The 40,546-nt window shown below is 63.0% G+C and carries 33 protein-coding genes, 1 other RNA gene and 1 pseudogene (1 of these 35 running past the window's edge); 26 read left to right on the forward strand and 9 right to left on the reverse strand.

Features of this window, described 5'->3' with window-relative positions; genetic code table 11:
* Together F2P47_RS14900 and F2P47_RS14905 are read left to right on the forward strand one after the other, a co-directional pair.
* On the forward strand, positions 1-256 hold the 3' portion of the coding sequence (locus tag F2P47_RS14900) for a DMT family transporter (protein WP_152217176.1). The gene continues 614 nt to the left of window position 1, outside the view; only the last 256 of its 870 coding nucleotides appear in the window; its start codon lies beyond the left edge, outside the window; its stop codon occupies positions 254-256.
* Positions 253-984, forward strand: coding sequence for a peptidoglycan recognition protein family protein (locus F2P47_RS14905; protein ID WP_152217177.1), 732 nt, complete (start codon positions 253-255; stop codon positions 982-984). The genes F2P47_RS14900 and F2P47_RS14905 overlap by 4 nt, the downstream gene beginning before the upstream one ends.
* Before the next feature lie 2 nt (positions 985-986).
* On the opposite strand, the gene F2P47_RS14910 is transcribed toward F2P47_RS14905, so the two are convergent.
* Positions 987-1,949 carry a quinone oxidoreductase family protein gene (locus F2P47_RS14910; RefSeq protein ID WP_152217178.1) on the reverse strand — a complete coding sequence of 321 codons (963 nt, stop codon included), beginning with the start codon at positions 1,947-1,949 and terminating at the stop codon, positions 987-989.
* 113 nt (positions 1,950-2,062) lie between these two features.
* Between F2P47_RS14910 and rnpB the strand changes: the two genes are divergently transcribed.
* The 21 genes and pseudogenes from rnpB to ligA all read left to right on the forward strand — a co-directional run bounded on the left by rnpB (position 2,063) and on the right by ligA (position 27,732).
* An RNA gene (gene rnpB / locus F2P47_RS14915) (RNase P RNA component class A) lies at positions 2,063-2,439 on the forward strand.
* Positions 2,440-2,745: 306 nt separating this feature from the next.
* The gene (locus F2P47_RS14920) at positions 2,746-3,222 is read left to right on the forward strand and encodes a division/cell wall cluster transcriptional repressor MraZ (protein WP_152217208.1); all 477 of its coding nucleotides are present in this window, start codon (positions 2,746-2,748) and stop codon (positions 3,220-3,222) included.
* On the forward strand, positions 3,219-4,223 hold the full coding sequence (rsmH, locus tag F2P47_RS14925) for a 16S rRNA (cytosine(1402)-N(4))-methyltransferase RsmH (protein WP_152217179.1): 1,005 nt from the start codon (positions 3,219-3,221) through the stop codon (positions 4,221-4,223). Before F2P47_RS14920 ends, rsmH begins: the two co-directional genes overlap by 4 nt.
* Positions 4,220-4,597, forward strand: coding sequence for a cell division protein FtsL (gene ftsL, locus F2P47_RS14930; RefSeq protein ID WP_152217180.1), 378 nt, complete (start codon positions 4,220-4,222; stop codon positions 4,595-4,597). The genes rsmH and ftsL overlap by 4 nt, the downstream gene beginning before the upstream one ends.
* Positions 4,594-6,369, forward strand: a complete 1,776-nt coding sequence (locus F2P47_RS14935; protein WP_152217181.1) for a peptidoglycan D,D-transpeptidase FtsI family protein — start codon at positions 4,594-4,596, stop codon at positions 6,367-6,369. Before ftsL ends, F2P47_RS14935 begins: the two co-directional genes overlap by 4 nt.
* A 2-nt stretch (positions 6,370-6,371) precedes the next feature.
* Positions 6,372-7,853 (forward strand): UDP-N-acetylmuramoyl-L-alanyl-D-glutamate--2,6-diaminopimelate ligase, encoded by a 1,482-nt coding sequence (locus tag F2P47_RS14940; RefSeq protein WP_246176915.1) that lies wholly within the window; start codon positions 6,372-6,374, stop codon positions 7,851-7,853.
* Positions 7,850-9,286 carry a UDP-N-acetylmuramoylalanyl-D-glutamyl-2,6-diaminopimelate--D-alanyl-D-alanine ligase gene (locus F2P47_RS14945; protein WP_152217182.1) on the forward strand — a complete coding sequence of 479 codons (1,437 nt, stop codon included), beginning with the start codon at positions 7,850-7,852 and terminating at the stop codon, positions 9,284-9,286. Before F2P47_RS14940 ends, F2P47_RS14945 begins: the two co-directional genes overlap by 4 nt.
* Complete coding sequence (mraY, locus tag F2P47_RS14950) at positions 9,286-10,374, forward strand: phospho-N-acetylmuramoyl-pentapeptide-transferase (RefSeq protein WP_152217183.1); 1,089 nt, start codon at positions 9,286-9,288, stop codon at positions 10,372-10,374. Before F2P47_RS14945 ends, mraY begins: the two co-directional genes overlap by 1 nt.
* A 4-nt stretch (positions 10,375-10,378) precedes the next feature.
* Complete coding sequence (gene murD / locus F2P47_RS14955; protein WP_152217184.1) at positions 10,379-11,782, forward strand: UDP-N-acetylmuramoyl-L-alanine--D-glutamate ligase; 1,404 nt, start codon at positions 10,379-10,381, stop codon at positions 11,780-11,782.
* Positions 11,779-12,927: a putative lipid II flippase FtsW gene (gene ftsW, locus F2P47_RS14960; RefSeq protein WP_152217185.1), complete on the forward strand. Its 1,149-nt coding sequence runs from the start codon at positions 11,779-11,781 to the stop codon at positions 12,925-12,927. Before murD ends, ftsW begins: the two co-directional genes overlap by 4 nt.
* Positions 12,924-14,114 carry an undecaprenyldiphospho-muramoylpentapeptide beta-N-acetylglucosaminyltransferase gene (murG, locus tag F2P47_RS14965; RefSeq protein WP_152217186.1) on the forward strand — a complete coding sequence of 397 codons (1,191 nt, stop codon included), beginning with the start codon at positions 12,924-12,926 and terminating at the stop codon, positions 14,112-14,114. The genes ftsW and murG overlap by 4 nt, the downstream gene beginning before the upstream one ends.
* Complete coding sequence (murC, locus tag F2P47_RS14970; RefSeq protein WP_152217187.1) at positions 14,114-15,589, forward strand: UDP-N-acetylmuramate--L-alanine ligase; 1,476 nt, start codon at positions 14,114-14,116, stop codon at positions 15,587-15,589. The genes murG and murC overlap by 1 nt, the downstream gene beginning before the upstream one ends.
* Positions 15,586-16,512 (forward strand): UDP-N-acetylmuramate dehydrogenase, encoded by a 927-nt coding sequence (gene murB / locus F2P47_RS14975; RefSeq protein WP_152217188.1) that lies wholly within the window; start codon positions 15,586-15,588, stop codon positions 16,510-16,512. Before murC ends, murB begins: the two co-directional genes overlap by 4 nt.
* Positions 16,509-17,432, forward strand: coding sequence for a D-alanine--D-alanine ligase (locus F2P47_RS14980; RefSeq protein ID WP_152217189.1), 924 nt, complete (start codon positions 16,509-16,511; stop codon positions 17,430-17,432). Before murB ends, F2P47_RS14980 begins: the two co-directional genes overlap by 4 nt.
* Entirely contained in the window at positions 17,420-18,484 is a 1,065-nt protein-coding gene (locus F2P47_RS14985) for a cell division protein FtsQ/DivIB (protein ID WP_152217190.1), read from the forward strand. Before F2P47_RS14980 ends, F2P47_RS14985 begins: the two co-directional genes overlap by 13 nt.
* Before the next feature lie 2 nt (positions 18,485-18,486).
* On the forward strand, positions 18,487-19,791 hold the full coding sequence (gene ftsA / locus F2P47_RS14990; protein ID WP_422561588.1) for a cell division protein FtsA: 1,305 nt from the start codon (positions 18,487-18,489) through the stop codon (positions 19,789-19,791).
* A gap of 181 nt (positions 19,792-19,972) precedes the next feature.
* Positions 19,973-20,932 (forward strand): annotated as a pseudogene (gene ftsZ / locus F2P47_RS18160) (cell division protein FtsZ); the annotation flags it as partial.
* 902 nt (positions 20,933-21,834) lie between these two features.
* Positions 21,835-22,830 carry a UDP-3-O-acyl-N-acetylglucosamine deacetylase gene (lpxC, locus tag F2P47_RS15000; RefSeq protein WP_246176916.1) on the forward strand — a complete coding sequence of 332 codons (996 nt, stop codon included), beginning with the start codon at positions 21,835-21,837 and terminating at the stop codon, positions 22,828-22,830.
* A 207-nt stretch (positions 22,831-23,037) separates the two neighbouring features.
* Positions 23,038-23,922 carry an outer membrane protein assembly factor BamD gene (locus tag F2P47_RS15005; protein WP_343032316.1) on the forward strand — a complete coding sequence of 295 codons (885 nt, stop codon included), beginning with the start codon at positions 23,038-23,040 and terminating at the stop codon, positions 23,920-23,922.
* Positions 23,923-23,938: 16 nt separating this feature from the next.
* A complete protein-coding gene (recN, locus tag F2P47_RS15010; protein WP_152217194.1) occupies positions 23,939-25,618 on the forward strand; it encodes a DNA repair protein RecN in 1,680 nt (559 codons plus the stop codon).
* Positions 25,615-27,732 (forward strand): NAD-dependent DNA ligase LigA, encoded by a 2,118-nt coding sequence (gene ligA, locus F2P47_RS15015; protein WP_152217195.1) that lies wholly within the window; start codon positions 25,615-25,617, stop codon positions 27,730-27,732. Before recN ends, ligA begins: the two co-directional genes overlap by 4 nt.
* 57 nt (positions 27,733-27,789) lie before the next feature.
* Here ligA and F2P47_RS15020 read toward each other — a convergent pair whose 3' ends face one another.
* The 3 genes from F2P47_RS15020 to F2P47_RS15030 are packed head-to-tail and all read right to left on the reverse strand — an operon-like array spanning position 27,790 to position 32,919.
* Positions 27,790-29,604 carry an aminopeptidase P family protein gene (locus tag F2P47_RS15020; RefSeq protein WP_152217196.1) on the reverse strand — a complete coding sequence of 605 codons (1,815 nt, stop codon included), beginning with the start codon at positions 29,602-29,604 and terminating at the stop codon, positions 27,790-27,792.
* 49 nt (positions 29,605-29,653) lie between these two features.
* A complete protein-coding gene (locus F2P47_RS15025; protein WP_152217197.1) occupies positions 29,654-30,583 on the reverse strand; it encodes a 50S ribosomal protein L11 methyltransferase in 930 nt (309 codons plus the stop codon).
* A 5-nt stretch (positions 30,584-30,588) separates the two neighbouring features.
* Positions 30,589-32,919 carry an ATP-dependent helicase gene (locus F2P47_RS15030; RefSeq protein ID WP_152217198.1) on the reverse strand — a complete coding sequence of 777 codons (2,331 nt, stop codon included), beginning with the start codon at positions 32,917-32,919 and terminating at the stop codon, positions 30,589-30,591.
* Between the two features lie 182 nt (positions 32,920-33,101).
* Between F2P47_RS15030 and F2P47_RS15035 the strand changes: the two genes are divergently transcribed.
* Both F2P47_RS15035 and F2P47_RS15040 read left to right on the forward strand, forming a co-directional pair.
* The gene (locus F2P47_RS15035; RefSeq protein WP_152217199.1) at positions 33,102-34,448 is read left to right on the forward strand and encodes a chloride channel protein; all 1,347 of its coding nucleotides are present in this window, start codon (positions 33,102-33,104) and stop codon (positions 34,446-34,448) included.
* A 28-nt stretch (positions 34,449-34,476) separates the two neighbouring features.
* Entirely contained in the window at positions 34,477-35,856 is a 1,380-nt protein-coding gene (locus F2P47_RS15040) for an FAD-binding oxidoreductase (protein ID WP_152217200.1), read from the forward strand.
* A 9-nt stretch (positions 35,857-35,865) separates the two neighbouring features.
* Here the strand turns inward: F2P47_RS15040 and F2P47_RS15045 are convergent, their stop codons facing one another.
* The 5 genes from F2P47_RS15045 to F2P47_RS15065 are packed head-to-tail and all read right to left on the reverse strand — an operon-like array spanning position 35,866 to position 40,263.
* Positions 35,866-36,546: a DUF1345 domain-containing protein gene (locus F2P47_RS15045; protein WP_152217201.1), complete on the reverse strand. Its 681-nt coding sequence runs from the start codon at positions 36,544-36,546 to the stop codon at positions 35,866-35,868.
* 38 nt (positions 36,547-36,584) lie between these two features.
* Complete coding sequence (locus tag F2P47_RS15050; RefSeq protein WP_343032317.1) at positions 36,585-37,724, reverse strand: ABC transporter permease; 1,140 nt, start codon at positions 37,722-37,724, stop codon at positions 36,585-36,587.
* The gene (locus F2P47_RS15055; protein WP_152217202.1) at positions 37,721-38,674 is read right to left on the reverse strand and encodes an ABC transporter ATP-binding protein; all 954 of its coding nucleotides are present in this window, start codon (positions 38,672-38,674) and stop codon (positions 37,721-37,723) included. The genes F2P47_RS15050 and F2P47_RS15055 overlap by 4 nt, the downstream gene beginning before the upstream one ends.
* Before the next feature lie 3 nt (positions 38,675-38,677).
* Positions 38,678-39,637, reverse strand: a complete 960-nt coding sequence (locus F2P47_RS15060; protein WP_152217203.1) for an HlyD family secretion protein — start codon at positions 39,635-39,637, stop codon at positions 38,678-38,680.
* Positions 39,634-40,263 (reverse strand): TetR/AcrR family transcriptional regulator, encoded by a 630-nt coding sequence (locus F2P47_RS15065; protein WP_152217204.1) that lies wholly within the window; start codon positions 40,261-40,263, stop codon positions 39,634-39,636. Before F2P47_RS15065 ends, F2P47_RS15060 begins: the two co-directional genes overlap by 4 nt.
* 93 nt (positions 40,264-40,356) lie before the next feature.
* On the opposite strand from F2P47_RS15065, the gene F2P47_RS17745 reads away from it, so the two are divergent.
* Positions 40,357-40,503, forward strand: coding sequence for a hypothetical protein (locus F2P47_RS17745; RefSeq protein ID WP_185681143.1), 147 nt, complete (start codon positions 40,357-40,359; stop codon positions 40,501-40,503).
* The last annotated feature ends 43 nt before the right edge of the window (positions 40,504-40,546 follow it).

Raw genomic sequence — 40,546 nt, forward strand, 5'->3', positions numbered from 1 at the left:
GTCCGGCATTTTTTATACGTCCTTCGCCTCGAGCCTCATCGGCCATGCGGGCATCTATTATCTGCTGCAGCGCTATGAGGTCTCGCAGACGGCGCCGCTCACCTTGCTTTCGCCAATTTTCACCGTCATGTTTTCCGTGGCGTTGCTCGGCGATGTGCTGACGACGCGCATGATGGTTGGCGCGCTGATCGCGCTGAGCGGCGTGCTCATCATCTCCATCCGTCAGAGACGGATCGCCGTACAGGTCCCTGAATGAGCCTTGCCATTCCGACGCGTCACTCGCCCAATTTCAACGAGCGTCCCGACGGCGCGCGCATCGAAATCCTCGTGCTGCATTACACCGGCATGGCGACGGCCGAAGGCGCGATCGAGCTTCTGTGCAATCCGGAGGCGAAGGTTTCGTCCCACTACGTGGTCGACGAGACCGGCTATATCCTTCGCCTCGTCGACGAGGAAAGGCGCGCTTGGCATGCGGGCGTTTCGAGTTGGGCAGGGGAGCGAGACATCAACGGCCATTCCATCGGCATCGAGATCGTGAATGGCGGCCATGACTTTGGCTGCCCGCCTTATCCCGATGTGCAGATGGCGGCACTGGAAAGGCTTTGCCTTGACATCATGTCGCGCCATCCGATTTCGCCGCGCAACGTGCTCGCTCATTCAGACATCGCGCCGGAGCGGAAATCGGATCCTGGCGAATGGTTCGATTGGGCGCGTCTGTCGCGGGCCGGTATCGGGCTTTGGGTCGAGCCTGCTCCGATTGTCGAGGGGCCGGAACTCAGGCTCGGCGACCGCGGCGATACCGTCGCGCAGCTGCAATATCGGCTTGGCAGCTATGGCTATGGCGTCGAGGTTCTGGGCATCTATGACGCGAAGACGGAGGCGGTTGTCCGCGCCTTCCAGCGCCATTTCCGGCCTGCAAAGGTCGATGGGGTGGCGGATCTTTCAACCGTCGCCACCCTTCACCGGTTGCTCGAACTGATCTGAGCTTACGGGATCAGCAGTACGCGACCGACAGCCTTGCGGCTCTCGATATATTCATGCGCCGCCGCCGCATCCTTCAGCGGAAACTCGCGGTCGATCACCACCTTGAGCTTTCCAGCCGCCACGTCGTCGATATGGCGCTGGATATTGGCGTGAACCCGGTCGGTGAAGATTTCCGCTCCGAGGAAAACGCCGGAAAGCGACTGGTTGCCGCCCATCATAGTTGTTACATCGACGGTCATCGGTTCGCGGCCAGCCCGGCCAACAAAGGATACGCGTCCGCGATAGGCGAGCGACAGGATCGACTTCTGCAAGGTCGACCCGCCGACCGGATCGACGACGAGATTGACGCCGCGATTGTCCGTCAGGCGTTTTGCTTCCGCGACAAGATCCTGCGTCTTGTAATTGATGCCGTGATCCATCCCGAAGGCTTTGAGCTTTTCGAGCCGTTCGTCGCTCGACGCGGTTGCAATCACGGTCGCGCCCGCACGCCTGGCAAGCTGGATCGCAGCGAGGCCGACGGCGCCCGCGCCCGCCTGAATGAGCACGGTTTCACCGGCTTTGAGGCGTCCGAACTCAAAGAGGCAATCATCCGCCGTGCCGAAAGGGACGGGTATGGCGGCTGCCTGTCTGATGTCGAGATTGTCAGGCACGGGCCACGCGGTGCGTGCGAAGACGGAGCGCTTCTCTGCATGCGAGCCATATACATTCACCGTGGTGACGCGCTGACCGACCTTCAGGTCCGTCACTTCTGCGCCGACCTCGATGATTGTGCCGGCGGCCTGATAGCCAACGATATGCGGATGGGTAACAAGTTCGCCGCCAGCGCGGTTCAGCGTGTCGCCGCCTTCGATGCTCACCGCCTCGACCTTGATGACGATGCCCTGAGGCAGGCAGACCGGATCGGGCACATCCTCGTATTTCAGGACGCTGGGCGGGCCGTTTTCGTAATAGACGGCGGCTTTCATGGACATCTCTCCCCTGTTTGATGGCTTGTCAGGGCAATGTCGTGGCTGGGGGCGCGGACTGCAAGGTGCCGCCGGGCTTGCTATCGGCCTGATAGCCCCCTATCTGCAAGGGGTCAGATGGCCGGATGGCCGCTGTCCTTCGGGGCAGAGGAAAGTCCGGGCTCCACGGAATCACGGTGCCGGCTAACGGCCGGCGGGGGCGACCCCAGGGAAAGTGCCACAGAGAACAGACCGCCCGGCTGAGGCTTCTGCCTTCCGGGTAAGGGTGAAACGGTGCGGTAAGAGCGCACCGCGCGACCGGTAACGGAAGCGGCACGGCAAACCCCACCGGGAGCAAAACCAAATAGGGGCGGCATCGTTGGTTCGCCGACAGGTCCGTTTCCGGGTCGCCGCCCGGGTTGGTTGCACGAGGCGTCCGGTAACGGACGTCCCAGATGAATGGCCATCGCCCGCAAGGGTACAGAACCCGGCTTACAGGCCATCTGACACTTATCTCCTTCCCGCCATCCTCTCGCCATCACCGTCTGGCATCCCATGGTCCATCATGGGACAGTGCTGCGTGTTCTATTTATGTTCTCAAATATTCGTGCCGTTTTGATCTGTGTGGCCAAGTGTTGATCCCACCCAAATCCGCAGAAATACTAGGCTTTCCCATTGACGTTCCACGTTTTCCCATGTTATCCCATGATGTCCCGGATGCTAGTTGCGTCGGCTCTGCCGATACCCGCGTTTCGGGCGGGGAATGGGGCGGACCCGAAGGGACCGGGCCGCTTCGAACAGGGGATGAATACGGCCAATGGAGTCGTTTCGGGGGCGCTTCACCAACAAGATCGATGCAAAGGGCCGCGTCTCCCTGCCGGCCAAGTTTCGTTCTGTTGCGACCTCGCAGGGCATGAGTGGCGTCGTCTGCTTCCCCTCGTTCCAGGGTTCATTCATCGAAGGCAGCGGGCCGCGCTTCGCGGACTCCGTTCTGCAGATGCTGGATCGTCTCGATCCCTTTTCTCCGGAACGCAACATGCTTGCCTCCGTGCTGATCGGCGATAGCGCCGAACTCATGTTCGACAGCGATGGCCGCATTCTTCTCCCCGAGGAACTGCGCGCGCATGCCGGCATCGCCGACGAGGCCACCTTTGTTGGCCTTGGCGAGAAGTTTCAGATCTGGGAACCGAAGGCTTACGAAGCCTTCCGCGCCGAAGCGCTGGAAAAAGCGCGCGCCTATGGCGATCTGCTGAAGTCGCCGACCGCGCTGCCGCCCGCCGGAGGTGCGCGATGAGTGAGCGTGTTCCCCATATTCCCGTGATGCTTGCCGACGTGCTGGAAGTGCTTCAGCCGAAGGATGGCGGCATCTATGTCGACGGTACGTTCGGCGCTGGCGGCTACACCAAGGCCATTCTCGGCAGTGCCGATTGCGCGGTGCTGGCGATCGACCGCGATCCGAGCGCCATTCTGCGCGGCCGCGATCTGCAATCGAAATTCGCCGGGCGCCTCACGCTGATCGAAGGCTGCTTCGGCGACATGGCGCGGCTTGTGCGCGAACTCGGCCATGAGGCGGTCGATGGTGTCGTGCTCGATCTCGGCGTCTCTTCCATGCAGATCGACGAGGCCGAGCGCGGCTTCTCCTTTCAGAAGGATGGTCCGCTCGACATGCGCATGAGCGGGCAGGGCGTCTCCGCCGCCGATGTGGTCAATACCTTCGACGAGAGCGATCTCGCTCGCATCATCGCCGTCTATGGCGAGGAGAAGCGCGCCCGCGCCGTTGCGCGCGCCATCGTCAAGGCGCGCGAGGCTGAGCGCTTCGAACGCACATTGGCGCTGGCCGACACCGTGGCCCGCGTCATTGGCCGTCGCCCGCAGGATCGTATCCACCCGGCCACGCGCACCTTCCAGGCGCTGCGCATCTATGTGAATGACGAGCTGGGGGAGCTTGCCCGGGGTCTTTCCGGTGCTGAGGGGCTGCTGCGCGAGGGCGGCCGTTTCGCCGCCGTCACCTTCCATTCGCTTGAGGATCGCGTCGTGAAGCGCTTTCTCACTGCGCGCACGGGCCGCGCCGCCCGGGCCAACCGCTTCATGCCGGAAATCGAGGAAGTGGCGCCGTCCTTCCGCGAAATCGAACACAAGGCCCGCAAGGCTTCGGAAGCCGAGGCGGATATCAATCCCCGCGCGCGTTCCGCGAAGCTCCGTGCCGCTGAACGCACCGCCGCGCCTGTGCTGCCACTCGACCTCGCCGATCTCGGGCTGGCTCGCATGCCCTCCATCTTGGAGGGCCAGGCATGATCCGCACCCTCAACATCATTCTCATTCTTGCGGTGATCGTGCTGTCCGTTGGGCTCTATGATATCAAGTATCGCGCCGAGGCCGCCGACAGGCGCGCCGAGCAGATTGAACGCGACATTGCGAGCGAGCAGGAAGGCATCCGCGTCCTTCGCGCCGAATGGAGCTATCTGAACCAGCCTGAGCGGCTCCAGCAGCTCGCGCAGCGCTACACCACGCTTGAAGCGCTGAAGGCCGCGCAGATCGGCTCCTTCCAGGACGTGCCGGTGCCGCACAAGACCGATGAGTTTTATGCGCCGATCACGCGCCGGCCGCCGGCAGGCTATGCCGGTATCGCGCCCGGAGACATCGGCGCGGGCGAAAGGGCAATCCAATGATCGGCCGCCGCAACCAGTCGTCATCGCGTGGCCGGGGCGTTCTCGCTGGATACGATGCGATTGCCAAGCCGCGCATGCCCCATGAGATCGGGCTCGAGGAAGAAATCCGCACGCCGTCCGAGCGGCGCATCTTCCTGGCGCTTGCGCTTTTTGCCGTCTGCTTCTCGCTGGTTGGCGCGCGTCTGGTCGAACTCGCCATCGTCGGCGGTGACCGTGGACCGCGTCTTGCCGCCGCCGGCGAGCCAGATCCGATCCACCGCCCCGACATCGTCGACCGCAACGGCGAGGTCATGGCGACTGATATCGTGACGGCTTCTCTCTATGCCGATGGCCGCGCCATCGTCGATCCGCAGGATACCGCCCGCCAGCTTGCAACCGTTCTTCCCGACATCAATCCGGAGGAAGTGGCTGCGAAGCTCGAAACCGGCCGGGCCTTCATCTGGCTGAAGCGAGATCTGACGCCGAAGCAGCAATATGCCGTTCACTATCTCGGCCTGCCGGGGCTTGGCTTCCGCCGAGAGCAGAAGCGCATCTATCCCAACGGCCACACTTCGTCGCATGTCCTCGGCACGGTCGATCTCGACAATCGCGGCACGGCGGGCATGGAGCGCTATATCGACAAGTCGCTCCGTCTCGGCAAGGGCGAAGAGGGTGGACCCCGCGCCCAGCCGATCATGCTGTCGATCGACATGCGTGTGCAGTTCGCGCTGCGCGACGAGCTTGAGAAGGCGCAGAAGGAATTCAGCGCCAAAGCAGCCGTCGGCATCATCATGGACGTCCATACGGGTGAGGTCGTGGCCATGAGCTCGCTGCCCGATTTCGACCCCAACGATCCGATGGTCGTGTCCGACGACGCACGCTTCAACCGCGCTACGCTGGGCGTCTATGAGCTCGGCTCGGTCTTCAAGGCGGTGACGCTGGCCTCCGCGCTCGATTCGGGCAAGGTGCATATCGATACACGGCTCGACGCGACTCAGCCGATCCATTATGCACGTTTCACCATCCACGATTACCACGCCGAGAACCGTTGGCTCTCGGTGCCTGAAGTATTCATGTACTCCTCCAATATCGGCACCGCGAAGATCGCTCTCGAACTCGGCACTCCTGCCTACCGCGAGTATCTGCGCCGTTTTGGCCTGCTTTCGAAGGCCGAAATCGAGCTGCCAGAAGCGGGCGACCCGTTGCTGCCGCCGCATTGGAGTGAGCTTTCGACCATGACCGTCTCGTTCGGCCAGGGCATCGCCGTGACGCCGCTGCAGGTCGTGGCGGCGCTGGCGGGCATCGTTAATGGCGGCACCAAGGTCAAGCCGACGCTTCTTCACCATGAAAATGTGCCAACGGGCGAACGACTCATCTCCGAGGAGACCAGCACCCAGATGCGCGGCCTGCTTCGCCTCGTCGTGACCGAGGGTACAGGCAAGAAGGCCGACGTGCCGGGTTATCCGGTTATGGGCAAGACCGGCACGGCTGAAAAGGCGATTGGCGGCGGCTATGCCAAGCACCGCCTGATCTCGTCCTTCCTTAGCGCCTTCCCCGCCAATGACCCGCGCTACACCATGATTGTCATGTTCGATGAACCGCAGGGCACGAAGGCGACTTATGGCTTCGCGACCGCGGGCTGGAACGCCGCGCCGGTAACGGCGCGCGTCGTCTCGCGCGTGGCGCCGCTTCTCGGCATTCAGCCGATCGAGCAACCCCGCAACGACAACAACATGCTTCAACAGGCAAAGCTCGTGACCTTCGAGCCGGAAACTGCAAATGGACGCGATTAGGAATGCTGGCTGACATGCAGCTCGCGACGCTCATCGGACCAGATCACCCCAACCTCCCCGAAGGGGGCGGGACGGAGATCCTCGGCCTGACGGCGGATAGTCGCGAGGTGAAGCCCGGTTTCCTCTTCGCTGCATTGCCCGGAACGAAAGTGGACGGCACGCGCTTCATCCCGCAGGCGCTGGCGCAGGGCGCATCGGCGCTCCTCGTCGATGCGCTGGCCGAAGTCTCGTTTGATGTTTCGGGCGATGTGCCTGTCATTGCGGATCGCAATCCCCGCCGTCGCCTCGCGCTCATGGCCGCCCGCTTCTTCGGCCGGCAGCCCGAAACCGTGGTCGCGGTCACCGGCACCAACGGCAAGACTTCAATTGTCACCTTCGTCCGCCAGATATGGGCGGCGCTCGGCTTTGAGGCGGCGAGCGTCGGCACGGTCGGCATTGTCGGGCCGCAGGGCGAACGCGCGCTCGGCCATACGACGCCCGATCCGGTGACGCTTCAGGCGGCTCTTGCCGATCTCGCCGACGAAGGCGTGACGCATCTCGCCATGGAAGCGTCGAGCCACGGTCTCGCACAATATCGCCTTGATGGTGTGAAACTCGCCGCCGCGGCCTTCACCAATCTCACGCGCGATCATCTCGACTATCACCCGACCTTCGATGACTACGCCTACGCCAAGCTCCGCCTCTTCGGAGAGGTCATGGCGCCGGGCGGTGTTGCCGTTCTCAACGCAGACTCGGATTTCTGCGCCGAGTTCGAAGCCGTCTCCTGGGCGCGCGGGCATCGCATCATCTCGGTGGGGCGGAAGGGGCGGACGATCTGCCTCGTCGCCGCGAAGGCGACGGCGCGGGGCCAGGTGCTCGAACTCGTCCATGAGGGCCATAATTACACCGTGAACCTGCCCCTGGTCGGCGCCTTCCAGGCGTCGAACGCGCTCGTCGCGGCAGGGCTCGTTATCGGCAGCGGCGGCGAGCCGGCCAAGGTTTTCGCCGCACTGGAAAATCTGAAAGGCGCGAAGGGCCGCCTCGAAGAAGTCGCGCATCTGCTGAATGGCGCGTCGGTCTATATCGACTATGCCCATACGCCGGACGCGCTGGAGAATCTTCTCGAAGCGTTGCGTCCGCATACCAAGAAGCGCCTCGTCGTCGTCTTTGGTTGCGGTGGCGACCGCGATCCGGGCAAGCGTCCGCAGATGGGCGCGGCAGCGACGAAGCTCGCCGACCTCGTTTATGTGACGGACGACAATCCGCGCGGCGAAGATCCCGCTGTCATCCGCGCCGCGATCCTCGCCGCCGCCAACGGCGCAATCGAGATCACAGATCGCGGTGAGGCAATTAAAACAGCCATGTGCGGTTTGAAGGCGGGCGATGTACTTGTTGTCGCGGGTAAGGGCCATGAAACGGGCCAGATCATCGGCGACCGCACCATCCATTTCTCGGATCACGAAGCGGTCGAAGCTGCTGCGCGAGCAATCGGAGGTCAGGCATGAAACCGCTCTGGACCCGCGCTGAAGTTCTGGCTGCGACCGACGGCAAGGCCGAAGGCGCCGATTGGGTTGCGAATGGCGTTTCCATCGATAGTCGCTCGCTCGAAAAAGGCGACCTCTTCGTTGCCATCAAAGGCGAGAATAGCGACGGCCATGCCTATGTCGACGCGGCCTTCAAGAATGGCGCTTCTGCAGCCATCGTTTCCGATGTGACGCCTGCCATGCGCGTTGCCGGTCCGCTCGTCGTCGTGCCCGATGCGCTCGAGGCACTGAATGCGCTGGGCCGCACAGCGCGCCGTCGCGCCGGCGCGAAAGTTGTGGCTGTTACCGGCAGCGTCGGCAAGACGGGCACCAAGGAAGCGCTCCGCATGATCTTGTCGGAGCAGGGGCCGACCCATGCGTCGGCTGCCTCCTACAATAATCTGTGGGGCGTTCCGCTTTCGCTCGCCCGCATGCCTGCCGACACGCGCTTCGGCATTTTCGAAATCGGCATGAACCATTCGGGCGAGATCACGCCGCTCTCGAAGCTGGTCGAGCCCTTTGTCGCGCTCATCACGACTGTCGAAGCCGTGCACATGGCCTACTTCGACTCGGTCGAGGAAATCGCCGACGCGAAGGCCGAAATTTTCGACGGGCTTCAGAAGGGTGGCGTCGCGATCCTCAACCGCGACAATCCGCATTTCGCTCGCCTTGAGGCGCGTGCCAAGGCGGCGGGCGCAGGCCGCATCATTTCTTTCGGCGAGCACCCGGAAGCCGACGCTCATCTCGAAAAGCTGGTGCTCAAGGAAACCTGCTCCTGCGTGTCGGCGACGATCTGCGGGCGGCCTGTGACCTACAAGCTTGGTGTGCCGGGCCGTCACATCGTCATGAACAGCCTCGCCATGCTCGCCTGCATTGATGCGCTCAATGCCGATCTGGCGTTGGCGGCGCTGGCACTGGCGCAGCTTCAGGCGCCGCGCGGTCGCGGCGAGCGTCATCTGGTCGAAGCGCCGGGGCGTCCCTTCACGGTGATCGACGAAAGCTACAATGCCAATCCGGCCTCCATGCGTGCCGCCATCGAAGCGCTGGGCCAGGCCGAGCCCGAAGCCCGCGCCCGCCGCATCGCCGTTCTGGGCGACATGCTGGAACTAGGGCCGGAAGCGGCGGCACTTCATCGCGAAGTCGCGGTGCCTCTGGCGCGCGCGGACATTGACCTCGTCTTCGCATGCGGTCCCTTGATGCGCGGACTTTATGACGCGCTGCCGGCTGACCGTCAGGGCGCTTATGCGGAAACATCGGATGCCCTCGTCGGACCGCTCCTCGAAGCTATCCAGGGCGGCGACGTGGTCATGGTCAAAGGTTCCAACGGGTCGCGGATGAGGCCGGTCGTCGATGCGCTGCTGGCGCTCGGTGAGGATGATAGCGAAAGCATCCGGCGTAACAGGGGAGAAGCCTGATGCTTTACGATTTCCTCGCAGGCTTGTCGAAGGACTGGGCGGCGCTCAACGTCTTTCGTTACATTACCTTCCGCACCGGCGGTGCGACGCTGACGGCGTTGCTCATCAGCTTCCTTTTCGGTCCGCGCGTCATCGCGATGCTCAAGGTGCGTCAGCGCCGCGGCCAGCCGATCCGCGAGGATGGGCCGCAGACGCATGTGATCCAGAAGCAGGGCACGCCGACCATGGGCGGCTTCCTCATTCTGTTCGGCCTCGTTCCTTCGGTGCTGATCTGGGCTGATCTTTCCAACCCTTATGTCTGGATTGTGCTGCTCGTCACGCTGGGCTTCGGCGCCGTCGGCTTTGCCGACGACTATCTCAAGGTTTCAAAGATTTCGCCCAAGGGTGTGCCGGGCCGCGTGAAGCTCCTCTTCGAATTCATCATCGCAGCCATCGCCATGTATGCGTTGGTCTCGGTGGCAAAGGAGCCGCTGGCGACCGCGCTCACCGTTCCCTTCTTCAAGGGCCTGCTCTTTCATCTCGGGCCGTTCTTCTTCGCCTTTGGCGCCCTTGTTATTGTTGGCTCGTCTAATGCCGTGAACCTCACTGACGGTCTCGATGGTCTCGCCATCGTGCCGGTGATGATCGCATCGGCGAGCCTCGGCCTCATCGTCTATCTCGTCGGCAATGCGGTCTTCGCCGACTATCTGCAAATCCATTTCGTGCCCGGCACGGGCGAGCTTGCCGTCTTCTGCGGCGCGCTCATCGGCGCGGGGCTCGGCTTCCTCTGGTACAACGCGCCGCCCGCCATGGTCTTCATGGGCGACACTGGCTCGCTTGCCCTTGGCGGCGCGCTCGGTGCGATCTCGGTCGCGGCGAAGCATGAGCTTGTGTTTGCGATCATCGGCGGCCTCTTCGTGCTCGAAGCCGTTTCCGTCATCGTGCAGGTCGCGTCTTTCAAGCTCACCGGCAAGCGCGTCTTCCGCATGGCGCCGCTGCATCATCATTTCGAACAGAAGGGCTGGGCGGAACCGACCGTCGTCATCCGCTTCTGGATCATCGCTGTCGTGCTCGCCATGGTCGGCCTCGCAACACTAAAGCTGAGGTGAGGACATGATCCCTGTCGCCGGTTTCGCCGGTCGCGTCGTCGCAGTGTTCGGGCTCGGGAAGTCCGGGCTCTCGACCGTGCGCGCGCTTCAGGCGGGCGGCGCGAAGGTCGTTGCCTGGGATGATGGGGAAGCAAAGCGCAAGGAAGCGACCGAAGCGGGCATCGCGCTCGAAGACCTTTCGGCGTGCGACTGGAGCGACATTGCCGCGCTGGTTCTGAGCCCAGGCGTGCCGCTGACGCACCCCGAACCCCATTGGTCAGTGAAATGCGCCAAGGCCGCGGGTGTCGAGATCATCGGCGATGTCGAGCTTTTCGACCGCACCATCCGCGCCAGCAGCACGGGCGCGCGCATCGTCGCCATCACGGGCACCAACGGCAAGTCGACCACCACGGCGCTTATCGGCCACATGGTGAAGCGTTGCGGCGCCGACGCGCAGGTCGGCGGCAATATCGGCACACCGGTTCTGGAGCTCGATCCTCCGAAGCCGAACACCGTCTATGTGGTCGAGGTGTCCTCCTATCAGATTGATCTTGCGCCGGGTTTTGCACCCAATGTCGCGATCCTGCTCAACATCACGCCGGATCATATCGACCGCCACGGCTCGATTGAGGGCTATGCCGCGGTCAAGGCGCGCATCTTTGCGAACCAGACGGCGGCGGACACGGCGGTCATCGGCGTCGATGACGATTATTCATCGGATATCTGCACGGTGGTTTCGGCTGCGCGAGTGCAGAGGGTTGTGCCGATCTCCGTTGGCAAGACTTTGGGCCGGGGCATCTATGTGCTCGACGGCCAGCTTTATGACAGCACCGGCACCCAGACCCAGAAGGCGGGCGATTTCCGCGATCTGCGTACGCTGGCCGGCGCGCATAACTGGCAGAATGCGGCAGCGGCTTACGCGGCGGGCAGGGCGCTCGGTTTCCCGCGCGAGAAAATCCTCGCCTCTTTCGAAAGCTTTCCCGGCCTTGCGCATCGCATGGAGATCGTCGCCGAGCGCGACGGCGTGCGCTATGTGAACGACAGCAAGGCAACCAATGCCGATGCGACCTCGAAGGCGCTTGCCACCTATCGCGATATCTACTGGATACTCGGCGGCAAGTCGAAAGAGGGCGGCATCGAGACGTTGACCGAGCTCTTCCCGCGTATTCGTCACGCCTATCTGATCGGTGCCGCGAGCGACGAGTTCGCCCGGACGCTCGAAGGCAAGGTCGGCTACACACGTTCGCAGACGCTCGACCGGGCGGTCGAAAGCGCGGCCAATGACGCCGAGGCGGCTGAGGGCGATCTGCGCGTCGTGCTTCTGTCTCCAGCCTGCGCCTCCTTCGATCAATATCCGAATTTCGAGGTGCGCGGCGATGTGTTCCGCGACCTCGTGCTGAAGCATCTCTCCGAAAGGGCCTCCGCATGATCCGCCTCGCCCGCACAAATCGCAGTCAGATTGCCGAGTGGTGGTGGACCGTCGACAAGTGGACGCTGTTCGCGCTGTTCTGCCTGATGCTCATCGGTGGTGTGCTGGCGCTTGCCGCGAGCCCGGCGGTTGCCATGCGCATTCATCTGCCTCCCTTCCATTTCGTCTATCGGCAGCTCTTCTTCTTTGTGCCCACCATTGCGGTGATGATCGGCGTTTCGCTGCTCAATGTCCGGCAGGTGCGCCGCCTTGCAGCGGCCGGATTTCTCATCGCCTTCGGGTTGATGCTGTTGACGCTCGTCATCGGACCGGAAGTGAAGGGCGCTCATCGCTGGCTCCAGATCGGCCCACTCGCGATTCAGCCTTCCGAATTCGTGAAGCCCTCCTTCATCGTTCTGGCCTCGTGGATGTTTGCGGAGGCGCAGCGCACACCGGGCTTCCCCGGCACGATCATCGCGCTCGCACTTTACACCATGGTCGTTGGTATCCTCGCCATGCAGCCTGACTTCGGTCAGCTGATGCTGGTGACGATGGTTTTTGGCGCGATCTTCTTCATGGCCGGGCTTTCCTGGCGCTGGATCGTCTCGCTGGGCACGGTCGCGATCATCGGCGCGCTCGCCGCCTATACGCTGATGCCGCACGTCGCGAGCCGTGTCGACCGCTTCCTTAATCCGGATTCGGGCGATACCTATCAGATCGATCGCGCGCTCGACGCCTTCCATACGGGTGGCTTCTTCGGCCGCGGCCCGGGCGAAGGCGAGGTGAAGCGCATCCTTCCCGACGCCCACACTGACTTCATCTTCGCCGTCGCAGCGGAAGAATATGGCGTTGTCGCGGGTCTCATCATCATCAGCATTTTCGGCTTCGTGGTCATGCGCACGCTTTCGCGCGCCATGGAAGAGCAGGATCTATTCGTGCAATTCGGCGCCTGCGGTCTCGTCGCGCTGTTCGGACTGCAGGCGCTCATCAATATGTCGGTGAATGTGGACCTCATCCCGGCGAAGGGTATGACGCTACCCTTCATCTCCTATGGCGGTTCGTCGATGATCGCGCTCGGTTACACGATGGGCATGTTGCTCGCCCTGACGCGTCGCCGCGCGGGCAGCCATGTAACACCGCCCAATGGCAAGAGGGCGTACGCATGAAGCTTCGCCCGGAAGGTCCGATCGTCATTGCAGCCGGTGGCACCGGAGGGCACCTGTTCCCCGGTCAGGCGCTCGCGCAGGAATTGCGCCGCCGCGGCCGCAAGATCGTGCTGATGACAGACGAACGCGTTCAACATTTCGACAAGCTCTTTCCGGGTGCGGACATTTTTTCGGTGCCTTCAGCGACGCCGACCAATCGCGGCGTTGCCGGTCTTTTCCGCGCTGCGCCCGCGATCATCTCCGGCATTGGCCAAGCCTTTGGCATTCTCGGCCGGGTCGAGCCTTCCGTCGTCATCGGCTTTGGCGGCTACCCGACGCTGCCGCCTGTGGCGGGCGCCTTGCTGCGCGGCATTCCGACCTGCGTGCATGAGCAGAATGCTGTGCTGGGCCGCGTCAACCGGCTCGTCGCGCCCTATGTGCAGGCGATCGCCTCTACCTTCGCGGCGCCGAGGTTCCTCAAGCCTCGCGATGCCTCGCGCCTCGTCCTCACAGGCAATCCGGTGCGCGACGCGGTGATTGCCGAAGCGGGGGCGCCCTATGTGGCGCCGGGGCCCACGGACCGCATTCATCTACTCGTCTTCGGCGGCAGCCAAGGCGCGCGTGTGCTGAGCGATGTCGTTCCCGCCGCTCTCGCGCAACTGCCCGAAGCGTTGCGCGCCCGTGTCGATGTCGTGCAGCAGGCGCGCCCGGAAGATCTCGCCCGCGTTCGCGATGCCTATGATCGCGCGGGCATCAGGGCGACGCTCGAAAGCTTCTTCGATGACATGCCAAAGCGGATCGCCGCCGCTCATCTCGTTATCGGCCGTTCCGGCGCATCGACTGTGAGCGAACTTTGCGTCATCGGCCGTCCATCGATCCTCGTCCCGCTGCCTCATTCGCTCGACAACGATCAGAAGGCGAATGCGGAGAAGGTTGAAGCTGCGGGTGCGGGATGGATGGTCGAGCAGAAGGATTTCACGGAGGCAGCTCTCGCTGCTCGCCTTGCGGCGCTTCTTGCCGATTCCGGCATGCTTGCCCGTGCCGCGAGAGCGGCGCTGGGGCAGGGCCAGCCCAACGCCGTGCGCAAGCTCGCCGACCTTGTCGAGAAACTCGGCCGTGGCGAGTTCCACGCCATTCAGGCCGTTACCGAGTCAGAAGACGACATTCAATCACCCGGTCCACTTCTTTTCGCGCAGGGAGGCTGTTGATGCGCCCAGCGCCACTCGACATAGGCGTTATCCACTTCGTCGGTATCGGCGGCATTGGCATGAGTGGCATCGCCGAAGTCATGCATAACCTCGGCTACAGGGTTCAGGGTAGCGATGTCGCCGACAGTGCGAACGTGAAGCGTCTGCGCGGCCTCGGCATCGAGGTGATGGTGGGCCACGCCGCGAAGAATCTTGCCGATGCGCAGGTGCTCGTCGTTTCCTCGGCGATCAAGCCGGACAATCCGGAACTTGTCGAGGCCCGTGCGCGCTTCCTGCCCGTCGTGCGCCGCGCTGAAATGCTCGCCGAACTGATGCGTCTCAAATCCTGCGTCGCCATTGCCGGCACACATGGCAAGACGACGACGACGTCGCTCGTCGCCGCGATCCTCGACGGAGCGGGCCTCGATCCGACAGTCATCAATGGCGGCATCATCAATGCCTATGGCACCAACGCGCGCTTGGGCGAGGGCGAGTGGATGGTGGTCGAGGCGGATGAGTCTGACGGCACCTTCATCAAGTTGCCCGCGACGATTGCCATCGTCACCAATATTGATCCCGAGCATCTCGACTATTACGGCACCTTCGAAGCCGCGAAGGACGCGTTCCTGACCTTTGTCGAGAATGTACCCTTCTATGGCTGCGCCGTAATGTGCATCGACCATCCGGAAGTGCAGGGGCTGATCGGCCGCGTTCGGGATCGCCGCATCATTACTTACGGCACGAGCCCGCAGGCCGACATCCGCGCCACCAATCCGCGCGTGGAAAAGGGTCTCAATGTCTTCGATGTAACCATCACCGATCGCAAGACGGGCGTTGCACGCGAAATCTCCGCCGTGAAGCTCCCCATGCATGGCCGTCATAACATGCTGAACTCGCTCGCTGCCATCGGCGTGGCGACGCAGATGGGTATTCCCGAAACGAAGTTCCGCAACGCGCTGGAGGGCTTCGGCGGCGTGAAGCGTCGCTTTACCCATGTCGGCGAGTGGAACGGCGTCAATATCTATGACGATTACGGCCATCATCCGGTCGAGATCGCCGCGGTGCTACAGGCGGCGCGTTCGGCGACCGAAGGCCGCATCATCGCCGTCGTGCAGCCGCATCGCTACACGCGCCTCCATAATCTTTTCAACGAGTTCTGCGCCTGCTTCAACGATGCCGACAAGGTCATCGTCGCCGATGTCTATGCGGCGGGCGAACAGCCGATAGCCGGTGCGGATCGCGACTCTCTCGTCGCGGGCCTCCGCGATCGCGGTCATCGCGATGTTGTTGCGCTGGAGGCGCCGGAAGCTCTGCCGAAGCTCATTTCCGAACTTGCCAATCCGGGCGACTTCGTCGTCTGCCTTGGTGCGGGCAGCATCACCTATTGGGCGAACGCGCTGCCTGCCGATCTCGCGGCGCTGAGCAAGAAGACCAAGGTGAAGAAGGCCGACAAGAAAGAGAAATCCGCGAAGCCGAAGAAGGGGAAAGGTAAATGACGGCGGCCCATGCCCCGACATCTTCCCTGATCGACAGGCTGCCCAAGGTACGCGGCGAGCTCATTGCGCATGCGTCGCTCGCGCCCCTGACCTGGTTCCGTGTTGGTGGTGCGGCTGAAGTTCTGTTTCGTCCGGCCGATGCCGACGATCTCGCGGCTTTCCTCGCGGGCACGCCTGCCGACGTTCCTGTGACGGTCATTGGCGTCGGCTCGAATCTGCTCGTCCGCGATGGCGGCGTTGCCGGAGTTGTCATCCGTCTCGGCGGCAAGGGCTTCGCACAGATCGAGGCACTGCCCGGCGACCGCATCCGTGCCGGAACGGCGGCGCTCGATGTCGCGGTCGCTCGTGCGGCACAGGACGCGGGCATTGCGGGTCTTGAATTCTATCGCGGCATTCCCGGTTCCATCGGCGGCGCGCTGCGCATGAATGGCGGCGCCTATACGAGCGAGACGAAGGACGTTCTGGTCGAGGCCGTGGCTGTCGATCGGCAGGGCAGGCGGCATGTGCTTTCCAATGCCGACATGCATTACACCTATCGCCATTGCGGTGCGCCTGAAGACCTCATCTTTGTCGAGGCGATCTTTCAGGGCCATCCCGGCGACAAGGGCGAAGTCCAGAAGCGCATGGACGAGATCACGGCGCGCCGCGAAGAGACGCAGCCGATCCGTACGCGCACCGGTGGCTCGACCTTCAAGAATCCGGAAGGCCACAAGTCGTGGCAGCTCATCGACGCTGCGGGATGTCGTGGCCTCAAGAAGGGCGGCGCGCAGGTCTCCGAACTGCATTGCAATTTCCTCATCAATGTCGACAACGCCAGTGCCGCCGATCTCGAGGATCTGGGCGAGGAAGTGCGTCGGCGCGTCAAAGAGAAAAGCGGCGTGACCCTGGAATGGGAAATCAAGCGGATTGGAGAGCGGACATGACGAAGAAACATGTCGCCGTTCTCAAGGGCGGTTGGTCGTCTGAGCGGGAAGTCAGCCTTTCCTCGGGGCGCGGTTGCGCCGAGGCGCTGCGCCAGCAGGGCTACCGCGTCACGGAAATCGATGTCGGTCGCGACGTTGCGGACCAGCTTTTGAAGATCCAGCCTGACGTCGTTTTCAACGCTCTGCATGGCCGCTGGGGCGAGGATGGCTGCGTACAAGGTATGCTGGAAATCCTCAATATTCCGTATACGCATTCCGGTGTTCTCGCCTCCGCGCTCGCGATGCACAAGGAGCGCGCGAAGGAAGTGTTCCGCGCCGCTGGTCTGCCTGTGGCTCAAAGCGTCGTCGTCTCCCGCGAGGAAGCGGCGAGGGGCCATGTGATGAACCCACCTTATGTCATCAAGCCGGTCGATCAGGGCTCTTCCGTCGGCGTCTTCATCGTCCGCGAAGGGGAAAATCGCCCGCCGGCAGAACTTACTTCGCCCGATTGGAACCTCGGCAACATGGTGATGGCCGAGCGTTACATCGCGGGCCGTGAACTCACCTGCGCCGTCATGGGCGAGGAGGTGCTGGGCGTCACTGAAATTGTCGCTAACACGCAGTTCTACGATTACGAGGCGAAATACGCTGCCGGCGGTTCGCGCCATGAGGTCCCGGCGAAGATCGACGCCGAATCCTATGCGGAAGTGCAGCGCGTGGCGCTCGCCGCCCATCGTGCGCTTGGTTGCCGTGGAGTCAGCCGCGCCGACTTCCGTTTCGACGACACAAAGCCCGGCAAGCCGGAGCTCATTCTGCTCGAAGTCAACACGCAGCCGGGCATGACGCCGACGTCATTGGTGCCCGAACTCGCGAATCTGGCGGGCTATTCCTATGGCGAACTCGTGAGCTGGATGGTGGAGGACGCATCATGCGATCGGTGAGCGGAAATCGGAGCAGGGCGGTTTCGAGGACCGGCGTTCGCGCCGTGCCTGTGAAGAAGCGTGCGTCCTCAAAGATCGTGCCGGGCCGCCGCGCTGTTGCGGCAGACCGCAGCTTCGGCCGTCGCAGGGACCGCCCGGCCTCGGGCTTCATGCGCTGGGTGGAGGAAATGCGCGAAGGCAGCGTTGGCATGAAGCCGTTCACGGCGGCGGCCGTTGCACTCATTCTGGGCCTTGGGCTTTATGGCCTCTTCGTCGGCGGTCATGTGTCTTCGGCGGCGCGCGAGGCCGCCTTCCAGGGTAACCGCGTTCTGGCGCTTGCTGGCTTCAGCGTCGAGGACGTGACCGTTACCGGCCGCACCCATGCCGATCCGCAGGCGCTGCTTGCGGCACTAGGCGTGACGCGCGGCGACCCGATCTTCGGCGTGGATACGGAAGCGGCGCGTCAGCGCGTCGAGCGCGTGGACTGGGTCAAGTCCGCCACCGTCACGCGCCTCCTGCCGCATGCGATCCGCATCGATGTGGTCGAGCGTCAGCCCTTCGCCATCTGGCAGCGGGGCGGCGAGCTTTCCGTCGTCGACACGGAAGGTCATCCGATCACCGACGACAATGTGCAGTCCTACGCCAATCTTCCCTTCGTTGTCGGCTTCGGCGGCGCGCGCAACGTGCACGAGGTGCTCAGTCTGATTCAGGAAACGCAGCCTCAGCTGTTGCCGCGCGTGCGCGCTTTCGTCCGCGTCGGCGACCGTCGATGGAATCTTCGCTTCGAAAATGGAGTCGATGTGAAACTTCCTGAGGTTGGCGTTGAAAAGGCACTTGCCGATCTCGTCAACCTCGATCAGACATATAAGATTCTTTCGCGCGATATCGAATCAGTTGACCTGAGACTGCCGGATCGCGTGAGCGTCGCCTTGACGGCGGATGCGATGGCGGAGCGGGGCAATGCGCTCGCAGCCAGGATTGGCGGCAAGGACGGCGGGGCGATGAAAAATTTGGGCGGGGCAACAACGGGCGCGGTGAAAGCCCGCTTCGTGACCGGTGGGGACAACACATGAATATGGTCAGTCTGGGCTCCAAGGGATTCCAGGGGCGCCCTGTCGCAGCGGGCCGGGCAGGCACGATTGCGGCGCTCGATGTCGGATCGAGCAAGATTTCCTGCTTCATCGCCAAGATCGAACCCGGGCGCATGGCAAACGGCCACGCGCCCATTCGCGTTATCGGCATCGGCCATCAGGTCTCACGCGGCATCCGCGCAGGTGCGCTGGTCGACATGGACGCCGCTGAGGAGGCGATCCGCATCGCGGTCGACGCGGCGGAGCGCATGGCCGGCGTTACCATCCGCGATGTCGTCGTCGGTGTTTCGGGCGCCGAACCGAAGAGCCAGACCGTCGGCGTGAAGGGGCCGGTTCCCGGCCCTGAGGTCACGGATGCCGACCTCTCGCGCCTCATCGGTTATGCGCATTCGAACTTCGAGGCCGAGGGCCGCGACGTTCTTCATGCTCTACCCACCAATTACAGCGTCGATGGCGCTCGCGGCGTTCGCGATCCACGGGGCATGTTCGGCGAAAAGCTGGGCGTCGATGTGCATATGGTCAGTGCGCTGCGCGGCCCGCTGCGCAATCTCGAACTCTGCATCGAGCGCTGCCACCTCTCCGTTGCCGGCATCGCGGTCAGCCCTTATGCGAGCGGCCTGGCCTGCCTTGTCGAGGACGAAATGGACCTCGGCGTCGCCGTCATCGACATGGGTGGCGGCACGACCTCTCTCTCGGTCTTCTTCGAAGGAGCGATGGTCTATTGCGATTCCGTGTCTATTGGCGGGAATCACATTACTAATGATATCGCGAGAGGACTTTCGACACCGTTGGCTCATGCGGAACGCATGAAGACGCTTTATGGCAGCGCGCTGGCGAGCCCGTCGGATGAGAGAGAGATGATTGATGTGCCTCAGGTGGGTGAGAGCGATGCCGATTCGGCGAATCACATTCCGCGGTCGATGCTGACCGGCATCATCCAGCCCCGGCTGGAGGAGACGTTCGAGCTGGTGCGCGACAGGCTCGAGGCTTCCGGTTACGGACGCCTTGCCGGTCGGCGCGTCGTGCTCACGGGTGGCGCGAGCCAGATGAACGGCGCGCGCGAACTCGCGAGCCGGATGCTCGACAAGCAGGTGCGGGTGGGCCAGCCCATCCGACTCACCGGTCTGGCAGAGGCGACGGGCGGTCCCGCCTTCTCGACCTGCGCCGGTCTTCTGACCTACTCGCAGATATCTCCGCTCGAAACGGCGGGTAGCGAGGGCGAGGGTGATGGGGCGGTAGGGCGCGGCAGCTTGCGCAAGATCAGCCGCTGGCTGAGGGAGAATTTTTGATGGGCGTGACCGATTTTCAGGCCCGTCGCGAATGCGGGGCACTTGAAGGGGTGAAAAGCCGGTGGCGATCAGCGCGACGCCTGGGCCGGCTTGCGGCACCGCCCGGTCATGTGGGCGCCGCACCGCCGATCAGGGCGGAAGCACGGACCCCGACTTTCCCATTTGTTTCGAGGAGGCTGAGATGAGCATCAAATTGACGGTACCGCAGGCCAAGGAACTGAAGCCCCGGATCACCGTGTTCGGCGTGGGCGGCGCCGGCGGCAATGCGGTCAACAACATGATCCAGGCAGGACTCGACGGTGTCGAGTTCGTCGTCGCCAACACCGACGCGCAGGCCCTCCAGCTTTCGCTGGCCGAACGACGCATCCAGCTCGGCGCGTCGATCACCGAAGGTCTCGGCGCCGGCTCGCGTCCTGAAGTCGGTTGCGCGGCTGCTGAGGAAGCGCTCGACGAGATCGTCGAGCACATCCAGGGCGCACACATGGTCTTCATCACCGCCGGCATGGGCGGCGGCACGGGTACGGGCGCGGCTCCGGTCATCGCGCGCGCAGCGCGGGAGCAGAACGTGCTCACCGTCGGCGTCGTCACGAAGCCCTTTCAGTTCGAAGGCACGCGTCGCATGCGCCTTGCCGAAGAGGGCATTCGCGAGCTTCAGCAGTATGTCGACACGCTGATCATCATCCCGAATCAGAATCTCTTCCGTGTCGCCAATGAAAACACGACCTTCGCGGATGCTTTCGCGATGGCCGACCAGGTGCTCCATTCGGGCGTCGCCGGCATCACCGACCTCATGATGAAGCCGGGTCTCATCAATCTCGACTTCGCGGACGTGCGCACCGTGATGAACGAGATGGGCAAGGCCATGATGGGTACGGGCGAAGCGACCGGCGAGAAGCGCGCCATCGAGGCCGCCGAAGCCGCGATTTCGAACCCGCTGCTCGACGAAGTGTCGATGAAGGGCGCGAAAGGCGTTCTCATCAATATCACCGGCGGCATGGACCTCACTCTTTACGAAGTGGATGAAGCTGCGAATCGCATCCGCTCCGAGGTCGATCCCGAAGCCAACATCATCGTCGGCTCGACTTTCGATCCGGCGCTCGATGGCCGCATGCGCGTCTCCGTCGTTGCCACCGGCATCGAAGTTGCGGAGCGGGTCCAGCAGCGTCCGGTCGAAGCGCCGAAGGTGACACCGAAGGCCGTCGCATCCGTGCAGCAGGCGGCGACCTTCGCCACCCCGGCCGCCCGGCCCGCGCAGCGGCCTGCCGCTGAGGTTGCCCAGCAGGCTGTCGCGGAAAACCGCGCAGCCCCCACGGCTGACTTCACCTTCGACCAGCCTGAGCAGCGCCAGATGCCCAAGGTCGGCGGTTACGATCAGAACGAGTACGAGGCCGAAGTCATCATCCACAAGCCCGAGCCGCGCATGCAGCCGCAGGCGCGTCGCAACGAGCCTGTGGTGTCGCCGGCCGTGGTCATTGCGGAGCCGAAGGCGCCCTTCATCCCGAGTGATCTCGATCGCGTTCAGACCCGGGAGCAAGGCTTCGCCAGCGACCGTCCGACCATGCCTGTTCAGCAGAGCCGCGCTCCGAAGAAGGGGCCGAGCTTCTTCGAACGGTTGACGGGGGCTGGCCGCCGCCGTGAAGAGGAGCAGCAGCCCGCCGCGCCGCGCCGCGAACCTGTCGCCCGCGAGCAGCTGCGCCCGCAGACCCAGGAGCAGGTAAAGCCGCAGCAGGCCGCGCCGAGCCTCGCACCTTCGGCCGAGAGCCGGCTGGTCCAGCCGTCCTATGAAGAAGAGCAGCTTGAAATCCCGACCTTCCTGAGGCGTCAGGCCAACTGACGCTTCGAAAGGGCTGCGCCCGCGGGGGGCGCTTTCGGCAAAACCTCGTCCGCTTGGACCGCCGTCCGAACGGGCGAGGTTTTGTTATTTAGATCAATGGCTTGCATGCCATGCTGCACCGTAACAATCCGTAAGAAACTGTTATTTGTGACGGATTCTCAGCACTGTTAGAACCAGCCTAGTAATTCCGGGGGCAAAGGATTCGTAAAGTGCGCAAGACCGAATTCGAGACCATCATGCTGGAACAGGCGCGTACGCATCGTCGCGAGCGCGCCGTTGCTGCTGCCTGCCCCCAGACGACTCTGGCCGCCCCCGTCGTGATCGAGGGGGTGGGCCTCCACACCGGCCACATGATCCGCATGGACATGCACCCTGCCGGCGCCGGTTTCGGCATCGTCTTCCGTCGCGTTGACATCGACAGCACCGATCGTGCCGCGACGGACATCCCCGCGCGTTTCGACCATGTTGGCGATACCACGCTTTCGACCGCGATCCGCAACGAGGCGGGTGCGTCGATCAGCACGGTCGAGCATCTGATGGCGGCGATTTCCTTCCTCGGAATCGACAACCTGCTCATCGAGATCAATGGACCGGAAATCCCCGTGATGGACGGTAGTTCGCAGGTTTTCATCGAGACGATCGAGGCTGTCGGCCTGAAGTCGCTCGGCGCGCCGCGCCGCGCCGTCCGCATCCTCAAGCCGATTGTCGTCGAAGACGGGCTTAAGCGTGCCGCACTGCTGCCGGGCGAAGGTTTCAAGCTGGCGTTTGAAATCGAGTTCGACAATCCCGTGATCGGTCATGAGACGATCGAGGCGGATTTCAACGAACCGTCCTTCAAGGACGAGATTCTGCGCGCCCGCACCTTCGGTTTCCTGAAGGATGTCGAGGCGATGTGGAAGATGGGTCTCGGCCTTGGCGGTTCGCTTGAAAACACGGTTGTGGTCGATGGAGACAAGGTCCTGAATGAAGAAGGCCTGCGTTTTTCCGACGAATTCGTGCGCCATAAGGTTCTGGACGCAGTGGGCGACCTTGCGCTCGCGGGCGCGCCCCTGATCGGCCGCTATGAGGGATTGCGCGCGGGCCATGCGATGAACAATCGCGTGCTCCGGGCACTTTTCGCCGACGCCACGGCCTATGAGATCGTGGACCTCGCCTCCGGCGAGGCTGCGGACGCTCGTAAGGTTCGGGCCATCCCGGCCGAGTAAGCGGCGCCCCATAGACAATTCATCTTCTCGACCCTGCCTCGCTATGGTCTCCCGCGCCCGTTTGAGCTAGAAACGAGCACTGGCCCGGCTGGACGAGGGGGGACCCCGCGCTTCGGCAGCCTCCGGACTCGCTTGATCTGGCCTTGTCCCGAAATCTCTTTTCGGGCAATCCTGCCGGGTGACCGAACGAAATGGATTTTGACCGGCATGCGTGAGGCTCTTCTGAATACCTCGATCTCGCGGATCAATCGGGCGGATGCCCCCGTTGCGTGGATGGGCGGAATGCGCCTTGTGATCGCCGGCGCGCTTGTCCTCTTTTCAATGGCGCTGCTTGGCGGTTGCTCGGGCGATGCGGAGCTGCCCTATGAAGAGCGCCCCGTCGAACAGATCTACAACAAGGCCATGGACTACATGGCCGACGAAGACTACGCCAAGGCCGCGAACGAGTTCGAAGAGGTTGAACGGCAGCATCCCTATTCGACCTGGGCGCGCCGCGCGACGCTGATGGCCGCTTATGCCGACTACAAGTACAATAATTACGACGCGTCGATCCTGACGGCGCAGCGCTACATCTCGCTGCATCCGGGCAGCAAGGACGTGGCCTATGCCTATTACCTGATCGCGCTTTGCTATTACGAGCAGATCTCGGATGTCGGCCGCGACCAGCAGATGACGCAAAACGCTCTCACTGCGCTGACTGTGCTCGTCGTGCGCTTTCCGCAGAGCGAATATGCGCGTGATGCGCGGCTTAAGCTCGACCTGACGCGCGACCATCTCGCCGGCAAGGAGATGGAAATCGGCCGCTACTATCTGAAGCGGCACGAGTATATCGCGGCGATCAATCGTTTCCGCGTGGTGGTCGAGAAGTACCAGACGACGTCGCATGTGCCCGAGGCGTTGCATCGCCTCGTCGAGGCCTATCTCTCGCTCGGCATCAAGACCGAGGCGCAGACCGCGGCGGCGATCCTCGGTTACAACTACCCGGGCAGCGACTGGTATCAGGATAGTTATGCGCTTCTCGCAGGGCAGGGATTGAAGCCTGAAGAAGACAAGGGTTCCTGGATCAGCAAGGCCTGGCACACGGTCTTTTAGTGAGAGGCTCGTCCTCATGCTATCGGCGCTGTCGATCAGAGATATCGTCCTCATCGACCGGCTCGATCTGGCGCTTGCGCGCGGCCTGTGCGCGCTGACCGGCGAAACCGGCGCGGGCAAATCGATTCTTCTCGATGCGCTGGGTCTCGCCATCGGCGCCCGTGCTGATGCGGGCCTCGTCGGCCAAGGCGCGGAGCAGGGGAGCGTCACGGCGGTATTCGATCTCGCCGCCGATCACCCCGCACGCACCATTCTCCGCGACAACGACCTCGACGCCGAAGGCGACATCATTCTGCGCCGCGTGCAGGCGAAGGACGGTCGTACGCGCGCCTTCATCAACGATCAGCCGGTGAGCGTCGGCCTGCTGCGTCAGGTCGGCGATGAACTTGTCGAAATTCACGGTCAGCATGACGAGCGCGGCCTTCTCGATGTTTCGGGCCATCGCGCCGTGCTTGACGCTTTCGGCGGCCTTGAAGCGAAGGCGGCAGAGGTACGCAAGCTCTGGACCACGGCGGCGGAAGCACGGCTCGCCTTTGCCGAGCATGAAGCCTCGCTCGCCAAGGCGCGGGCGGAACAGGACTATCTCCGTCACGTCGTCGGCGAACTCGATGAACTTGCGCCGGAGCCCGGCGAGGAAACGAGCCTCGCCGAAGAGCGCACATTGATGATGCATTCGGAAAAGATCGCCGCCGATCTCGGCGAGGCGCAGGACGCATTGTCGGGCGATGGCGGTCTTGAAGCGCGGCTCAATCAGGCGCTCAGGCGTCTTTCTCGCGCCGCGGACCAGGCGGCCGGGCGTCTCGATGCCGGTATTGCTGCGCTTGAGCGCACTCTTGTCGAGGCGGCCGATGCGCGCGAAGAGATCGAGCGGGCCATGCGCGCGCTGGAGTTCGACCCCGCGCGGCTCGAGCGCGTTGAAACGCGGCTCTTCGCGCTGCGTGCGGCTGGCCGCAAGCACAATGTGGCGGTGGACAATCTCGCGGCTCTTGCAGATCGGCTGCGCGAGCAGCTCACCGAAATAGAAGGTGGTGAAGCGAAGCTCGCCAGGCTCTCTCAGGAAGCCGACGCCGCTCGTGCAGCCTATATGAAAGCCGCAGAGACGCTCTCCGCCGCGCGGCAGAAGATCGCCGCGAAGCTCGATCAGGAAGTTGCGCGCGAGCTGAAGCCGCTGAAGCTCGACAAGGCGACTTTCAAGACCGAGGTAGCGGTGCTGAAGCCCGGGGACGCTGGGCCCGATGGACTCGACCGCGTCTCCTTCCTCATCTCCACCAATCCCGGTGCGCCGCTCGGACCGCTGATCAAGATCGCCTCGGGCGGTGAGCTTTCGCGCTTCGTGCTGGCGCTGAAGGTTGCGCTGGCGTCGCGCGGCTCAGCACCCACGCTGATCTTCGACGAAGTTGATGCAGGTGTCGGAGGCGCGGTCGCCGAAGCCGTGGGCCTGCGCCTTGCGGAACTTGCCAGGACGGCGCAGATCCTCGTCGTGACGCATTCGCCGCAGGTCGCTGCCCGTGCGCAGCATCACCTGCGAATCTCAAAGGGCGGCGAAGCGAAGTCGAAGACGGCGAAAGTCGCGACCCGTGTCGACGTGCTCGACCGACAGGATCGCCGCGAGGAAATCGCCCGCATGCTGGCGGGCTCGACGGTGACGGATGAAGCCCGCGCCGCCGCCGACAGACTGATCGAGAGCCACCCGTGACAGAGAGCGCCAACGACAAGCCCGTGGAGAAGCTGACCTTCGAGGAAGCTGCCGCGGAGCTGGAGCGGCTTGCCAAAGAGATCGCTCATCACGATCAGCTTTATTACCGCAAGGACGCGCCGGAAATTTCCGACGCCGCTTATGACGCGCTGCGTAAGCGAAACGACTGGATCGAGAAGCGTTATCCTGAACTCGTGCGCGAGGACAGCCCTTCGAGGCGCGTCGGCGCGGCGCCATCGGAAGCCTTTGGCAAGGTCGTGCACAAGGTACCGATGCTGTCGCTTTCGAATGGATTTACCGACGAGGACGTCACCGATTTCTGGAGCCGCGTTCGCCGCTTTCTGAATCTCGACGATGATGAGGTTCTCGAAGTGACGGCGGAACCGAAAATTGACGGCCTGTCGGCTGCGCTGCGCTATGAGCATGGCAACTTCACCGTCGGCGCGACGCGCGGCGACGGGCGCGAGGGCGAGAACGTTACCGAGAATCTGAAGACAATCGACGATGTGCCGCAGAAGCTAAAGGGGCGTAGTCTTCCCGACGTCTTTGAGGTGCGCGGCGAAGTCTATATGAGCCACAAGGACTTCGAGGCGCTGAACGAGCGACAGGAAAAGGCGGGCAAGCCGCGCTTCGCCAATCCGCGCAACGCGGCGGCCGGCTCGCTGCGACAGCTCGATCCGCGTGTCACTGCCTCGCGCCCGTTGCGCTACTTCGCCTATGCCTGGGGCGATGCGAGCGAAGTTCCCGCCGACACGCATTCCGGCATGATCGAGCAGTTCAGGCATTGGGGCTTTGAGGTCAATCCTTTCTTCCGCGTCTGTACGTCTGCGGAGGAGTTGCTCGCCTTCTACCACGAGATAGAAGAGAACCGCGCGAAGCTCGGCTACGACATTGACGGCGTCGTCTACAAGGTGAACCGGCTCGGTTGGCAGCATCGCCTCGGCTTCGTTTCACGCTCGCCTCGCTGGGCACTGGCGCACAAGTTCCCCGCCGAGCAGGCGACGACGGTGCTTGAAGACATCGACATTCAGGTTGGTCGCACCGGTGCGTTGACGCCGGTCGCGCGGTTGACGCCGGTCACGGTTGGCGGCGTCGTCGTTTCGAATGCGACGCTGCATAATGAAGATGAAATCGAACGTCTCGGCGTGCGCATCGGCGACACCGTCGTCGTGCAGCGTGCGGGCGATGTCATCCCGCAGATCGTGCGCGTGGTGGAGGAAAAGCGGCCGAAAAATGCACGGCACTTTCACTTCCCCGATCGCTGCCCCGCCTGCGGCAGCCATGCCGTGCGCGAGACGAACGAGAAGACAGGCAAGGTCGATGCCGTGCGCCGTTGCACAGGCGGCCTCGTCTGCCCGGCTCAGGCGATGGAGCGGCTCCGGCATTTCGTCTCTCGCAATGCTTTCGACATCGAGGGCTTGGGCGAGAAGCAGATCGCGTCTTTCTATGAAGATGAGCTGATCCGCCAGCCAGCCGACATTTTCACTCTGGAGGAACGCGACAAGAAGAGCCTGAAGCGGCTGAAGGATCGTGAAGGTTGGGGTGTGACTTCGGTCGCCAATCTGTTCAAGGCCATCGACAGCCGCCGCACGGTCGACCTCGATCGGTTCATCTTCGCGCTGGGTATACGCCATGTCGGCGAGACCAATGCGCGGCTTTTCGCTCGCGCCTATGGCACACTCGAACATTTTGTCGAAGAGATGGAGAAGGCCGCCAACCGCGACAGCGAGGCATGGCGTGAACTGATGGCGATTGACGGCGTGGGCGAGGTTCTCGGCGAGGCAGTGGTCGATTTCTTCGCAGAGAAGCACAACCGCGATGCGCTGAAGGCGTTGCAGAAGGCGGGCGTGACGGCAGTGCCGTTGCCCGCACAGGAGACTTCCTCGCCGATCGCAGGAAAGACAGTCGTCTTCACCGGCTCGCTCGAACGCATGACGCGCTCGGAAGCGAAGGCGCGCGCCGAACAGATGGGCGCCAAGGTCGCGGGCTCTGTTTCTGCGAAAACCGATCTCGTCGTCGCGGGGCCGGGCGCTGGCTCGAAGCTCGCCAAGGCCGCCGAACTCGGTATCGAGGTGATTACGGAAGACGAATGGATGGAGATGGCGGGCGGGTAGGGCCACCGCTTTCTTGATCGTCAAGCCGGGCCATGACGAATAGATGGGAAAGGGCGATCAAATCGCCCGCGTCGCGTCCTTCAGCCAGGCAATCGTCGCCTCATCGAGACCAGACACCAGCGCCTCGCGCACGCGGGCGTGATAGGCGTTGAGCCAGTCGGCTTCTTCCTGCGTGAGGAGGCTGCGCTCGACGCAATTCAAATCGATAGGCGCAAGCGTCAGCGTTTCGAAACCGAGCATGGGGCGCTCGCCGCCGTCGATCATCGCGGCAGGAGTGACTACCAGCAAGTTCTCGATGCGGATGCCATAGGCATCGGTCTTGTAGTAGCCGGGTTCGTTCGAAACGATCATGCCGGGCTTCAGCGGCACGCTACCCATCTTTGAAATGCGCTGCGGTCCCTCATGCACCGAGAGATAGGAGCCGACGCCGTGGCCCGTGCCGTGGTCATAGTCGAGGCCTGCTTTCCACAGCGCCATGCGGGCGAAGGCGTCGAGCTGCGCGCCGGAGGTGCCGGCGGGGAAACGCGCCGTCGCAATAGCAATATGGCCCTTGAGCACGCGGGTGAAGCGGTCGCGTTGTTCAGGCGAGGCTTCGGCGATGGCAATTGTGCGCGTCACATCCGTCGTGCCGTCGAGATATTGCCCGCCTGAATCGACGAGGAATAGCTCGCCGCGCTGAAGTGGCTGGTTCGTCGCCGTGGTGACGCGGTAATGAACGATGGCGCCGTTGGCGCCCGCGCCGGAAATCGTGTCGAAGCTCAGGTCGCGCAGCTCGTTCGTCTCGGCGCGGAACGCTTCGAGCTTCTTTGCTGCTGCGATCTCGTCGACGCCACCCTTCGGCGCTTCCACGCCCACCCAGGCGAGGAACTTCGTCAGCGCGCGCCCGTCGCGCAGATGCGCCGCGCGTGTGCCGCTGATCTCAGCGTCGTTTTTGCAAGCCTTCGGCAGCTCGCAGGGATCGGCGCCGCGCCTTACCTCGGCGCCAGCTTCGACGAGACGATCGTGAATCGCGCTGGCGCAAGTGGCGGGATCGACAAGCACGGTCGCCTTGCGCTGACCCAGATCGTCAAGCGCTGCGGCGAGCTTGCCGCGCGGGCGGATGGCTGCGATGGGCTTCAGATACGCGCGCGCCTCCGGTCCGACTTTCCGCTCGTCGATGAAGAGATCGGCGCAACCGTCTTCATAAAGGATCGCGAAGGAAAGCGGCAGAGGCGTGTGCGGCACGTCGCTTCCCCGGATGTTGAAAACCCAGGCGATCGAATCCGGCATGGTGAGCACAACGGCGCTCACGTCGTCGTTCATCAGCGAATTGGCCAGGCGCTTGATCTTGTCGGCGGCGAGTTCGCCCGCGAATTCGAGCGGATAGGGTTCGACCGGCGCGGACGGTGCATCGGGGCGGTCCGTCCAGACGGCGTCGAGCGGATTGTCCTCTACCGCGACAAGCGTAGCGCCTGCCTTTTCCGCCGCCGCCTTCAGCCGCGCCACGGCATCAACCGTGTGGAGCCACGGGTCGTAGCCGAGCTTTGCGTCCCTGACGAGGTTTTGCTCGATCCAGCGGACAGGCGGTTCCTCGATGAGGTGCTTCGGCTCGAAGATCGCCACGTCCACCTGATCGCGCACCTGCAGCGTGTAGCGCCCGTCGACGAAAATGGCTGCCTTGTCCAGCAGCACGATGGCCATGCCCGCCGAGCCGGAAAAGCCCGTCAGCCAGCGCAGACGTTCGGCATTGGCGGGCACATATTCGCCCTGATGCTCGTCTGCGCGCGGAACGAGGAACCCATCAAGGCCGCGACGCTTCAGCTCCTCGCGGAGGCGCTTCGCGCGCTCTGTGCCGTGTGCCGGGTCGGCTATGTCGTCGAAGATCTGGAACATGGGATGAGTGTATGTGCCCGGATGGCCAGGGGCAATGGTTCTCGCCGGTCTAGCCCTGCACCATCAACGTCACCCAGTCGCCCCTGGGCCTGCGGGACCGCAGGTAAAGTCCCTGCATGCGGAGCGCGGCTGTCACCATGGTTTCCTGCGTGCGCAGGATGCCGGAGAGGACGAGCGTTCCACCGGGCTTCAGATGCGCACGGAAGGCGGGCGCTAGCGAGACGAGAGGGCGGGCGAGGATGTTCGCGACGATGAGGTCGTAAGGCGCGCGGGCGTGGAGGGCCGGGTGACCGAAGCCCTTGGCCGTCACCGCCGAGATGAAGGGCGCGACGCCATTCTTCTTTGCGTTCTCGCGGGTAACGCGCACGGCCACGGAGTCGATGTCGGAGGCGAGAACATTGCAATGCGCGATTTTCGCGATGGCGATAGCGAGAACACCTGTGCCCGTGCCGATGTCGAGTGCGTTGAGGCGGTGGCCCGATTGCACGACTTCGGAGATGAATTCGAGGCAACCCGTCGTCGTTTCATGATGGCCGGTGCCGAAGGCCTGACCCGCATCGACGAGAAGTGGAATGACGCCTGCGGGAACCTTGTCGGCATCGTGGCTGCCATAGATGAAGAAGCGGCCCGCGCGCACGGGATCGAGGCCTTCGAGCGACTTCGTCACCCAGTCGACTTCCGGCATGGGTGCGATGACGAATTCCTCGGCCCTGATGCCGGTCTCGTCCTCGACAGGCGAGAGGATCGCTCGCAGGACCTGCGCCTCGGGCGCATCTTCATAAAGCGCCTCGACGCGCCAGAAGCCATGCGCCTCGATCTCGTTCCAGTCGGAAGCTGTCTGGACAAGCGGGCCTTCGCCGGGATGCGCCTCGCTGGTCGAGACGGCGAGAGCTTCCGGCGAGAAGGCGCTTTCCAGCGCTTCCGAGAAAATTTCCGCAACGGAGTAGGGGACGACGAAGGAGGCTTTCCAGATCGGCATTTCGTTCAGACGCGCTCCAGAAAACTGTCGATGACCTTCTTGCGGCCCGCCTTGTCGAAATCGACGGTCAGCTTGTTGCCGTCGATGGCCGTCACTTCGCCATAGCCGAATTTCTGGTGGAAAACACGCTCGCCCCGGCGGTAGCTCGCCGCCGCAGGATCGCTCGTCGCCACGAGTTCGGCGCTGACTTCGAGATTGGGCGGGCGGACTTTCGATGTCGTGCGCGTCATCGTCTGGGCGCGCTTCCAGCCAGGGCTCGAATAATCGCTCCCCGAGGCGAAGTCCTGCGAGAAGCGGCTCGGCGCGTAGTTCTGGAAGCTCGACGCGCCCATGGCGCTTTCGGCCACTTCCACATGCTCCTTCGGAATCTCGTCGATGAAGCGCGAGGGAATGGCGCTTTGCCAGAGCGCATGGATGCGGCGGTTAGCTGCGAAAGAAATGTAGGAGAGTTTGCGCGCCCGCGTGATGCCGACATAGGCGAGGCGGCGCTCTTCCTCGAGCCCCGCGACGCCGCTCTGGTCGAGCGAGCGCTGATGCGGGAAGAGGCCTTCTTCCCAGCCGGGCAGGAACACTGTATCGAATTCGAGACCCTTGGCGCTGTGCAGCGTCATCAGGTTCACCTTGTCGCCGGTATCCTGCGACTCGATTTCCATGACCAGCGAGATGTGTTCGAGATAGCCCTGCAGGTCGTCGAATTGCTCCATGGAGCGGACGAGTTCCTTGAGGTTCTCGAGCTTGCCCGGCGCCTCGGCGGATTTGTCGTTCTGCCACATCTCCGTATAGCCGGACTCGTCGAGGATGATCTCTGCAAGCTCCGTATGCGGCATGCCGGGCACCAGCGCGCGCCAGCGCTCGACCATCTCGACAAAGCCCGCCAACGCGCGGCGCGGCGCGGGCTTCAGCTCTTCCGTGGTGATGATCTCTCGCGCGGCCCGCATCAGCGAGACGCCGCGCGCATTGGCGAGTTGATGGATCGTTTGCAGGGCGACCTCGCCGAGCCCGCGCTTCGGCTTGTTGACGATGCGCTCGAAGGCGAGATTGTCGTCCGGCTGCGCGACGAGGCGGAGATAGGCATTGGCGTCGCGGATTTCGGCGCGCTCGTAGAAGCGCGGGCCGCCGACGACGCGATAGGGAATGCCGAGATTGATGAAGCGGTCTTCGAATTCGCGCATCTGGAAGGAGGCGCGGACAAGGATCGCCATTTCGTGGAGCATATGCCCCTTGCGCTGCAGGCTTTCGACTTCCTCCGCGATGTTGCGCGCTTCTTCCTCGCCGTCCCAGTAGCTCGAAATACGAACCTTCTCGCCTTCGTTCTCCTCGGTCCAGAGCGTCTTGCCGAGGCGGGCTTCATTCGCGGCGATGAGACCGGAGGCGGCGCCGAGAATATGTGGCGTCGAGCGATAGTTGCGTTCGAGGCGCACGACCTTGGCACCGGGAAAGTCCTTCTCGAAGCGCAGGATGTTGTCCACTTCCGCGCCGCGCCATCCATAGATCGACTGATCATCGTCGCCGACGCAGCAGATATTCCTGTTTTTCTGCGCGAGCAGGCGGAGCCAGAGATATTGCGCGACGTTCGTATCCTGATACTCGTCGACCAGCATGTATTTGAAGCGGTCCTGATACTCGACCAGAACCTCCGGATGCTCCTGGAAAATGCGCAGCGTTTCGAGCAGCAGGTCGCCGAAATCGACCGCGTTCAGAACCTTCAACCGAAGCTGATAGGCCTGATAAAGCTCCGCGCCCTTGCCATTGGCGAAGGACTGCGCTTCGCCGGCAGGCACCTTGCCAGGCGTGAGCCCGCGGTTCTTCCAGCCGTCGATATAGGTCGCGAGCTGGCGTGCGGGCCAGCGCTTCTCATCGATATTGGCGGCCTGAATGATCTGCTTCATCAGCCGAACCTGATCGTCGGCGTCGAGAATCGTGAAGTCGGAGCGAAGGCCCGCAAGCTCCGCATGGCGACGCAACATCTTCGCGCCGATCGCATGGAAGGTACCAAGCCACTGCATACCCTCGACCACGCCGCCGATCAGCCGGCCGATGCGCTCCTTCATCTCGCGCGCGGCTTTGTTGGTGAAGGTCACGGCAAGGATCTGGCTGGGATAGGCGCGGCGCGTGGCGAGGAGATGCGCAAGCCGCGTCGTCAACACGCGGGTCTTGCCGGTGCCCGCGCCCGCGAGCACCAGAACGGGCCCATCCAGCGCCTCGACGGCTTCGCGTTGTTCGGCGTTCAGCCCTTCCAGATAAGGTGCGCGCATGGCCGAAATCGCCGCGGCGCTGGTGGAGCGCGCGGTCGTTTCTTCGGGAATAGCCCCAAGGTCGAAGGGGTCGGTGGTCATGCTTTGAACTGATGCCGGAAATGAGAATTCATGCAGTATAACATGGGAGGGGCGGTTGCGCCTGGTCCGGCCAAAATGGTCAAGGCCCCTTGGTTTTGCGCGCCGTCCCGGATACATAGAAGTCACGGGCCCTTCCCGCAAGAGCGACGGAACGGCCCTCCCACGCCGATGATGGCTTCAAGATGTCCCTGACCACTTCTAGGCGCGCCCGGCTCTTGTACGTGTTTTCGCGGCGCTGGCAGCGCAGACTGTTTTTTGTGGCGGGGGGGCTCGCCGTGGGGGGCGTTGCGGCGCTTCTGGCGGTCCTTGCCGACCGCGCACAGCTTGAGTTCCACCGCTTTCTGGCGCTCGCGCCGTGGGGGCCGCTTTTCCTGACGCCGCTCGGCTTCGCGATCGCCGTCTTTCTGGCCACCCGCTATTTCCCAAATTCCGGCGGCAGCGGCATTCCGCAGGCGATCGCCGCCCGCGCCCTCACCGGTACAGAAGAGCGCGGCAAGCTCGTCTCGCTCCGGATTGCTGTCGGCAAGATCCTGCTGACGTTGATGGGCCTTCTCGTCGGCGCATCGACGGGCCGCGAGGGGCCGACGGTACAGGTGGGCGCTTCGGTCATGTTCGCGCTGGGTCGCGTCTCGCGCCGCTACCAGCCGGGCCTCATTCTGGCGGGCTCCGCAGCGGGCGTCGCCGCTGCCTTCAACACGCCGCTTGCGGGCATCGTTTTCGGCATTGAGGAAATGAGCCGCAGTTTCGAGACCCGGACGAGCGGTCTTGTTCTCGGCACGATCATCGCGGCAGGTATCACCTCCATAGCGCTGCTCGGCAACTACACCTATTTCGGATCGACGGTCGACATTCTGCTCGGCTGGGAGAACTGGCTCGTCGTGCCTGTCTGCGGCGTCATGGGCGGCCTCGCGGGCGGCATCTTCTCGCGCATTCTGGTGGTCTTCGGCGCGGGCCTTCCGGGGCGTGTGGGCGACTTGATCAAGCGCTACAAGGTAGCATTCGCAGCCGTCTGCGGCTTTGCCGTGGCATTGTGCGGCCTGCTCTCCGGCGGTGCGATCTACGGCACGGGATATGAGCAGGCGAATGCCGCGTTGCATGGGACGGAACAGCTTTCCCTCCTCTATGCGCCGCTGAAGCTGTTGGCTACGGCGCTCTCGTCGATCTGCGGCCTGCCGGGCGGCATCTTCTCGCCGTCCTTGTCCGTGGGGGCGGGGCTCGGCGCGGATATTGCTCATTTCTTCCCGGATACGCCGGCGGGCGCGCTCGTGCTGCTCGGCATGGTCGGCTATTTCACCGGAGTGGTGCAGGCGCCGATCACCGCCTTCGTCATCGTCTCGGAGATGACGGGCAGCCATGAGCTTCTGGTGCCGTTGATGCTGACCGCGCTGATCGCGCAAGGCGCATCGCGTCTCGTCTGCAAAGAAGGTGTTTATCACGCGCTGGCGAAGAACTTCCTTCCTCCGAAGGTGCCTGTTGTGAAAGAGCCGGCAGCGAAAGAACCAGAGACGTCGGCTTCGACGCACGCCTGATCGGCGAGAAGGCGGAAGGGAGAAGCGCATGAACGAGCGTGAGGAACTGCCTGCCATCGACGAGTTGCGCACGCTGCTGGGCGGGCGGCTCACGACCTCGCTTCCCATCCGCGAGGCGCATGGCCGCGACGAGAGCTGGCATCCCGTCGCGCCGCCGGACGCGGTCGCCTTTGCGACGTCGACCAAAGAGGTCTCGGAGATCGTGCGCATCTGTGCGCAGCACCGTTTTCCGGTCATCGCCTTCGGCACCGGCACGTCGCTCGAGGGCCATATCTCTGCACCGCATGGCGGGCTCTCGCTCGATCTTTCGCGTATGAACCGCATCCTCGAAGTGAATGCGGCCGATCTCGACGTGCATCTGGAAGCGGGCGTGACGCGCAAGGCGCTGAACGCCTGGCTGCGCGACATGGGACTCTTTTTTCCGATCGATCCGGGCGCGGATGCGAGCCTTGGCGGCATGGCGGCGACGCGGGCTTCCGGCACCAATGCCGTGCGCTACGGAACCATGCGGGAGAATGTGCTGAACCTTACCGCTGTCATGGCTGATGGAAGCATTGTGCATACGGCGCACCGCGCACGGAAGTCGGCGGCCGGGTATGATCTGACGCGGCTTCTTGTCGGCTCCGAAGGCACGCTTGGCATCATCACCGAATTGACGTTGAAGCTTTACGGCATTCCGGAAGCGATCGCCTCCGGCGTCGTGTCGTTCCCGAATTTCGAAGGTGCCATCGACGCCGTGATCGAGACGATCCAGACAGGACTGCCGGTGGCGCGCATCGAGTTTCTTGACGAGGTGCAGGTCGAAGCCTGCAATCGCTATTCAAAACTTTCATTGCCGGTGGCGCCGCTTCTGCTGGTCGAGTTCCATGGGAGCGAGGCGTCTGTTGCCGAACAGGCGGAGCGCTTCGGCTTCATCGCCGGCGAACATGGCGGCGGCGCTTTCGAATGGGCGGTCAAGGCGGAGGAGCGCACGAAGCTCTGGGAGGCGCGGCACAATTCGCTTTACGCGGCGCTGGCGCTTCAGCCGGGCAAGAAGGGCCTCATCAGCGATGTCTGCGTGCCGATTTCCCGGTTGGCGGAAGCAATTTCCGGCACGAAGGAGGATTTGAAATCCTCGCCGCTCGTTGCGCCTATCGTCGGTCATGTCGGCGATGGAAATTTCCACCTCATCATGCTGGTCGATCCGGAAAACGCCGCAGAAGTGGCGGAAGCGCAGCGTATTCACGATCGCATGGTCATGCGTGCCCTGTCGCTCGACGGCACCTGCACAGGTGAACACGGCATTGGCGAAGGCAAAAGGAAATTCCTTGCGGCGGAGCATGGTGAGGGTGTCGCCGTCATGCACACTATCAAGCAGGCGCTCGACCCGTTGAACATTCTCAATCCGGGCAAGATGCTCCCGGCGTGAGCGCGCCTATTATTTCGACAGGCCGACGACGATGTTGACCGCGAGTGCAATCAGCACCGTGTTGTAGAAGAACGACAACATGCTGTGACCGAGCGTGATGCGGCGCATGCGCGTCGAAGTGACCTGGGTATCGGACGTCTGGGCCGTCATGCCGATGACGAAGGAATGATAGATGAACTCCCAATAGGTGGGTTCCTTCGTGCCCGGAAAGTCGAGCCCGCCCGTATCCCTGCGCGTCTCTCCGCCCCGCACCTCTGTATAGAAGACATGTATGTAATGTGCAGCCATGACGACATGCAGAGTTAGCCAGCCGAGCAAAACCCCGATCAAGGCGAGAATGATATGCAGCCCGGCAGGCGGCGTGCCAGCGTTCAGGATAACGAAAATATTGCCGACGCTCAGCACGATCGCCGCCACGGTGATGACGGTAATGATGCCGATGCCTTCATCTTCGTAATTGGCGCGACGGCGCAGATGCTCGGGCATCAGCGGGATCATGTTGGTGAACATGAGCAGGAGATAGAGCGAATAGGCACCATCTGCGGCGATGGAGATGTGAAGCGGACGTGGGAATGTGTCGCCCGCGAAACGCCAGATCGCAATGCCGACCAGAAGCGAGACGTAGAACCTTACGTGATGACGGATATGCGCTATGACGCGGTTCGGCATCGCCATTCTCCACATTGCCATCTGGAAATCCTACCCGATCGGCAGTCCTATGTCGTTGCTCAGTCGAGCGTCTGGCGATAGCGGTTCATCGCGACAACGGTTGCGGCGACAAAAAAGATCATGATCGCGCCGGTATCCGTCTGGATGTCGACGATGCCGTTTCCCTTGAGCAGGATGCCGCGGATGATGCGCAGGAAATGCGTCAGCGGCAGGACTTCGCCGATCCATTGCGCCCAGACCGGCATGCCCCGAAAGGGGAACATGAAGCCGGAGAGCAGGATCGAGGGCAGGAAGAAGAAAACCGCCATCTGCACCGCCTGAAGCTGGTTGCGGGCGAGCGTCGAGAAGGTGAATCCGACAGCGAGGTTGGCGGCGACGAAAATCAACAGCACGGCGGAGAGCAGGATGAGGCTGCCGATCATGGGCACCTCGAAGAGAAAGCGCGCGGCGACGAGGACGAGCGCGGTCTGGATGTAGCCGACCACGATGTAGGGGATGATCTTGCCCATCATGACTTCAAGCGGGCGAGCCGGCATGGTGAGCAGGTTTTCCATCGTGCCGCGTTCGATTTCGCGGGTCATGGCGAGCGCGGTGAACATCACCATGGTCATGGTCAGGATGACGCCGATGATGCCGGGTACGATGTTGTACTGAGTGCGGTTCTCGGAGTTGTAGCGTGGATGGACGACGAGATCGAACGGCGTAGCTGCCGGTATCCGGCTCGCAAGCGGCCCGGTCAGATCGCGGTTAAGGGCCGTGGTTGCGAGAACGCGCAAGGCGGCGATGGCATTTCCTGCAGCGGCGGGATCGGTTGCATCGGCATCGAGCAGGATTTGCGGCTCCGCGCCGCGCACGAGATCGCGCGAGAAATTCGGCGGGATCTGGACGACGAACTGCACCGTGCCGCGCGAAATCAACCTGTCGGCTTCCTCGCGTGTTTCCGGCCGCTCGGTAATCTGGAAATAGTCGGTATTCTCCATCGCCTTGATGAAGCTTCGCGTGAAGATCGAATGATCCTGTGCGAAGACGGCCGTCGCGAGATGTTTCGGGTCGGAATTGATCGCATAACCAAATAGCAGGAGCTGCATGATCGGCACGCCGAGCATCATCGCGAAGGTGAGCTTGTCGCGCCGCATCTGGATGAATTCCTTGCGGATCAGCGCGGCGAGGCGGCGGAAGTTGAAGCGATCGCCCATCATGTGAAATTGTCCGATGCCTTGTTCATCATCAGGATGAACACGTCTTCGAGCGTTGGGTCGTCTTGCCGCCAGGAAAGATCATCGTCATTGCGCCAGGGGAAAATGGCCCGTTCGAGCGCTGCTTCATCGAGACCGCTGATATGTAGCGTCGCGCCAAAGGGCGCCACCATATCAATACCGGACTTGCCGGTAAGGTCATGCGCCAGTTTGCGGATGCGCCTGGGCGATGAGCCGGAGACGGTCCATGTCTTGAGGCCAGATTGTGCGATGACCTCCTGCGCGGTGCCGCGGGCAAGGAGATGGCCATAGGCGAGATAGCAGATCTTGTTGCAGCGTTCGGCCTCGTCCATGTAATGCGTGCTGACGAGAACGGTAAGGCCGCCGGCGGCGAGTTCGTGAATCTCGTCCCAGAATTCGCGCCGCGCCTTCGGATCGACACCGGCCGTCGGCTCGTCGAGCAGCAGGAGCTGCGGCTTGTGCATGATGCAGGAGGCGAGCGCGAGGCGCTGTTTCCAGCCGCCGGAGAGCATGCCCGCGAGCTGGTCGGCTCGGCCCTTGAGGTTGAGTTTCTCGATCGTTTCCTCGACAGCTTCGCGTCGGTTCGGCAATCCGTAGATGCGCGCGACGAAATCGAGATTTTCGCGGATGCTCAGATCCTCATAAAGGCTGAACCTCTGCGTCATGTAACCCACTTCGAGCTTGATGCGCGGGCTCTCTGTGATGATGTCGTAGCCGAGGCAGGTACCGTGGCCGGCGTCAGGCGTCAGCAATCCGCAGAGGAGACGGATCGTCGTCGTCTTGCCGCTGCCGTTTGGACCGAGGAAACCATAGATCTCGCCTTTTGCCACCTGCATGTCGACATTGTCGACGACCTTGCGCCCACCGAAGCTCTTGGTGAGCCCTTCGACGTTGATCGCGAGTTCACCTTCGAAGGACGCAGCGTCGCTCATTTCTCACTCCGCCGTCTGATCGGAGACGCGAACCGGCTGGCCGGGATGGAAATCTTCGGGCGATTTGTCGGGCCAGGCTTCGGCCATGTAGACGAGCTTCGCCTGTGACTGTTCGCTGTAAATGACGGGCGGTGTGAACTCGGCTTGCGTCGAGATGAAGCGGATATGGCCCGTGAGGCCCGCCGGGCAACCATCGCAGGTGAGGGCGACCGTGTCGCCGACGTGGATGCGGCCGAGCTCGGGTTCCGGCACGAAGAAACGGATCTTGATGTTTTGCGGCGGCAGCACCGACACGATCGGCTGCGTCGCGCTGGCGAATTCGCCGACGCGGAAAAAAACGTCCTCGACAGTGCCGCCCTGTGGCGTATGTCCCTCGCGGCGGGAGAGACGCCAGTTCGCCTGATCGAGTGCCGCTTGCGCCGCTTTGACGGCAGCCTCGGCGGCGGCAACCTGATCTGGCCGGGCCGACAATTTTCCCGTCACGAGTTTTGCGTCGAGCTCCCGCACGGATGCGGCGGCCGCATCGCGCGCGGCACGTGCCGTATCAAGCGCCGATTTCGAAACATTGCCATCCGCATAAAGCTTCTCGGCGCGCGTGAAATCGAACTGGGTCTTCTTCAGCGTTGCGGCAGCGCTGGAGCGGCTCGCCTCGATCTGTTCGAGCTCGGGCACGCGAAGCCCCTTGAGCAGGTCTTCATATTGCGACCGCGTCTGTGCGAGCTGCGCCGAGGCCTGCGCCTGCGCGGCGATCTCGGCAGTGGCGTCGAGCTGGAAGAGCAGGGCGCCTTCGGCCACCTTGTCTCCGCGCTTTACCGGAATGGCGTCTATGGTCCCGCCATCTATGGGGCCTACCCGCACATATTCGCCCTCGGCATAGCCTTGATAGGTCCCTTCCTTTCGTCCGTCGCAGGCGACGAGCAGGAGTGTGGCGGCAATGGCAATGACGATATGTATGCGGATCATGCGTGGGGCCCCTTGTCCGCGGCAAGGCCGCGCAAGACGAACTCGAAATGACTGGCGAGAAACCTCTCCGGATTCGTTTCCGGCATGGGCCCGAAAATCTCCTGCGCCAGTGCATTCATGATGATGGGGAAGATAACGCTCTGCGCGGTGGCGGCAGGATCGCAGGGGTGGAACTCGCCGCGCTTGATCCCGCGCTCAATAATGCGCGCCATGTTTTTGAGGCCACGAAAGGCAACTTCGTCGCGGTAGAAGGCGGCAATGTCGGGAAAGTTACCAGCCTCGGACAACACCACTTTTATCATGGCGCGAATATCCGTTACCCCCGAGATGTTGCCGATATTGTGGAAGAGACCAGTCAGCAGCTCGACGGTCGACCCTTCAAACCCGTCGATCAGCCCTTCGACGGCGCCGATGCGCGCCCCCGCAATGTCGCGCACGATCGCCTTGAAGAGTTCGGCCTTGCTGTCGAAATAGAGATAGATGGTCGCCTTGCTGACGCCGGCTGCTTCGGCCACGTCCTCCAGCCGCGTCGCCGCAAAGCCCCGCCCCGAAAAGAGCTTCAGTCCCGCCGCCATGATTTCGGCAGGGCGGGCTTCCTTGCGTCGTTGGCGCTTCGGTTGGGTCATCAAACACGAACCAGCTAATAACTGACCAGTCAGTTATTAATACGAATTGGCCAGAACTGCAAGGCGACGGGCGCTTTATTTCGGATCGGGGTCTTGGGGCTTGTCGCCGGAATTGGTTTCGGCAGCGGCGTCGATGCGGCGATTGCCTTCATGGAGGCCGGCCTGGCGCTCCTGCTCGAGCTTCGCGCGCTTCTTGTCGGCACCCGTGCGCCGATATCGTTGAAAAACTCAGCCCAATAACTATTCATTGAGCTGTTTCAGCGGCTCTCCGGTGATGAGGATC

This window comes from Parvibaculum sedimenti (assembly GCF_009184905.1).
Classification (GTDB): domain Bacteria; phylum Pseudomonadota; class Alphaproteobacteria; order Parvibaculales; family Parvibaculaceae; genus Parvibaculum; species Parvibaculum sedimenti.

Excerpts from the sequence above, each read along its gene's own strand:
- F2P47_RS14905 (WP_152217177.1), top strand. The coding sequence starts at position 253 with ATGAGCCTTGCCATTCCGACGCGTCACTCGCCCAATTTCAACGAGCGT.
- F2P47_RS14910 (WP_152217178.1), bottom strand. The coding sequence starts at position 1,949 with ATGAAAGCCGCCGTCTATTACGAAAACGGCCCGCCCAGCGTCCTGAAA.
- F2P47_RS14920 (WP_152217208.1), top strand. The coding sequence starts at position 2,746 with ATGGAGTCGTTTCGGGGGCGCTTCACCAACAAGATCGATGCAAAGGGC.
- rsmH (WP_152217179.1), top strand. The coding sequence starts at position 3,219 with ATGAGTGAGCGTGTTCCCCATATTCCCGTGATGCTTGCCGACGTGCTG.
- ftsL (WP_152217180.1), top strand. The coding sequence starts at position 4,220 with ATGATCCGCACCCTCAACATCATTCTCATTCTTGCGGTGATCGTGCTG.
- F2P47_RS14935 (WP_152217181.1), top strand. The coding sequence starts at position 4,594 with ATGATCGGCCGCCGCAACCAGTCGTCATCGCGTGGCCGGGGCGTTCTC.
- F2P47_RS14940 (WP_246176915.1), top strand. The coding sequence starts at position 6,372 with ATGCTGGCTGACATGCAGCTCGCGACGCTCATCGGACCAGATCACCCC.
- F2P47_RS14945 (WP_152217182.1), top strand. The coding sequence starts at position 7,850 with ATGAAACCGCTCTGGACCCGCGCTGAAGTTCTGGCTGCGACCGACGGC.
- mraY (WP_152217183.1), top strand. The coding sequence starts at position 9,286 with ATGCTTTACGATTTCCTCGCAGGCTTGTCGAAGGACTGGGCGGCGCTC.
- murD (WP_152217184.1), top strand. The coding sequence starts at position 10,379 with ATGATCCCTGTCGCCGGTTTCGCCGGTCGCGTCGTCGCAGTGTTCGGG.
- ftsW (WP_152217185.1), top strand. The coding sequence starts at position 11,779 with ATGATCCGCCTCGCCCGCACAAATCGCAGTCAGATTGCCGAGTGGTGG.
- murG (WP_152217186.1), top strand. The coding sequence starts at position 12,924 with ATGAAGCTTCGCCCGGAAGGTCCGATCGTCATTGCAGCCGGTGGCACC.
- murC (WP_152217187.1), top strand. The coding sequence starts at position 14,114 with ATGCGCCCAGCGCCACTCGACATAGGCGTTATCCACTTCGTCGGTATC.
- murB (WP_152217188.1), top strand. The coding sequence starts at position 15,586 with ATGACGGCGGCCCATGCCCCGACATCTTCCCTGATCGACAGGCTGCCC.
- F2P47_RS14980 (WP_152217189.1), top strand. The coding sequence starts at position 16,509 with ATGACGAAGAAACATGTCGCCGTTCTCAAGGGCGGTTGGTCGTCTGAG.
- F2P47_RS14985 (WP_152217190.1), top strand. The coding sequence starts at position 17,420 with ATGCGATCGGTGAGCGGAAATCGGAGCAGGGCGGTTTCGAGGACCGGC.
- ftsA (WP_422561588.1), top strand. The coding sequence starts at position 18,487 with ATGGTCAGTCTGGGCTCCAAGGGATTCCAGGGGCGCCCTGTCGCAGCG.
- F2P47_RS15005 (WP_343032316.1), top strand. The coding sequence starts at position 23,038 with ATGCGTGAGGCTCTTCTGAATACCTCGATCTCGCGGATCAATCGGGCG.
- recN (WP_152217194.1), top strand. The coding sequence starts at position 23,939 with ATGCTATCGGCGCTGTCGATCAGAGATATCGTCCTCATCGACCGGCTC.
- F2P47_RS15020 (WP_152217196.1), bottom strand. The coding sequence starts at position 29,604 with ATGTTCCAGATCTTCGACGACATAGCCGACCCGGCACACGGCACAGAG.
- F2P47_RS15025 (WP_152217197.1), bottom strand. The coding sequence starts at position 30,583 with ATGCCGATCTGGAAAGCCTCCTTCGTCGTCCCCTACTCCGTTGCGGAA.
- F2P47_RS15030 (WP_152217198.1), bottom strand. The coding sequence starts at position 32,919 with ATGACCACCGACCCCTTCGACCTTGGGGCTATTCCCGAAGAAACGACC.
- F2P47_RS15035 (WP_152217199.1), top strand. The coding sequence starts at position 33,102 with ATGTCCCTGACCACTTCTAGGCGCGCCCGGCTCTTGTACGTGTTTTCG.
- F2P47_RS15040 (WP_152217200.1), top strand. The coding sequence starts at position 34,477 with ATGAACGAGCGTGAGGAACTGCCTGCCATCGACGAGTTGCGCACGCTG.
- F2P47_RS15045 (WP_152217201.1), bottom strand. The coding sequence starts at position 36,546 with ATGGCAATGTGGAGAATGGCGATGCCGAACCGCGTCATAGCGCATATC.
- F2P47_RS15050 (WP_343032317.1), bottom strand. The coding sequence starts at position 37,724 with ATGATGGGCGATCGCTTCAACTTCCGCCGCCTCGCCGCGCTGATCCGC.
- F2P47_RS15055 (WP_152217202.1), bottom strand. The coding sequence starts at position 38,674 with ATGAGCGACGCTGCGTCCTTCGAAGGTGAACTCGCGATCAACGTCGAA.
- F2P47_RS15060 (WP_152217203.1), bottom strand. The coding sequence starts at position 39,637 with ATGATCCGCATACATATCGTCATTGCCATTGCCGCCACACTCCTGCTC.
- F2P47_RS15065 (WP_152217204.1), bottom strand. The coding sequence starts at position 40,263 with ATGACCCAACCGAAGCGCCAACGACGCAAGGAAGCCCGCCCTGCCGAA.